Source organism: Vibrio sp. L3-7, assembly GCF_963898195.1.
Taxonomy (GTDB): Bacteria; Pseudomonadota; Gammaproteobacteria; order Enterobacterales; family Vibrionaceae; genus Vibrio; species Vibrio echinoideorum.
The window spans coordinates 114,074-171,744 of sequence record NZ_CAWQUW010000073.1 but is presented as its reverse complement, the minus strand read 5'-3'; the positions used below and the strand labels follow the sequence as shown (position 1 = coordinate 171,744).

The following is a 57,671-nucleotide window of genomic DNA, read 5'->3' as shown; positions in this document are numbered from 1 at the left end:
GTTGTCCTGGCTGAACAGTATAACCAAGTAATTCGAATGGTTGATTAGGTTTTAGTCTTGCCATTTAGGTTGTTCTCAACATAGTGATAATTCATTAAGACGGAATGTAGCAATCGTTGATTTTTAGTACGAATCAATCGCTTTACTGTGACGACAAAACTTTTTTATGGAGGGGCTTTGGAATTGGTTTCTATTTTTTATTTACGATAACTGAGGGGGCTTTTGTTTGTGATTTTCCTGACAATTTATTGATTTTAATCTGATAATTCTGGATGCGAGGGCTGTTATCATCCATCGCCATTTTTTGGCGGCCAAATTCATATATTGAGATAAAAATGAAAAAAACAATTACTAAGATCGTTGCACTGGCGGTGGTTTCTGTCGCTCTATCTGGTTGTGTTGGTAGCAACGCAGTTACAGGTTACTTAATGAAGTTTAACGTAAAGGCTGTTGATAACCGTTACGCTCGTGGTGGTCTTAACATTCTATTAGCTCCAGCTTACGGTTTAACTGTTGCTGCGGATTACTTGGTATTCAACTCATTAGAGTTCTGGACTGGTAGCAACCCTCTGACTGGTTCTCCGCATATTTTTGACACTAAGACTGATACTTACCTAGACATCAACCACCAACTTGATCCGTCTCTAACGGAAGCTCCAGTGGGTCCTATCACTAGTGCCGATATGATCGAGAAAGGTCAAATGCAGCAGATTGATGAGAACACTATCCAAATGGACATCACTTACCAATCTGGTGAGCGTGCGACGTTAATCGGTGTTCGCGATGGCGAGATGGTGACGTACTTCATCGATGGTGAAGTTGTGGCACAAACTTCAATTGATGAGCTAGAGAGCTACGCGGCTACACGCGCTTAATCGCTTATTGAGTCACAAGTAGTAGCTACAAAGATTAGATACAAAAACAGGTACTCATGGAGTACCTGTTTTATTTTGTGTCGAATAAACGGTGTTTACTGAAAAGTGCTATTTATTGAAGAGCCCATTTATTGGAAAACACCATTTACTGAAAAACACTAGCTAATCGAATTATGCTTTTTCTGGAATGGCTGCTAGTAATGCAACCATTTGGTTCCAGAACAATTCAACAGTATCGATCTTCACTTTCTCATCAGGAGAGTGTGGGAACTTGATCGTTGGGCCGAAAGAAACCATATCCATATTCGGGTAAGGTTCTTTGAATAGACCACATTCAAGACCAGCATGGATAACCATGATGTTTGGCTTGTGACCGTAGATACCTTCGTACATGTCTCGGAAGATATGCATGATTTCTGAATCAGCGTCTGGTTTCCAACCTGGGTAAGCACCAGAGAACGCGATGTTAGCCCCTGCTAGTTCAGCAACAGAATGAAGCATGCTTTCTACTTGGCTACGGCCAGAGTCGATAAGAGAGCGGATCAAGCAAAGTACCGTGATTGAATCTTCTTCCGTTGTGATAACACCTACGTTTAGAGACGTTTCAACAACACCTTCAATCTCGTCACTCATACGAATCACGCCGTTTGGACATGCGTTAAGTGCCGCGATAAAGCGAGCTTGGTCTGCTGATGCTAGTGTGCCCATTTCAACTGAAGCTTCTTCGTTGAAAGTTACGATGCTGTCTTCTACTTTACCTAGCTCTGTTGAAAGCAGCTCTGTGTAGTAGTTGTATAGCGAAGCCAGTTTTTCTTGGTTTACAGCAGGAACCGCAACCGTTACGAAACCTTCACGAGGGATCGCATTACGAAGGCTACCACCTTTGAATTCTACGATGCGAAGGTCTAGTTCTTTTGCGTGACCGGCTAGGAAGCGAGCAATCAGTTTGTTTGCGTTTGCACGACCAGTGTGAATGTCACAACCAGAGTGACCGCCTTTTAGGCCTTTTAGCGTTAGCTTGCGTGTTACGAAGTCAGCTGGAATTGCGTTACGTGCAATTTCAAATGTCATTGCGCCGTCGATACCGCCAGCACAACCCATGTACACTTCACCTTCTTGCTCTGAGTCAGTATTAAGAAGGATATCGCCTTCTAGCCAACCTGCTTCAAGACCAAACGCACCAGTCATGCCTGCTTCTTCATCTACGGTTAGTAGAACTTCGATAGGGCCGTGTTGGATTTCGTTTGAAGCAAGAACAGCTAGGCAAGATGCCATGCCCATGCCGTTGTCAGCACCAAGCGTTGTGCCTTTTGCTGTAACCCATTCACCATCGATGTATGGCTGGATTGGATCTTTTGTAAAGTCGTGATCAGTGTCTTCGTTCTTTTGTGGAACCATATCGATGTGAGCTTGTAGCACGACACCTTTTTTGTTTTCCATACCCGGCGTTGCAGGTTTTTTGATGAATACGTTGCCCGTTGGATCACGGCGTACATCTAAGCCTTGCTCTGTTGCCCAAGCAATAATGTATTGAGCAAGCTCTTCTTCATGCTTTGAAGGGTGTGGGATTGAACAAATCTTATCGAAAAACTGCCAAATAGGGGCAGGGGACAATTTACTGATCTCAGAATGGAATTCAGACACGGATGACTCCTTTTTTATTTGATAACCATATATTTAGGATTTCTATAGGTGAAAACTTAGAACAAAAATCTAAAATATGGGTCTGTTTTGATGGCAACAGCATACCACTTGAGCGTTTTGACGAGTAGCGGTTCTAAACCTCAAAATCCTCAAATTTTGAAAGCGATCTTGTCTATCTGATCATTAATAAGTGCGCTGATGCTTATTGATGGCGTAGGCAAACGTTTGTTTAGCTCTATTCTGTAATTTAATTACATAAATAAGTTTGTAAAATAACCATAAGTGGTAAAAAGTGTGACGAATAGCAAAAAATACTTGTAATCTTTTTTCTTTGAGGTATATTAATAACCAACTTCTGAGATGAAGAGTAAATGCTCAAAGGATGAGTCCGTTTTATCGCCTCCAAGGAACCGAGAAATCAAATTCGTTTTTTATTGATTTATTAAGGTGATAGTTATGAAAGGTTTACCATCTGCAATGTTCTGGATTAACAGCTCTGTTTACACTAGCAACTTTGCATACCCTACAAGCTTTGGTTACTAATACCGGAAGCATGTAACTCGAACAGTTTTGTTCACCCCTATATATTGGAATTCTTTTACAGCCCTTTTGGTTGACAGATTCTACCGCCACTCAGTTTTGAGTGGCGTTTTTTTTGCCTGCTACTTTACCGCCTGCTTTTTTATTAACTACTTTCATTGACCATTTCTCCGCTATTCGTTGCGGTCATTTTTTGAACGCCAAGCTATCAATTTGCACCTTATTACTGATTCTGTTGGAAAATACATAACTCTTGTGAGTTTGGATTGAGAATTTGTGAGCTACATTCTTAATGAAAATAACCAATGGTCGAAAAAATAACCAAATTATTCCGTCGTCTTTTTTGTTTTTAAGATATTGTTTTTAATGGTAATTTGCATTTCCCTCATTCTCTTTTAATCGTTCTGTTTCATACGGCATTCTGATAAATATTAATTAGAGCCTTAATTCTATCTGGAATTTGTTATTTGATAACTTTATAATCCACAGCCAATCGATTACGCAACCGTTTACTCTTACCCTTATAGGATTCGATAATGTTCGAAAAGCTATTTAAACTCAGTGAAAATGGCACCAATGTGCGCACTGAAATCATCGCAGGTCTAACAACCTTCCTAACAATGGCTTACATCATTTTTGTAAACCCAATGATTCTAGCTGACGCTGGGATGGACCATGGCGCTGTATTTGTAGCAACCTGTTTAGCGGCTGCTATTGGCTGTTTCATCATGGGCTTTGTTGCTAACTATCCAATTGCTCAAGCTCCAGGTATGGGTTTGAACGCTTTCTTTACCTATGCTGTTGTAATGGGTATGGGTTATACGTGGCAAGTTGCTCTGGCAGCAGTTTTCGTATCAGGCGTAATCTTCATCTTCTTAAGTATCTTTAAGATCCGTGAATGGATTATCAACTCGATTCCGATGTCTCTGCGTGTTGGTATTTCTGCGGGTATCGGCCTTTTCCTAGCATTTATTGCACTTAGCAATGCTGGCATCGTAGTTTCTAACCCAGCAACTAAGGTTTCACTGGGCGATATTACAGCGATTGCTCCAATCTTAGGCGCGCTTGGTTTCTTCATTACGATTGCTCTTGTTCACCGTGGTGTGAAAGGTGCAGTAATGATCGCGATTCTCGCTATCACAGCGATTGGTATTGCTATAGGTGACGTTCAATACGGCGGCATCATGTCTACACCGCCAAGCCTAGCACCAACATTTATGCAGCTTGATTTCTCTGCTGTATTTGAAATTGGTATGATTTCAGTGGTATTCGCATTCTTGTTCGTCGATTTATTCGATACAGCAGGTACTTTGGTTGGTGTTGCTACAAAAGCAAACTTAATCAAAGAAGACGGCAAACTGCCACGCTTGAATAAAGCCCTGCTTGCTGACTCAACAGCAACGTCTATTGGTGCTCTTCTGGGTACATCAAACACCACGTCTTACGTTGAAAGTGTTGCTGGCGTTGCTGAAGGTGGTCGTACAGGTCTAACAGCGGTTGTTGTTGGTATCTTGTTCCTACTGGCTCTTTTCTTCTCGCCACTTGCAGGTATGATTCCAGCTTACGCAACATCAGGTGCGTTGTTCTATGTAGCAATTCTGATGATGTCAGGCCTAGTTGGCATTGATTGGCGTGATCTTACGGAAGCAGCACCAGTCGTGGTAACATGTCTGCTAATGCCGTTGACGTACTCTATCGCTGAGGGTATCTCACTAGGTTTCATCGCTTACGCTGCAATTAAGCTGCTAAGTGGTAAAGGTCGCGACGTTTCACCTGCTGTGTGGGTAATGTCGGCTATCTTTATTCTCAAATATATTTTCGCTTAATCGTCTAGATTTCTGCTTAATCGCTGAAGAGGCTATGTTTGGCATAGCCTTTAATAACATGACAAAATTATTAGGTTTTATACTATGAGCAACAAATTCATTATCACTTGGGACAACATGCAGACTTACTGCCGTCAACTAGCAGAAAAGCAAATGCCAGCAGAACAGTGGAAAGGTATCTGGGCTGTAAGCCGTGGTGGTTTGGTTCCTGGTGCAATCTTGGCTCGTGAGCTAGGTATTCGTCACGTAGATACGATTTGTATTTCTAGCTACGACCACGATCACCAACGTGATATGACTGTAGTTAAAGCACCTGAAGGTGACGGTGAAGGCTTCCTAATCGTTGAAGATCTTGTTGATAGTGGTGACACTGCACGCAAGCTTCGCGAAATGTACCCTAAAGCGAAACTGATCGCTGTTTGTGCAAAACCATCTGGCGCACATTTATTAGACGAGTACATCGTTGATATCGCTCAAGACACATGGATTGAGCAACCTTGGGATACTAGCTTAAGCTTCATCGAGCCAGTAAATCGCAAGTCAAAATAAGCGTAAACTTAGTTTTTTGAGAAATGACCCTTTATAGGGTCATTTTTTTTTATACTATTAGTGGTAACCATTTCTTATTAAGTGTCCCAATGTCTGAATCAGAAGAAACGAGCTCGAACCTTTCGGAAACTTTGTTTGTAAAACATAAGCAGGCTAAAGAGACCTCAATGCTGACACGCTATATGCCAAGCTCTGAAGAGTTGTTGGATGAGAAGCGTGAACAACAAAACTCATCGTGGTATCGAAATTTAAGGCGTCTTCAGTGGGTATGGCAAGGTGTTAACCCAATAGAGCAAGAAGCGGTGCTTGCGCGAATCGCGTCGTCAGATAACTCTCGCACGACGGACGAGTGGCTAGATACTGTTATGGGTTACCGCAGCGGTAACTGGGCATACGAGTGGACTAAGCTTGGCATGCAACACCAAAATCGCTCGAACGACAAGAGTGGCGAAGAGGTGGCGGAAGAACTGTTTTCTGCGTCTTTGTGCTTCAGTATTGCAGGTTACCCACATCTAAAGAACGACAATCTTGCGGCTCAGGCTCAAGTGTTAGCGAATGCTGCTTATTCTGAAGCAATCAAGCATACCAAGTTGATTGTTAAGCAAATTGAAGTGCCGTATCAGAACAAGAGAATCAAAGCGAATTTACATCTCACTAAAACAGACAAACCACAACCTGTCGTGATCGTGAGTGCAGGTTTAGATAGCCTGCAAACTGACATGTGGCGCTTGTTTAGGGACTACTTAGCACCTAAAAACATTGCAATGTTAACGGTTGATATGCCGTCTATTGGCCACAGTGCGCATTGGCCTTTGACTGAGGATTCATCTTGTCTGCATCAAGCCGTACTGAATGAATTGCCTAACATTCCGTGGGTGGATCATCATAAGGTTGGGTTATTTGGTTTCCGCTTTGGTGGTAATGCGATGGTGAGGCTATCTTTCCTTGAGCAAAATAAGCTTAAGGCATGTATCTCTCTAGGCGCTCCAATTCACGATATCTTCGTGCATGCTGACAAGCTAAAACAGATGCCTAAAATGCATTTAGATGTATTGGCTTCTCGTCTTGGGAAAGGTGCCGTGGATATCAATAGCCTTTCCGGGCAACTGATGGCCTGGTCATTGAAAGTGCAGGGGCTGCTATCAAACAGCAAAACTCGTGTTCCTATCTTAGCTTTGGCTTTGGAGGGAGACCCAGTATCACCGCCAATGGATAATCAACTGGTTGCTATTTACAGTGATTACGGTAAAGCGAAGAAAATCAAAGCTAAGTCAATTACACAAGGTTATGAGCAATCCCTCGAATTGGCGATAAAGTGGCTTGAGGATGAATTATTTAGATGACATTTCTCCGAAATTAGTTGAGCATGAAAAGTGTACAAAGTAAGTACCTGATACTCAGTAATAATTTATAAAATCAACGGCTGTTTTGGTCGTTTGCTTTAAATCTGAGTAACGTCATTCTTAACATTGGAAACGGAGATTCAATATGTCAGAAGTGACTCAACAACCTACTCATTATCGCTTGTTAAATGTTTTAAAGGCTATTGGCCCTTATCTAAGAGAGCCGCAATCAGAACAAGGCCATTATATTTTTGATTGCTTATCTGTGTGTGTGAACGATAAAAAATCACCAGAAGAACGTGAGTTTTGGGGCTGGTGGCTAGAGTTGGATAAGTCGGAAGAGGGATATTCGGCGAAGTACAACATCGGTAAATACAACGTCGATGGCAACTGGGTTTGCTTACCATTACCTAAGAAGGCAGTAGCCGAGGTGTCTCGCACTCAAGAAGCCTTTCACCAAAAACTGGTTGATGAGCTTCAAAGTAAGTTTGAAATCAGTGTTCAATTCGACGAAGAGTCTGTCGAATTCGTCTGATTTTAAAGGCTACTCTTCTCTATAAAGCAAAAAGGTGCGGTTTCGCACCTTTTCTGCTTGTGAATTCCCCTGTTGATTGCTAAAACATCACCTCTTATTTGTTTTATCCATAAAAGACTTCATGACAACAAATCATCAAAGCGGGACAACAACACAGCGCAAAACTGTCGTTGTTAAACTGGGTACCAGTGTCTTAACTGGTGGAACATTGGCATTAGATCGTGCTCACATGGTTGAGCTGGTTCGTCAATGTGCTGAATTAAAAAAACAAGGCCACTCTGTGGTTATGGTTTCGTCTGGCGCAATTGCAGCAGGACGCGAGCACCTTGGTTACCCCGCACTCCCCAACTCGATGGCGAGCAAACAGTTGCTTGCGGCAGTTGGGCAGAGTCAGTTGATTCAAGCTTGGGAGTCTTTGTTTGCGATTTATGGTCTTAAGATTGGCCAGATGCTACTGACTCGTGCAGATCTTGATGATCGCGAACGTTTTCTTAACGCTCGTGACACGATCAACGCACTCGTTGAACACGATATTATTCCCGTAGTTAATGAAAACGACGCAGTAGCAACCAATGAAATTAAAGTGGGTGACAACGATAACTTGTCGGCACTGGTTGGTATTTTATGTGGCGCCGATAAGCTTCTGCTATTAACCGACCAAAAAGGCCTGTTTACGGCAGACCCTCGCAAAGATCCGAATGCTGAGCTCATCAAAGAAGTGAAAACTATTGATGATACATTGCGTAAGATCGCAGGCGGCAGTGGTACTACGTTAGGTACTGGTGGCATGGCGACAAAACTGCAGGCAGCTGATATTGCTCGTCGTGCGGGTATTGAAGTGATCATTGCAGCAGGCAGTGCTGAAAACGTGGTGTTTGACTCATTAAGTGATAACCCACAAGGCACGCGTTTCTTGCCGTTAGAAGAAGCGCTTGAAAACCGTAAGCGCTGGATTTTAGCAGGCCCAGCTTCTGCTGGAGACATTGTTGTTGATGATGGAGCGGTCAATGCCGTGAACACTAAAGGCAGCAGCTTGTTGGCAAAAGGGGTCATTCGAGTTCAAGGCGAATTTTCTCGTGGTGAAGTCACCCAAGTTACCAACAACAAAGGTAAGGTGATAGCGCGTGGTATCGCCAGTTACTCAAGCCAAGACCTAGCGAAAATCGCAGGCAAGCACAGTAAAGATATTGGCGATATTCTTGGTTACGATTACGGGTCAGAGGTCATTCACCGTGACGACATGGTAGTGATTCAAGAGTAGTTCGTGATGATAAGGCGATTAACTGCGCATCTACTTCTAGCATCTAGCGTTAGTTTCTAGCATTTAGTATCTAGCTTTAGTGCTTAGCATTTAGTTTTAATAGGTAGTGCGAGTCGCCTTTTTACATCCAAAGACAGACAGAATTTAGGGAGAGTTAAACGTGGATTTAACTAATATGGGTATCGCAGCAAAAGACGCTGCTTTTCACCTAGCGACCGCATCAACGGCGCAGAAGAACAAAGCATTGGCGATCATCGCTGATGAGCTAGAAGCAAACGCAACGACCATTTTAGAAGCAAACGCGAAAGATATTGAGCTTGGTCGTGAAGCGGGTTTAACCGATGCTCTACTCGACCGTCTATTGCTCAACGAAGAACGTTTAACGGGTATTGCTAACGATGTACGTAACGTTATTAGCTTGAATGATCCTGTTGGCAGCGAAATGGACAGTAAGGTACTGGAAAACGGTATGTCACTGTCTCGTCGTCGTGTACCGCTTGGTGTAGTTGGCGTTATTTATGAAGCTCGTCCGAACGTAACCATCGATATTGCGGCACTGTGTCTTAAAACAGGTAATGCAAGCATCTTACGTGGTGGCAAAGAGACGTTCTTCTCGAACATGGAGCTGGTTAAAGTCATCCAGTCTGCATTAGAGAAAGCGGAACTTCCTGCTGCTTCAGTTCAGTACATTGAAAAACCTGATCGTGAATTAGTATCTCAACTGCTTAAGTTGGATGACTACGTGGATATGATCATTCCTCGTGGTGGCGCTGGCTTGCACAAGATGTGTAAAGAGAACAGCACCATTCCAGTGATCATTGGCGGTTTTGGTATCAGTCATATCTTTGTTGATGAAAGTGCGGATCTTGAAAAGTCGGTAGATGTGGTTGAAAACTCTAAACTTCAACGCCCGTCTGCGTGTAATTCACTAGATACATTATTAGTGCACGAAGCGGTTGCTGAGGCTTTCTTATCGCAGCTAACACAGCGTTTAGCGGGCAAGGTTACCTTGGTTGCTGATGCTAGCGCAAAATCGTTGCTGGTTGGTTTTGAAGATCAACGTGATGCCGTTGAAGGTGACTTTGACACTGAATGGCTAAGCTACACGCTAGGCGTGAAAGTAGTCGCGGATGTCGCACAAGCGATTGACCACATGCGTGTACACAACGCGAGCCACTCCGACGCGATCATGACCAATAGTCTAGAGAGCTCAGAGCGTTTTATTAACTCTGTCGGTTCTGCGGCGGTCTATGTGAATGCATCAACACGATTCACCGATGGTGCACAGTTTGGTTTAGGCGCTGAAGTGGCTGTATCGACTCAGAAACTACACGCTCGTGGCCCAATGGGCTTAGAAGAACTCACAAGCTACAAATGGGTGGGTAAAGCGAACTATCTAGTTCGTGATTAACGTTCACGTTAATTTTTCTCCTCAGCTCATTTTTGAAATTGCTATCGCGTAGCAATAATCAATGAATCACCACACAAAAGGGCCTTAATTGGCCCTTTTTCTTTCCTAACGTTTGGCAATTCCGTTACACTGATATTCAATTATTTGGAGGTGATATGCATTGTCCTTTTTGTTCAGAGAACGACACTAAAGTAATCGATTCAAGACTGGTAGCCGATGGCCATCAGGTTCGTCGTCGCCGTCAATGCCTTGCATGTAGTGAACGTTTTACTACTTTTGAATCGGCAGAGCTTGTGATGCCTAAAGTCATAAAGTCGAACGGAAACCGCGAACCATTCAATGAAGATAAGATGGTGGGTGGCGTTCAGCGCGCTCTCGAAAAACGCCCAGTGAGTGCTGATGCTATTGAACTGGCAATCAGTACGATTAAGTCACAACTCCGTGCAACGGGCGAGCGTGAAGTTCCTAGTGAAATGATTGGTAACCTTGTTATGGGCCAATTAAAAGATTTGGATAAAGTAGCGTACATTCGTTTTGCTTCTGTTTACCGCAGCTTTGAAGATATCCGAGAATTTGGCGAAGAAATCGCTAAATTAGAGGATTAATGCCTCAATCATGTCAAATTTCACTCCCCTAGATTTTCAAATGATGTCGCGTGCTATTCAGTTAGCGAAGCGCGGCATTTATACCACTGCGCCGAACCCTAATGTTGGTTGTGTCATCGTACAAAGCGATGGTCAGATCGTTGGTGAAGGTTTTCATGCCAAAGCCGGTGAACCTCATGCTGAAGTTCACGCTATGCGCATGGCAGGTGACCAGGCAAAAGGTGCGACTGCTTATGTCACGTTAGAGCCTTGTTCGCACTATGGTCGAACACCGCCTTGTGCAGAAGGTTTGATTAAGGCTCAGGTTTCAAAAGTAATTTGTGCCATGCAGGACCCAAACCCAAAAGTCGCAGGACGTGGTATCAAGATGCTACGCGACGCGGGCATTGAGGTTGAAATAGGCTTACTAGAGCAAGATGCTCTCGACTTGAACCCTGCATTTATCAAGCGTATGCAAACTGGCATGCCATTCGTTCAGTTAAAGATGGCGGCTAGCCTTGATGGCCAAACTGCATTGGGAAATGGTCAAAGCCAGTGGATCACATCACCAGAAGCGCGTCGTGATGTTCAGAACTACCGAGCAAAATCAGGCGCTGTGCTATCCACTAGCCAGACGGTGATTGAAGACAACGCGTCGTTGAATGTTCGTTGGGCAGAATTGCCAAGCAGCATCAAAACGGATTACGTTGAAGATGAGTTACGTCAGCCGATTCGTGTGATTCTTGACCGCCAAAATCAACTGTACCCTGAGCTCAAGTTATTCCAGACTCCAACTTCGGTATTGAGAGTCGCTGAAACCTCTGCTGATATTACAGTCGGAACAACGGATACAGGTCAGCTGGACTTACACGATTTAATGCGTCAATTGCCAGCGAATCATATTGACCATATTTGGGTCGAAGCGGGCGCTACCTTAGCAAAAAGCTTAATTGAAGCGCAGTTGGTGGATGAGCTAATCCTCTACTTAGCGCCTAAACTAATGGGCAGTGACGGAAGAGGCTTGATGGGAGCATTAGGGCTCACTTCAATGTCTGACGTTATTGACCTAGAAATTAAAGATGTTAGACAGGTTGGCGTAGATATTCGCATTGTGGCGAAGCCAATATTGGCGAAACTACAATAGAAGCCGTAATACCAATCGTAAAAAATAACTGACACGACCATAAACCCTCGCATCAGAAATACATGTTCAACGGTAAGTGTTGAGCTCTAAAAGTAGCGAGCAACATGAGTATCGTTGACAACAAGAAGAGTTTTAAAATGTTCACAGGAATTGTAGAAACCGTTGGTACATTGAGTGCTATTACTCCCCGCGGAGAAGACATTACAGTAACGGTTAACGTTGGTAAGCTTGATATGGCCGACGTTAAACTTGGTGACAGTATTGCCACCAACGGAGTTTGTTTGACGGTTGTTGAGTTCAATGACCATAGCTACAGTGCAGACCTATCGCTTGAGACCCTGAAAAAAACGGGGTTTGTGGATTACCAAGCAGGCGATAAGGTTAACCTAGAAAAAGCGATGCTGCCGACGACACGTTTCGGTGGTCATATCGTGTCTGGTCACGTTGATGGTGTGGGCGAGATTGTTGAGCGTAACCAAGTTGGACGTGCGATTGAGTTCTGGGTAGAAATGCCCGCTGAAATCTCAAAGTACGTGGCTCAGAAAGGTTCAATCACAGTTGATGGTATAAGCCTTACGGTGAACGATTTACGTAAAAATGCATTTAAGTTAACCATCGTTCCTCACACCTCGTCAGAAACAACCATCGACCAATTCAATGTCGGTCGTAAAGTGAATCTAGAAGTCGATGTATTGGCGCGTTATATGGAGCGTCTATTACAAGGTCAACAGCAAGAGTCTGAGCCTGAATCTCGATTGACGATGGAATTCTTACAGCAGAATGGTTTTGCCTAATAACTTTTACTCAGTCTCCAAATAGCGCTTTGTAAAAGCTAAGCAATATCATCAGGTTTAAATATGTCGGTTCTAGGAAGCAGAACCATTTCAAAGGATATAAAACAATGCCAATTAGTACTCCTCAAGAAATTATTGAAGACATTCGCCTAGGAAAAATGGTTATCCTGATGGATGATGAAGATCGCGAAAATGAAGGCGATCTTATCATGGCAGCAGAACATGTAACGCCAGAAGCCATTAACTTCATGGCGATGTATGGCCGCGGCTTAATCTGTCTAACTCTTACCAAAGAGCGTTCAAACCGTATGGGTCTAGCGCCTATGGTTCAAGACAACAACGCGCAGTACACCACAAACTTTACGGTTTCAATTGAAGCAGCTGAAGGCGTAACTACAGGTATCTCTGCATCAGACCGCGCTGTTACCGTTCAAGCAGCAGTGGCAAAAGATGCGAAAGCGGCTGACTTAGTTCAACCTGGTCATATCTTCCCGCTGACAGCTCAAGAAGGCGGCGTTCTAACGCGTGCTGGCCACACAGAAGCGGGTTGTGATTTAGCTCGTCTTGCCGGTTGTGAGCCTGCTTCAGTTATCGTTGAGATCCTAAACGACGATGGCACCATGGCTCGTCGCCCTGATCTTGAAGTGTTCGCTGAAAAACACGATATCAAACTAGGCACGATTGCTGACTTGATTGAATACCGCAATAACACTGAAACGACAATTGAGCGTGTAGCACAGTGCCACCTGCCAACAGAGTTTGGTGATTTCGAGCTAGTGACTTACCGCGACACAATTGATAACCAGATCCACTATGCGATGCAAAAAGGCGACCTGTCTGAATGTGCTCCATTAGTGCGTGTTCACCTGCATGACACGTTTACCGATCTGCTTCATTCAGATCGTGGTACCGAGCGTAGTTGGTCGCTAGATAAAGCGATGAAGCGTATTGGTGACGAAGGCGGCGTGTTGGTTATTCTGGGTAACGAAGAGTCGTCTGATTCTTTGACCCACAAAGTGAAGACATTCGAAGCTCAAGATAAGAATGAGCAACCAACCATGGCTAAGAAGCAGGGTACCTCTCGTCGTGTTGGCGTAGGTTCTCAGATTCTACAAGACCTAGGCGTTCACGATATGCGTTTGTTGTCTTCAAGCTCTAAGCGTTACCACGCATTGGGTGGCTTTGGTCTTAACGTTGTTGAGTACGTTTGTGAATAAGACTTGGGTGCATAAGCTTTGTATGAGTAAGCACGCCTGTTCTCGTTTCAATATAGATCGCTGCGACATCGCTCGTAGCAACATAATTCACGGATGATTTTAGTTGCTCTTTTGGTTGTAAATAATGCCAAAAGAGCAAAGTAGGGAAGCTTGATTTGCTCTGTGACAAATGAACGAGCTTTTCTGCTTGCTGCTCCTATATGTTTAGGAGCAACGCTGCACTATCATCTTTACATCTCCGGCGTCTGCTCTGCTAAATTAGCATTAGATATTGCTCACAGTTTTGTGCTAGAATCCGGCGATTCTCACTTGATGAAAATAGTTAAAGGAAGGCTTATGAAAGTGATCGAGGGTGGCTTCCCAGCGCCAAATGCAAAAATTGCTATCGTTATTGCTCGTTTCAACAGTTTTATTAACGAAAGTTTACTTTCTGGTGCAATCGATACTTTAAAGCGTCACGGACAAGTAAGCGAAGACAACATCACTGTTGTTCGATGCCCTGGTGCAGTAGAACTTCCACTTGTAGCGCAGCGCGTTGCAAAAACGGGTAAGTTCGATGCGATTGTATCTCTTGGTACAGTAATTCGTGGCGGTACACCTCACTTTGACTATGTTTGTAGTGAATGTAATAAAGGTTTGGCTCAAGTGTCTCTGGAATTTTCTCTTCCAGTAGCGTTTGGTGTTCTTACTGTTGATACGATCGATCAAGCTATTGAACGCGCAGGAACCAAGGCTGGTAATAAGGGTGCAGAAGCAGCACTTAGCGCACTTGAGATGATCAACGTTCTTTCTGAAATCGATTCCTAATGGGGGCCAGTGTGAAACCAGCCGCACGTCGTAACGCACGTCAATTTGCTCTACAAGCAATTTACTCTTGGCAAATTACTAAAGAAAATATTGCTACCGTTGAAGAACAGTTCTTATCTGGTGGTAAGTATGATGAAGAAGAGCATCATGCCGCAGAACCTGCGCTAGCTATGCCAGAAACAGACGTTGCATACTTCCGCGACCTGCTAACTGGTGTTGCTCTTAACCACATGGAACTTGATAGCAAGCTTCGTCCATTCGTATCTCGCCCAATGCAAGATCTCGATTTGATGGAATTAGCGCTTCTACGTTTAGCTATGTACGAGATGACTCGTCGCGAAGATGTACCATATAAAGTGGTTATCAACGAAGCTATCGAGCTTGCAAAAGTATTTGCAGCAGAAGACAGCCATAAGTTTGTTAACGGTGTGCTTGATAAAGCAGCGCCGCACGTTCGTAAGAAATAAGACGTTCGTATATTGAATCTAAAGGTCAGCTCTCATGCTGGCCTTTTTTGTAACTAAATTATCGTAATACCAATAATTACTGTGATTTGTGTGAAGACCAAAAATAGGGCATGTGATGTCTGGCGAATTTAACCTGATTGAAAAATATTTTGTAAATCGACAACCACAACGTAAAGATGTGCTTTTGGCTGCGGGCGATGATTGTGCTTTGGTCAAAGCGCCAGGCAATGTTGAAATTGCGATCAGCACCGACACTTTAGTCGCAGGCACACATTTCTTAGCAGAGGCTAACCCTGCTTGGGTGGCACATAAAGCTTTGGCTTCAAACATTAGCGATCTTGCCGCCATGGGCGCGACGCCTGCATGGGTGTCTTTTGCGTTAACTATGCCTGAAGTGGATGAAGCGTGGCTTGCCCCATTTTGTGATTCCTTTTTTAAACTTGCAGACTACTTTGGTATTCAGTTAATTGGCGGTGATACGACCAAAGGGCCGTTAAGTCTGACATTGACTGTGCAAGGCTTTGTGCCTGAAGGGCGAGCACTACGCAGAGATGGCGCTAAAGTTGGCGACTGGATTTACGTCACGGGTAATCTAGGGGACAGCAAAGCAGGCCTAGAAGTGTTACTGAACCCTGAGCAGAATAAAGCTAAACCTTATGCTCTCGAGCTTGAAGAGCGACACTACCTGAGCGCCCCACGAGTTTTAGCAGGTCAAGCATTAGTAAACCTTGCTTCGTCTGCTATTGATATCTCTGACGGTGTTATCGCCGATTTAAAACATATCCTTAAGCGTTCTCAGGTTGGTGCGAGCATTGATGTCAGTACACTGCCAATTTCTCCAGAACTACGTCAGTTCGCATCTGATATTGCTTCGGCTCAACAGTATGCGTTGACCAGTGGTGAAGAGTACGAATTGTGCTTTACTGTACCTGAAGAAAATAAAGGTTCATTGGAAAGTGCTTTGTCACACACTGGAACAAAAGTCACCTGCATTGGCCAGATAAGACCTGTAGAATATTTTGAATTACACAATAATGGTGAACCACTGAGTTGGAACTTAACTGGTTACGATCACTTTAAGGTTAATTGATGACAAACCCACTTTCTGCAATCTCTCTTAAAAATCCTTGGCACTTATTGGCAACGGGTTTTGGTAGTGGCTTATCGCCGATTATTCCCGGCACCATGGGCACGCTTACATCGATCCCATTTTATTTATTGCTGGTTCAGTTACCTTTCCCTATTTATGTCATTCTTGTGGTTGTGAGCTGCATTATTGGTATCAAAATATGCCAAGTGACGTCTGATGACATGGGCGTGCACGATCACGGTTCTATTGTATGGGATGAGTTTGCTGGCTTTTGGATCACAATGGGCCTAGTGCCGTTGTTGGGTATTCCTGTTAATGATTGGAAATGGCTATTCGCTGGCTTTGTTCTGTTTCGTTTTTTCGATATGGTAAAGCCTTGGCCAATTGGTTGGTTAGACAAGCGAGTTCACGGCGGCTTAGGTATCATGATTGATGATATCGTGGCGGGTATTATGGCGGCGATTTCGCTGTATGCAGTGGCTCATTTTTCAGGTTGGCTCGTTTAAGAATCAATATCCAAAGCACTGATGATAATAGATAAAAACAAGGAATTACAATGTCTAAGAAGATTTACTGCGTTGCTCAATTTCAGCCTAAAGAAGGCAAATTGAACGAGTTGTTTGAAGTGCTAAAGTCACTAGAGCCAAACACAATGCGTGAAGACGGTTGTATCCAATATACAGTGACTCGTCACATCAAGAGCCCATTTGCTGAAGGTGAGAGTTTCCCTATCGCATTCAATGAAATCTGGGCAGACAACGAGGCATTTGAAGCTCACTGTCAGCGTAATGAAATCCAACAGTTCTTCCAAGAACAGTGCGTTGAAGAGACGGGGTTAGTCGAGAAGTTCAATGTTGCTATCTACTCTGACGAACCAGAGAACTATGACGCGCCAGTACTTAAGCCTTGTTGTTAAGGTTAGTAAGCTAAGGTTTTAACGAATAAGTTTTTTAGTCGATAAGACTTTAGTTAATCGACACATACTAAAAAGGTTGACCCTAGGGCCAACCTTTTTTGATTTTGCTGTTTAGCTAAAGACTCACTTAGCTGGGTATTTACTTAGTTAGATGTTGACCTAGTAAACACCTACTTACCTTGTAAAGAATCTATTTAGCTAGATAAGCCGCGATTGATTGCTCAATCCCTTTAACATCTAAGCCAAGCTCTTCGTGCAGTTCACCTTGAGTACCTTGAGCAATAAATTTGTCTGGTAAGCCAAGGTTCAATACGGGCATCAGTAGTTTCTCTTTCATCAAGAATTCAACCACCCCAGAGCCTGCACCACCTGCAATTGCGTTCTCTTCGATAGTCACGAGGACATCGTGATCAGCAGCAAGTTGTTTGATCAGAGCTTCATCTAGCGGTTTCACAAAACGCATGTCTGCAACTGTCGCATCGATAGTGTCTGCGGTTTGAAGTGCACTCTCAAGGAAAGTACCAAAGCTCAGGATAGCGACCTTCGAGCCATCTTTTGCTTTTTCGCTTTCGCGAACGATACGACCTTTACCAATCTCAAGCGCAGTAAACTCACTTTGAATCTCAGTACCCATACCATTACCACGAGGGTAACGAACGGCACTTGGACCTGTGTGCTGGTGGCCGGTGTAAAGCATTTGGCGACATTCGTTTTCGTCGCTTGGTGCCATGATCACCATGTTTGGAATGCAGCGCATAAAGCTTAAGTCGAACGCACCTTGGTGTGTTTGACCATCCGCTCCGACAAGACCTGCACGGTCAATCGCGAACATAACCGGTAGATCCATGATGGCAACATCGTGGATCAGTTGATCGTAGCCACGTTGCAAGAAAGTCGAGTAAATAGCGACAATCGGCTTATCACCCGCAATCGCCATACCGGTGGCTAGCGTCACAGCGTGCTGCTCAGCAATCGCTACATCAAAGTACTGTTCTGGGTATTCTTTAGAGAAACGAACCATACCAGAACCTTCACGCATTGCAGGCGTGATCGCCATTAGCTTAGGATCTTGAGCGGCCATATCACATAGGAAGTCGCCAAAAATCTTAGAGAAAGTTGGTTTAGAGCTGGTGCTCTTAGGCAGACTTGAATGTGCCGGATCGAATTTAGGTACGCCATGGTAGCCAATTGGATCTTTCTCAGCTGGCTCGTAGCCTTTGCCTTTCTTCGTCATGATATGCAGGAACTGAGGACCTTTGAGATCTCTCATGTTCTTGAGCGTTTTAATCAGCTCATTCACATCGTGACCATCAATTGGACCAATGTAGTTGAAGCCTAACTCTTCGAACATGGTGCCAGGGACAACCATGCCTTTTAGATGTTCTTCTGTACGACGAACGAGCTCTTTAATCGGCGGAACGCCTGATAGCACTTTCTTGCCACCCTCACGAATAGACGTGTAAAGACTGCCAGAAAGAACTTGAGCTAGGTGGTTGTTTAGAGCACCGACGTTTTCAGAGATCGACATCTCGTTATCATTAAGGATAACCAGCATGTCATTGTGAATATCGCCCGCGTGGTTCATTGCTTCGAAAGCCATACCTGCGGTAATCGCGCCATCACCAATAACGCTTACGACTTTACGATTCTTACCTTCTTTCTTCGCACTGATCGCCATCCCAAGTCCGGCACTGATCGATGTTGAAGAGTGACCAACAGATAGGGTGTCGTATTCGCTCTCTTGTCGCCATGGGAATGGGTGCAATCCATCTTTCTGACGGATAGTCGACAAGCGGTCACGACGACCAGTAAGAATTTTGTGCGGGTATGCTTGGTGGCCAACATCCCAAACCAATTGGTCAAAAGGAGTGTTGTACACATAGTGCAGAGCAACTGTTAGCTCTACCGTACCTAAGCCTGACGCTAAGTGGCCACTTGACTGGCTCACTGAGTTAAGAAGATAGGTGCGTAATTCATCACAAAGCTGTGTTAGCGTCTCTTTCGGAAGTAGACGCAAATCCTCTGGCTTATCAGCCAAAGCAAGAGTTGGGTACTTTGATATATCAAGAGTCATAGGTAATGCGCGCTTATTGTCTTAGTTCTTGCGCTCGATGACGTATCGGGCGAACTCTTCGAGTAACTGGGTATTGTATGGGATTGCAGCCAAAGCTTGAAGCGCTTCCTGTAGCAGAGTTTGCGCTTTTTCTTGAGCGCCCTCTAAACCTAACAAAGAAGGGTAGGTGCTTTTGTTCAAATCTTGGTCAGAACCCTGTGGTTTTCCCAAAGTTTCGGTGTCGCTGATGATATCTAAAATATCATCTTGAACCTGGAAGGCTAACCCGATTGCATCGGCGTACTTGTCTAATTGAGGCATGACTTCTAACGCTTTTTCACCAGCAGTCAGTGCACCTAAACGAATCGCACTCTTCATAAGAGCGCCCGTTTTATTACGGTGAACTTCTTCCAGTTCTTCTAACGTGACAGCGCGGTTTTCTGCTTCAATATCAAGCGCCTGACCGATACACATACCTTGAGCACCAGAGGCTTCAGCTAGGCGTTGAATCATTCGAACGCGATTGCTTTCCCCAGCAGCACTTAATGTGCCTTCTGCAAGTATAGTAAACGCGAGAGTTTGTAGTGCATCGCCAGTTAAAATGGCTGTCGCTTCATCGTATTTGATGTGACAAGTCTGATGACCACGACGCAGTTCGTCGTCATCCATTGCTGGAAGGTCGTCGTGAATCAGAGAATAAGCATGAATACATTCGATTGCAGAAGCTGGAGTGTCGAGTTCTTCAGCGGTGCAGCCAAGCATTTCCCCTGTAATGTAGACAAGAAATGGACGTACACGTTTGCCGCCTAAAAGTAATCCGTAACGCATCGCGTTGATAAGATTCTGATTTTGGTGTGGCAGGCGATCAAGCCAAAGGTTCAGTTGCTCGTTATTACGTGCTTGATAAGACAATAAAGTCTCGATCATAGGGGATCTCATACAATTCGTTATTCAGGTTGTGGGTTAAAGTCGCTAAGTTCTGCATTTTGATCATTTTGCAGTAAGATGCTAACGCGTTGTTCAGCATCGTTTAGTTTACTTTGACCAGCACGAGCGAGGGAGATGCCTCGTTCGAATTTTTTCAGCGCATCATCTAAAGCTAGATCACCATTTTCTAGTTGATCAACCAAGCCATCAAGCTCTTCGATTGCTGCTTCAAAGCTCATATTTTCAGGTTTCTTAGTAGCCATAATAAATCTGCGTTTGGAAAGATGAACGAACGTTACCCTAGGCCGTTGATATGGTCAAATGTAACCAATAAATTTTGCTAGAAAGTTCGTTTTTAAGGGACTTGAACTCACTTTGATTGAATAACCTTAGCTTTATCGAGTTTATGCGCTACGGATAGGGCCAAAGTCGGCTAATAGTTGTGACTCAAAAACGAAAAGTGTGATACTTAGGCCAAGAATTTACTAAAAGATCTTATAGTCTGGCCGATAAAAAGATTATCGTCGACGTAGAGCTACAAAAAAGCATGAGGAGTGCTCAGTGGATTTAGCAACCCTAATAGGTTTGATTGGTGGATTTGCCTTTGTAATCATGGCAATGATCCTAGGTGGAAGCCTCGGGATGTTCTATGACACGACATCCATTTTGATCGTGGTGGGTGGTTCAACGTTTGTTGTTCTGATGAAGTTCACTATGGGGCAGTTCTTTGGCGCGACTAAAATTGCCGGCAAAGCATTTATGTTTAAAGCCGATGAGCCTGAAGATCTTATCGCTAAAGTCGTAGAGATGGCTGATGCAGCGCGTAAAGGCGGCTTCTTAGCACTCGAAGAGATGGAAATCAGTAACAGTTTCATGCAAAAAGGTATCGACCTATTGGTGGATGGCCATGATGGTGATGTGGTGCGTGCTGCACTGCAAAAAGACATCGCATTAACAACAGAGCGTCACGAGCAGGGCGCGAAAGTATTCTCTGCATTTGGTGATGTTGCACCTGCGATGGGTATGATTGGCACCCTGGTTGGTTTGGTTGCTATGCTTTCGAACATGGATGATCCTAAAGCGATCGGCCCGGCAATGGCAGTTGCACTTTTAACCACGCTTTACGGTGCAATCCTTTCGAACATGGTGTTCTTCCCGATTGCAGACAAACTTGCCCTACGTCGTGACCAAGAGACGCTGAACCGTCGCTTGGTTATGGATGGTGTTTTAGCGATTCAAGATGGTCAGAACCCACGAGTTATTGATGGTTACCTGAAGAGCTACCTAAATGAAGGTAAGCGAACTATTGATGGTGAACCCGCGTAAGAGGATTTGAAGATGGATGAAGAAAATCCATGCAAATGTCCTCCTCCGGGGTTACCTCAATGGATGGGGACATTTGCTGACTTGATGTCACTGCTGATGTGTTTCTTCGTACTGCTGCTCTCATTCTCTGAGATGGATGTACTGAAGTTCAAACAGATCGCAGGGTCGATGAAATTTGCGTTTGGTGTACAAAACCGCTTGGAAGTGAAAGATATTCCTAAAGGGACTAGCATCATTGCACAGGAGTTCCGTCCTGGTCGCCCTGAGCCGACACCGATTGATGTGATCATGCAACAGACCATTGATATTACGCAGCAAACGCTTGAGTTTCATGAAGGTGAATCTGAGCGTGCTGGCGGTACAATGCGAGACCAAGGCAAGATGACCGGAGGCAAGTCGCCAGAGGTCTCTACTCATGACAATCAAAACTCTGAGTCAGACCAACAGCAACAGCAAGCTGAGGCTCAATCGCAAGAGATGGAAACCTTGATGGAAAGCATCAAGAAGGCGTTGGAGCGAGAGATTGACCAAGGCGCGATTGAGGTTGAGAATCTTGGCCAGCAGATCGTCATTCGAATTCGTGAGAAAGGTGCATTCCCATCGGGTTCCGCTTTCTTACAACCTAAGTTTCGACCTTTAGTTAGGCAGGTTGCTGAACTGGTAAAAGATGTGCCGGGTATTGTTCGTATTTCAGGCCACACTGATAACCAGAGACTTGATTCAGAGCTTTATCGTTCTAATTGGGACTTATCATCACAGCGAGCGGTGTCTGTTGCTCAAGAGATGGAAAAGGTTCGCGGTTTCTCTCATCAACGTTTGAGAGTGCGTGGTATGGCGGATACAGAACCTGTCGAGCCAAATGATACGGAGTGGCAACGCAGCCTAAATCGCCGCGTAGAAATCAGCATCATGCAAGGTGAACCACTTTACAGCGAAGAAGTTCCAGCGATTACCGAATAGTCTTTACCAAGAGTATGTATTCCAAAGCCCAATCTTTAATCGATTGGGCTTTTTGTTTGAGACATAAAGGTGTCTGTACGAAACGTGGGAAGAGGAGGAAAGAGAGATAGAAAGAAATTGATGCGGTAGTTTGTCATCAGGTTCTGTTTATTGGTGGTGCTAAAGCACGCACTCTTTTCCTTGTTTCACTTTCTCATGTATAATTCGCGCCCTTAGATTTAATATTGATCTATTATTGCTTCAATAACTATGTGAAATGACCTTTTACGTGGTGATGAACCTACTAAAATTTGTGAACCTTATTGGCGTGAAAGTACTATGAAATTTATTGTTAAGCCTCATCCGGAAATTTTTATTAAAAGTGAATCGGTGCGTAAGCGCTTCACAAAGATTCTAGAACGTAATATTCGTACTATTCTTCAGCGTCGTACTGAGTCTGTGGCTGTCTTCAACCGTCGTGACCACATCGAAGTGACGTCTGAGAGCGACAAGTACTTTAAAGAAACACTCGAAGTATTGACGCAAACTCCGGGTATTCATCACTCCCTTGAAGTTCAGCAATCAGAATTTAAAGACCTACACAATATTTACGAGCAAGTTCTTGAACGAAGCGGTGCTCTTATTGAAGGTAAGACTTTCTCTGTGCGAGCCAAGCGTCGTGGTAAACATGACTTTACCTCTATCGAGCTAGAACGCTACGTAGGTGGTGGTTTAAACCAAGCAGTTGAATCAGCAAAAGTAAAACTGAAGAATCCAGATATTACCGTTAAAGTTGAAGTCGAGAACGAGAAGCTTAACCAAGTTATTGAGCGTCATAAAGGCCTAGGCGGTTTCCCTCTAGGTACTCAAGAAGATCTGCTTAGCTTGATCTCAGGTGGTTTCGATTCTGGCGTTTCAAGCTACTTACACATCAAACGTGGTTCTAAAGTGCATTACTGCTTCTTTAACCTAGGTGGTCCAGCGCACGAAATTGGTGTTAAGCAAGTTTCACATTACTTGTGGAACAAGTTTGGTGCTTCTGCAAAAGTGAAGTTTATCTCTATTGATTTCGAACCGGTAGTGGCTGAAATCCTAGAAAACGTAGAAGACGGCCAAATGGGCGTTGTACTTAAGCGTATGTTCATGCGTGCTGGTGGTATGGTTGCCGAACGTTTCGGTATCGAAGCCCTAGTTACAGGTGAAGCATTAGGTCAGGTTTCTAGCCAAACGCTAACTAACCTTCGTCACATCGATAACGTGACTGATACGTTGATCCTGCGTCCGCTCATCAACTGGGACAAAGAAGACATCATCGATCTATCTCGTAAGATTGGCACCGAAGATTTCGCGAAAGTAATGCCTGAATACTGTGGTGTTATCTCTAAGAAGCCAACAATAAAAGCGAAGAAAGGTAAACTAGAAGCAGAAGAAGCTAAGTTTAACTTTGAAGTGCTGGATCAAGTGATCGAGAACGCTCGTGTTATGGATATCCGTGACATCGAGAAAGAGAGCCAAGAGCAAGCGCCGGAAGTTGAACAAGTTCAGGCTGTTGCTGAGCACGCTATCGTTCTTGATATCCGTAGCCCAGACGAAGAAGACGAAAGCCCACTAGAGATCGATGGTGTTGAAGTGAAACACATTCCGTTCTTTAAGCTTTCGACTCAGTTTGGCGACTTGGACCAAGCGAAAGAGTACTTGCTGTACTGTGACCGTGGTGTAATGAGTCGTCTACAGGCACTTTACCTACAAGAGCAAGGCTTCCATAACGTTAAGGTTTACCGCCCATAGTGGTGTGTTAACCGAATAGCTGAATATTTTGCAAAGCCGCTTACTAGAAAGTAAGCGGCTTTTTTATTTTTTATTGTTAATGATTTACAGTAAGTCGGGAGGGGCGTGAGTTTGGTGCGGTATCGGTAGGCTTTGATATTTTAATTTTTTGGGTTCTAAGTTGGTTTCTTTGTGACTGAGAAATGTGAGTATCTTGAAGGATTCTGTTACTTTTTAGTGCTATTCAATGATTCTATTTGTATGTGTTCAGTTGACTATTTGAGTGCGCGTCTAATTCTGTGATTAACGATGAAAAATAATCAAGATTAATTAGTTCAGCTATTGATAAACTTGTTGTTACTTTTCTTTGCACATAAAAAAACACCGCCCATAAGGCGGTGCAAACAAATTTGACAGACAGGTCAAAATAAATACAGGAAGTACATGCCTCGTTTCAGTATAGAACTGCAACAAAACATTTGGTAGAACTCTACCCAACTCGAAAAGAACGAGTTTGCAAACACAACATCGCAGGAGCTAAACCAATTGATTCTAGAGAGAATCAAGCCGTTCAGGCTAGCTACTGCGGGATGAAATATAGAATTTCTCTGGCCGCTAGGCAATGGACAAATTATAATGTTTCAGATAAAAAAAACTAATGCTTATTTAGAGAGTGACTATGTCTCGTCGATTACCCCCATTAAACTCGTTAAGAGTGTTTGAAGCCGCTGCTCGACATTTGAGTTTTACGCGTGCTGCAGAAGAGTTGTTTGTTACTCAAGCTGCGGTCAGCCATCAGATAAAAGCACTTGAAGAATTCTTGTCTTTGAAGCTTTTTCGTCGAAGAAACCGTTCTTTGCTGCTGACCGAAGAAGGGCAAAGTTACTTCTTGGATATCAAAGATATTTTCACATCACTCGCAGAAGCCACTGACAAAGTGCTTGAGCGAAGTGAGAAGGGCGCATTGACTATTAGTTTACCGCCAAGTTTCGCCATTCAATGGTTAGTACCAAGGCTTGCAGACTTTAATCAGCAAGAACCTGATATTGATGTACGAATCAAAGCCGTTGATATGGATGAAGGCTCGTTAACCGATGACGTAGACGTCGCTATTTACTACGGGCGAGGTAATTGGTCTGGTTTAAGAGCCGATAAGCTTTATCAAGAATACTTAATTCCTTTGTGCTCACCTTCGGTGTTACTTGGAACCAAGCCATTAGAATCGCTTAGTGATTTAGCATGCCATACGTTATTGCACGATACCTCTCGTAAAGATTGGAAACAATTTGCCAAGCAAAATAGTATCGACGGCGTGAACGTTAATCATGGTCCGATCTTCAGTCACTCAACCATGGTGCTGCAAGCTGCGGCTCACGGCCAAGGCATTGCATTGGGCAATAATGTATTAGCACAGCCTGAAATAGAGGCAGGCCGTTTGATAGCACCATTTGACGAGGTGTTGGTCAGCAAGAATGCCTTCTATGTTGTCTGTCATGAGAAACAAGCTGACATGGGACGTATTGCCACTTTTCGTGACTGGATGCTTGCCAAAGCGCAGAGCGAGCAAGAGGACCTACTTGATGAATAATGTCATCATTGATGGTGAAGATTATCCTATCACCTTTATTTTCGCACATGGTGCGGGTGCCGGTATGGATCATGAATTCATGCAGTCGGTGGCGAAAGGGTTAGCGTTGAAAGAAATACGCGTTATCCGCTTTAATTTCCCTTATATGATTAAGCGTGCTGAAGATGGCAAGCGTCGTCCACCTGACAGAGCCCCTAAGCTGCTTGAAGCTTACCAAGAGATTATCGAGCAGGTTGATGCCGATAAACTTGTGATTGGCGGTAAGTCGATGGGAGGGCGCATGGCGAGTCATTTGTCTGAACTTGATAAGGTTGCAGCGATGGCGTGTTTAGGTTTTCCTTTCCACCCTCCAGGCAAACCAGAGAAATACAAAGGTGAACACCTTGCTGAACTAGAGAAGCCTTGTTTCATTTTACAGGGTGAACGTGACACTTTTGGTAAGCGTGAAGAATTTGAAGGTTTCGATTTGTCGGATTCAATTCGTGTTGAGTTTATTCCCGATGGCGATCATAGCTTTAAACCTCGTAAGAGTTCTGGTTATACCGAGCAGCAGAACATTGCGTTGACGGTCGAAAAACTTTCCGCGTTTATCAAAGAGGTGCTCAATGAGAAGTAAGTATTTACTCACTATCGCAGGCATTTCTGGTGCCATTGCTGTGATGCTTGGTGCATTCGCCGCTCATGGCTTAAAAGCGATCTTGCCTGAGTATCTTTTGGGTGTGTTTGAGACGGGTGTTCAGTATCAGTTTATTCATACTCTAGCGATATTGGCATGTGGTGCTCTGTTACAGATGAAACTTGGCGCTAAATCACAAAAATATTTTTTCATTGCGGCAATTTGCTTTATCATCGGCATCCTTTGTTTTAGTGGCAGCCTTTATGGGCTAGCACTGACAGGAATAAAATGGTTTGGCCCTATAACACCGTTTGGTGGTCTACTATTTATCATTGGTTGGGGAGTCTTCTCCTTCGCTGCTTTGAATATAAAAGAGGTAACTCAGTGAAACACGTACTACTTTATTGTCGCTCTGGTTTTGAAAAAGAATGTGCTGGCGAAATTCAAGACAAGGCAACACAACTGGAAGTGTTTGGTTTTCCTCGCTTAAAGAACAATACAGGCTTTGTATTGTTTGAATGTTATCAAGCAGGCGAAGCCGATAAACTGGTTAAAGAGATCGACTTCCAATCGCTGATCTTTGCTCGTCAAATGATCGCGGTAGCGGTTGAAATCAAAGATCTGCCGACTGATGATCGTATCTCCCCAATTCTTGAGGCGCTTTCTGAGAAAGAAGGTTTCCCACGTTGTGGCGATATCCGTATTGAAACGCCTGACACCAATGAAGCGAAAGAGCTTTTGAAGTTCTGCCGTAAGTTTACCGTACCAATGCGTCAAGCTATGCGTGGTAAAGGCCTGATGACAGCGAAAGACAATGTTAAGAAGCCTGTGCTTCACTTATGTTTTATCGCTCCGGGTCACTGCTTGGTCGGTTACTCTTACCCAACCAACAACTCACAGTTCTTTATGGGCATTCCTCGTTTGAAGTTCCCATCAGATGCACCAAGCCGTTCTACATTGAAGCTAGAAGAAGCATTTCATGTATTCATCCCTCGTGATGAATGGGATGAGCGCTTGGCTCCAGGTATGTGGGGTGTTGATTTGGGTGCGTGTCCAGGTGGTTGGACTTACCAACTGGTTAAGCGTTCTATGTTCGTTCACTGTGTTGACAACGGCATGATGGCAGACAGCCTAATGGAAACGGGTCAAATCAAGCACCACATGGTGGATGGCTTTAAATTTGAACCTGACCGTAAGAACGTGACTTGGATTATCTGTGACATGGTTGAGAAGCCAGCTCGTGTTGCTCACTTAATGGGTGAGTGGATCATCAAAGGCTGGGCGAAAGAAGCACTGTTCAACCTTAAACTGCCAATGAAAGGCCGTTACGATGAAGTACTGCAGGATATCGAGAACCTGAAACAGTTCCTGATTGATAACAAAGTTAAATTCAAGATGCAGGCGAAGCACCTTTACCACGATCGCGAAGAGATCACGGTTCATATTCAGTCGCTTTCGAATATCTCACCGTACTAACAATTCACTTAAGTGAATTATTAGTACTGTCAGTGACCAATGAAATGCTCCTTTAAGGGGCATTTTTTGTATCTGTATTTTGGAAAACAAGCTTGGCTAGGAGGACCATAACCTCTAGGTGTCTTGAAAATTAACAATATCAGTAGAGAGTTTACGAAGAGGTTTTAGGTCTCTGAGCGTGTTTTTCATTGAGCTGAATATGAGTTCAATTTCGTTATTTGATCTTATGCCTTCGTGTACTGACTTTATATCTTCGTTAATTAATCTTATATCTTTGCTAATTAGCCCTAGATTTTCGGCGATATTATCTTAAAAAAGCCGTAGGTGAATGATACTTACGGCTACCTATATCTATTCTGAAAAGTAGGTTTTATTCAAAGATTCAGCGGTAAAACGGAGTAAGTTTTACAGCTCGAATATCTTAATCAAAAGTGATTTTATTAAAAGTAAGCGAATGTAAGTAAAGAATGTAAATGATAAGAATTATCATTCAAAGTGTGTATTATTCATCACTTCTCATTCTAATCTATAAAATATAAAAATCTATTATGAAACTTAAAGCACTATCAGTGGCCGTAACGGTTGCTTTATCTTCGTTTACAGCTTTTGCTGCCGATGAACCCGAAACCGTTGTCGTTATCGGTTCCGCCCTCGATCAACTTGTTCAGACTGAAATAAATTCAGACACGCTCGATAAGAAACAAGCATCAGACATTAAAGATGTTTTGAACACCATGCCGAGTGTAACGGTTGACGGAAACGCACGTTACTCTCGCAAAGTGTATGTACGAGGTATGGAAGATAAGTTTGCCGTTGTGACAATTGATGGTGCTCGTCAAGAAGGTCAGCTATTTCACCACTCGGGCGATCAGGCGATTGACCCTGCGATGCTCAAGCGTGCTGAAATTGAACTCGGCGGTAACTCAGCACTTTCGGGTTCTGGTGCGATTAACGGTTCATTTAGCTACGAAACCAAAGATCCTAACGATCTTCTTAAGCCGGGCGAAAGTGTTGGTGCACGAGTAAAAACAAGCTATCAAACCGCTTATGAGCGCTTCTCAACAAACGTTGCTGTTTATGCCAAAGTGAATGATAAGTTGCAGTTCATGGGGATTGCGAACTATTCAGAAGATGGCGATCTGCACATTCCAGATCAAGAGGCGGTAACGTCAAAGCAAGGTGAGCTGAAGTCTGGCCTAGCTAAGGTTGTGTTCATCCCTAATGATGCTAACGAATTTAAGTTAACTTTTAACCGATATAATGATGGTGGTAAACGTCAGCTTTCTGGTGAGAAGGCTGGTGCGCTGTATGCGGATAACGAGCACAACTATAATTCTCTTAATCGCGATACGGTGACATTACAGCACGAATATGATGCGGGTAGCGATTTGGTGCATTTGAAAACCAATGTTTACTACAACCGTCAATACATGGATCGCGATGCGCTTGTTGATGATGCGTGGGACAAAGACGCTAATGGCGATTGGTTCAAAGATGGCACTATTGCTATCCCAGACCGTGAATACAATGTCACGACCATCGGTGGCGATATTCGTAATATCTCTTGGGTAGGTGAGCACGAGCTTACTTACGGCCTTGATGGTTATAAAGCGGAACAATGGATTGATGCTGGTGATGGAGTATACCAAAGCGGTTCTCACCAAGGTGAAACCAAGAAGTACGGGATGGATGGCGGAACAGTTACCGCTTACGGGTTGTATCTACAAGACATGTACGAGTTCAGCGATTTTCGTCTAACGACAGGCTTACGTTACGACGTTCATAAGCTTGGTGGTGTTTACTCCGGTGACTTCGACCAGTTATCTCCTAAGTTCAAAGGTGAGTACCAAACGACAGAAAATCTAAAGCTTCGTGTTGGTTACGGTCGTTTATTTAAAGGCGCATCACTGCCTGAAACACTTACTATGAAAGCAGCAAGTGACGTGAATCAGTCTGATACCAAAGCGATGACAGGTAACAACTATGAAGCGGGTTTTGATTACGAACTGACAAGCTTACTTGCGGCGGATTACGCTATTCTAGGTTTCACGGCTTACACCTACAACCTTGATAATCAAATGCACCCAACTAAGAACAACTCAACATTAGCTAACCAGTATGATGTTGAAGTGTGGGGTGTTGAAACGGTATTAAGCTACCAGCTAGATGCGTTAAGTGTTTATGCTAACCACTCTTACTCAGATGGCGACCAAAAGAATCTGAAAAATGATAAAACGAGTCACATGAACAAAACGGGTATTCACAACTTTAAGGCTGGTTTTAACTACAGTTTGAGCAGTGAGTTCGTATTTGGTTGGGACTCTCGCTTTGTTCCAGGTAACGATTACACCGATGAAGATGGTGATGAAATAAAACGCACAGGTTTTGCGACTCATAACATTTGGGCAGCTTACACTCCTACGTTCGCTAAAGATCTAGAGATGAACTTAGGTGTTGATAACTTGTTTGATAAGAAATACGCAGAGCATACTGGCTTTGGTATATCTTGGGGTTCTGATAAGTACACCAGCTATGAAGCGGGTCGTAACTTCAAAGCCTCAATCGCTTATAGCTTCTAATCCACTCTTTACTGCAAGTCATTTTAGAAATAGAAGTTAACCAGTATAAGCGACATGTTTCGTCTTAACTGAAACCAAAAAAGCCTTAGTTCAGACTAAGGCTTTTCTACTTTCTAAAGACTGTGTTTCTAATGATTTGATCTATAAGCGATTTATTTCTAACGGTTAGCTTTTTAGCGATTAAGCTAGTAACGTCGAATTAAGACACCGCTTCGTAACGAATATCTTGCAGATTAAAACCCAAATCGATGTCTGTTTTGAGTGCAGAAACGAGCTTACATACGCGAGCCGATTCAATATGCTCATCGAACTTCTTACGATACTTTTTTGGTAAGTCTTCAGCTAGGAATGCCGCTTCAATATCTGGATACGTGGTTAGGATCTCTTTTGCCGCTTTAGGTCCAACTCCGGGAATGCCCGGAACTTGGCTTGAGCTTACGCCAGTTAATCCCCAGTAATCTGCAAGTTGTTCAGGCTTTACGCCAAATTCCGCTTCGATAAAGGGTTTATCTAACCAGCGGTGTTGGAAGTAATCACGGATCTGTAGCGTTGGTGATAACAGCTGGCAATAGCCCTTATCGGTAGAGATTATTGTGACCTTTTCTCCGTGATCGGCCACTTTCTTAGCGAGCGTTGCTACTAAGTCATCCGCTTCATCACCATCAGATAGCAGCGAATCAATACCTAATTCCCACCAAGCCTGCTGAATAGCATCAAGACCTTTCATTAATGGTTCAGGCATTGGCTTTCTGTTCTGTTTGTAGGCAGGAAGTACCTCAGCGCGCCACCCTCTATCTTGTAAATGGTGATCAAATACCGCGATGATGTGGGTTGGTTGTGATTCGTTTAGAATTCGGTTCAGTGTGCGAGTTGTGGTGGTAATGGTTCTTGCTATATCGGCTGGATCCGGCTGAACAGAGTGTACGCGTCGGATGAGATTTAAGGCATCGATAATAACAAGATGGATAGACATAGGTTTCCACTAAATAGGCAATAAATAAGGGGTTGCTAGCCCCTTATAGTAACGTATCAGTAGGTTAGTTGAAACGTTGGTGACGTAAACGTCATGACTTGTTTAGCTTTATGCTTGTGGCCTGTTATCAGTCACTTGTCGTTATTCGCTGCTAGGCATAATTTTATAGCAAGGAACGTAGTCAGTGCCGCCCGGCAGTTTCATTCTATGTTGTTCAACAAAGTCACTTAACAGTTGGTCCATTTTTGTCATCAACTCTTTATCACCATCAATGAGGAATGGACCATGTTTTTCTATCTCTAGAATACCTTCGGCTTTGACATTACCCGCCACAATTCCTGAGAACGCTTTACGTAAATTAGCCGCAAGGCTTTCTGTTTTCTGGTCCATATGAAGATCAAGTGCCGCCATAGACTCATGTGTCGGATCGAAGGGCAGTTGGAACTCAGGCTCGATATGCAGTGACCAGTTATAGCTATAAGCATCGCCGGTCTCTTTACGGTGAGAGCGTACATCTGGCATCGCTTGTTTCATGATTTTCGCAGCGCGTGCAGGGTCATCAATCACTATTTCATAGTGCTTTTGTGCTTCTTCACCCAGAGTTTCGCCAATGAATTTATCAATTGAACGGAAGTAAGCTTCGCTCTCTTTCGAGCCCGTCAAAACAATAGGCATCGGCTGGTCTGCGTTATTCGGGTGCATCATGATCCCTAAGATATACAGCAGCTCTTCAGCTGTACCGGGGCCACCAGGGAAAATAATGATGCCATGCGCCATACGAACGAATGCTTCAAGACGCTTCTCTATATCGGGCATGATCACCAGTTCATTTACGATCGGGTTTGGTGGCTCAGCAGCGATGATCGAAGGCTCAGTAAGACCTAAATAACGATGTTCGGTATAGCGTTGTTTAGCATGGCCAATGGCTGCACCTTTCATTGGTCCTTCCATAGCGCCTGGTCCACAGCCGGTACAAATGTTCAGTTCACGCAACCCAAGTTCATTACCGACTTCGCGAGTGTATTGATATTCGTTGGCGTTGATCGAGTGACCACCCCAACAAACAATCAGGTTCGGTTCAATGCCCGGCGTGAGCGCTCCTGCGTTTCTCAAGATCCCAAACACTAGATTGGTAATGTGAGTAGCATTGGTTAAGTTCAGTCTTTGGTTGTCTGCTAAATGCATGTTGACGTAGACAATGTCACGCAGCACTGAGAATAGGTGCTCTTGTATACCCTTGATGATTTCACCATCGACAAAGGCATGCTCTGGTGGGTTACTCAGTTCGAGCTTGATACCACGCTCACGACGAACGACTTCAACATCAAATGATTGATATTTATCGAGTAATTCTTTTGAGTTGTCGGTGTGGCTACCTGAGTTGAGTACCGCCAATGTACAGTTACGATACAGTTGGTACAGATCACTAGATGCGGTTTTCTTAAGACGCTCAACTTCAAGTTGAGAGAGTAAATCCATGCTACCGGCAGGGCTGATATGAGTAATCATAGTGCCTCCTTGTTGAGAAGAGCAGAGGCGACTTTTGAAGTGACCCTCTGGCTCGAGAGTGAGAAGCAAACGTTGAAAGTGTTTGGTTAAAGGTGAGAAGAGTTAACCAGACGAAACGGTTACGACAGCGTTGCTTAATGGATTGTATGGGATTGCTTAAGAGCTAATATCCAGTTGCTTAAGAGTCAATATACAGTTGTTCAAGCTCTTATAAACAGCATTGCATGTCAATAATGCTTGTTAAGCGAATGTTAATCATTAGCTTAGCAAACATTGAGGGAATTGGTATGTGATAAGTATTTGAAAAAAAGAAATAAATTAAATCTAGGGTCGGCTTAGTTCCAAACCAGTTGGTTAGTACCGCGCTGTTTTGCTTTGTTTAGCGTTTTATTTAGTCGCTCTAATATTTCTTCAGGTGTATCTGATTCTTTAAACTGAGTGGTTGTCGCACACAAGGTAATGGTGATCTGTTGGTCACGGAACTTAAATGGCAATCGGCTCACTTGCGTCTGGATGTTTTGAATTACCTGATGGCAATATTCATCGGTTTGTTCTGGCAACAACAAGATAAATTCCTCACCAGAAAAACGCGCGACGGTGTCGGTAGTGCCTGTTTCTTTGGTGATGGTTCTCGCTATGATTTTTAGCGCTTTATCACCCGCTGTGTAACCAAAGCTATCGTTAATGGCTTTGAAGTTGTCGATGTCGAGCAGAACGACTCGCAGTGAGTGTTGCGCGCGAATCCAACGACGGTATTCAAGTTCTAGACGATCGGTAAAGGCAGTACGATTGTAGACCTTGGTTAGAGGGTCAAGCAGCATACGCTGAGCCTGATCTTCCAAACGTTTTCGGTAGTCTTGAGTCACTTCATAGAGCGAGTCTAACTGAGTTTTCCCGTAATTCATTCTCTCTATCAGAGCTTGTTCTTTTTGCTCGGCATGATTCAGTCTTTCAGAAAGAGAGGCGATTTCACTAAGCAGAGGATTAATTGTCTGCTTTAAGTTATCGATGTCTGTTGCTTTATCAACGGAGTTTTGGCTTTTAGATACAAGCTCATTTAACTCAGAGTTCAGACCTTGGCGGTGCTCAAAGTAACTTTGGCTTTGGTCAGCATTTTGGTCTGCTGTTTTGATACTGGAAGCGAGTGATGCGTTGAGTTGATCGATAAATTGTTCAGACTTCTTACGCTCTAGGTTGGTGCCTTCAATAACCAGTTTGAGGATCTGAAGTGTTAGCTCAAGTAAGCTTTGTGTTGAAACGCCAATCAAAAGTTTTGCTCGAATATCGGCGAGTAAATCACCTGATTCACCCTCAAAGTCGAGTTCAGTGATCAGATGTTGTAATTCGTTTGATAGGTCGGAAAGGAGTTCTTGTTCTGGCGATTGGGCAGCGTCGGCGAAATGAGTACGCGAGTTATTCGCCATAATCTTTATGGCACGCTCGTAAATACCGAGAAGTTTCATGGCGTGGTCAACTTTCTGACTGCCATTACATTCGGAGAAGCTAAGTAAGTTTCGCAGGTCACGTTTCAACGGTGCTGGAAGGCCAGTTATACGTTGTAGCGTTTCTCCACTGTGCTTAATGCTGTCGTCCAGATATCCGTTCTGTTTATCCATAGCCAACGTTTTCTGCTTGAGCATCCTTTCTAAGACTGCCAACTTTGGGATCATTGAGCTGATGTCTTTTTGCTTTTCTAGCTCTTCCCTAAGGGCAATGAGGTTTTCATCTAAATAGCTGTTACTACCAACACACGCATCACTTAAAGATGTGACGATACGCTTAAGAACTTTCTGCTCTCTAATAAATTTGAACGAGGTGTCTCTTTGCGTCAAACGAACTTGCTCCAATTGAAATTTCAATTGGTGTAGTTGCGCCTGAATGTCTTTTTCAAGAATGCCCATAGATGTATTAATTAGCGCCGCGTAGACCGATCACGATCATTTAAATGAAATTCCGTTGCATCGATAATAACAAAACTAAAAATAAGGTCACGACTTGCAAGTCTTAACCGCTCGCAAATCAGTCATCTTTTAGCATTTTTTTGATGTTGTCCTCATTCTGGTACGACGATTGTATTTTTATTAACCCTTGATTAATGGCATGTTTACAAGCTTCTCTTATGTTACCAGTTGCAAGGCTTGCCGCTGGAGCATTATCGATAGCTTTGAGGTATACCCATTGGCTAGTGCGTTCTTTTAAGCTGATCTCGCGTGCTAAGTTGGTCGACATCAATAATACATCTAGTAACTCTTGGTCGTTAATCGCAGTGTAAGCGCGTGGTAAGAACGGATAGTCAGCGATGCCCATTCGAAGCGTACGGTTGATGTTGCGTTCTGGTTCGAAGTTATTAATCCACGATTGAATCTTTAGGAACATGGCTTCTGGTGATGAATCTCGGTCTGAATTTGGCTCTATATAAAGCAAGTTCGCATCTGAGAAATGGTAGACGCGTGCCGGGCCTTCAAGTTTTGATTTTAGGAAGTCACCAAAAGCGTCTTCTAACTCTAGACCTGCTTTGTAGCCATTCTGCGTGTACATATTGCGTAGGAAAGGTAAATCAATCATCACAAAGCGTAAACGGTCGTTCAGTGGCTCATAAATTAACTCGCCAAGCTGCCATTGCTCGAAGGTTTGGCTCGTTTGTTCTAACGAATTTGAGAGCTTAGCATTCAGCATTCTTAGATTGGGAAGCTTTGAACGTGAGTGGGTAAAGAGGTCTGTGCGCAGTGAGTCCACTTCTTTGGCTAAGGTTTGAATCAGGTAGCCTCTGCGCAGAACAAAGAAGAACAAAATGATGCTGAACAAAAATAGGGCAAACGATATTTTTTGGAATTTACGATGCTCTAGTTTATATCTTTCCAGTTCTTGCGCTTGGCCGGCATAGTGCAGTGTTTGTTCGGCAAACTCTTTCTGTTGACGGAATGCATCCTCGCCAACACGGTTGAGTTTTTGTTGCTCTAAAGACACCAGACTATTGTATTGCTTGAGGTTGGCTAATGCCTGTTGAGGTTGGCCTGCTTGCTCATAACCCAAAGAAAGTAAATAGTATGAGCGTTGCGACAGGCGCATATTTTCTACCTGACGTGAAATTTCGAGTGCACGCGTTGCATGCTTGATTACATCATCGCTTTCTTGCAAGTGGTAAGCCAATCCTGCCGATAACAGCGCAGCGCGTCCTTCCAGCTTTGGAATGTCAGTGTATTCCAACAGTTCCAGTGCGCGTGTTAGGTACTGCTCTGCCAGAGGGTAGTTATAAAGACGCAAGTAAGTTGCTGATAAACTTAACCTAATATCAATAACTTGGTGGATGTCTCGGTCGGTACTTTCATGATCTAGGACGTTGAAAAAATGCACTAAAGCGAGGTTATATTTTCCTTGGAAGAAGTACACATCACCCATTTTCTTTAGCACTTGTGCCAAGATCGGAGAGTTTTCAAAGTTGTCGTAGAAATCAGCGGCTTGAGAAAGGTGCTCTAGTGCTTTATCCAATACTTGGCGCTCAAAGAAAAGCTGTGCAAGCAAGCGGTTTACTTTGGCTAAGCGTGCGCTTAGGTTGCCTTCTACCGACTTCCAGTAACCATAAAGTAATTCAGATAGCGCGTGATTGTATTCTTTGTGGTTCAGATAAAATTCACCGACTGCGATGTGGTAGTCGATGGTGACCTTTTCTGAGTAGCGTTGATCTAGGTAAGTTTTCGCTTCTTGATAGAACTTCTCGGCTTCGTCTACTTTATTATCATAAGAGGCGATATCGGCTTTTAACATGATCAAACGATAGGTGATGCCTTCTGTTAAGCGTAAGGTTTTATTCACCGATTCTAGGTCTGTTTCGATACTCGCTAGCTCTGTTTTTGCTTTGATTGATTTTCTATCACTAAGCCAAAGTAATCTAACTTTTAGGATCTGAAGATCCAATTTTAGGTACTCAAGTTTATAAGTTTTCGCTAACTCAGACGCTTTGTCGATATGTTGAATTGCAGTATGAATGTTGCCAAGGTTGTATTCTGCTTTCGCTAATATCTTGTAGGCATCGATACTGCTGTTTGGAGTTCTAATCGAAGAGTCTGTCTCTTCGCGAGAAATGGCCGATGGGCTTTTCTCGCTTTGATCAGAAAGGATACGTAGCGTTAGGTAGCTATTCGCCATTTGTTTTGCTTGGCTCGGCTCGATCTCAACCAAGTTATTGGCTTCATTGAGCAGCGCCGATGAATAAACCGACGCATGAACCGATGTGCTTAAGCTTAAAATAAATAGACTAACAACGTATAACCAACGCATTTCAATATCCCTTTAAAGATTGGGTAGGTTCAAATAAGAGTGGGTGTTTCAACCTGATTATTGGCGAGCCATACGCTTATTGTGACTTGGTCTATCTTGCTCTGTTGAACGGTATGGGTTGATATCTAAACCTCCACGACGCGTGTAACGTGCGAACACGGTTAGCTTCGATGGTGCACAGTATTTCATGATGTCAGTGAAGATACGCTCAACACATTGTTCGTGGAATTCGTTGTGCTCACGGAAAGAAACTAAATAACGTAGCAGTGATTCACGGTCAATTTTCTTGCCTGAATATGCGATCTCAACACTGCCCCAATCGGGTTGGTTGGTGATCAAACAGTTCGATTTTAATAGGTGGCTGTGTAGTGTTTCTTCTACGTCTTGCTCGCCAGCAGCACCTTCAAGTAATGACGCTTCAAAATCATAACTGGTGATTTGGATGTCTTGGTTGTCGATACAGTCACCCTCCATCGTCACGATAGGTTGGTTGGTGTAGTCGGTTACCGAGTTAACGTTCACAATCACGGCTTCGCCAGCGCATGCCGACAAGTCTTGAGTAAGACGCTCAGTGACTTGGTCCCAGTTTTGGAATTGAGTTTGATTGTAGCTGTTCAGATACAGCTTGAAAGATTTTGATTCAATTAAATTTGGGCTCGTTGCTGGGATGAAAACTTCACCCACCGCCACTTGTGGTAGGCCGTTGGTGTTTAGCCACGAAAGCTCGTACATCGTCCAAATATCATGGCCGACAAAAGGCAGGTCACCGTTTAGCGCAAGGTCATCACGATTCAGGCTACGAGGTACTGGCTGCAATAAACTTGCATCGTATTGGTTAGAGTACTCAGTTTTTTGGCCAAGGGTTAAACCCGCTAGCTCTTTTGCGTCAGAATATTTGCTCATACTTTCGTTTCAAATTCGATTAGAATGGGGTCGATTTTACTGAATCCCTATTACCCTGTCATTAAGTCATCGCTTAATCGGCGCTGAAAGGGCTCGGATTCTATTTATTATTTTGTGTTTAGGAGATTTTCATGACTCAACGTGCTCAAGACGCACTACTTTCTTTTAGTCAGCGATACGTTGACGCGTGGCAGCAGCAACACCAAAGCTTACCTCGCAATGAGGAGTTGGTTGATATTGTGTCGCCTTGCGTAGAAGAAAAGAGCGGCGACGCCGTGTTATGGAAAAACTATCCACGTGAGCAATTCGCGGATTTCACTAACGTTGAAACGGGTATCGAGTTGACGCTGCATGAAGACATCAAAACCTTCTACGGTGCGCAATACAGCGCAGATATGAACGCGACTTTTGACGGTAACGATCTGACGTTATTACAGATTTGGAGTGATGAAGACTTCGAATGCCTGCAAGAAAACATCTTAGGCCACCTAGTGACTCAGCGTCGTTTGAAGCTAAAGCCAACGGTTTTCATCGCAGCTACTGACGCTGAACTGGATGTTATCTCTATCTGTAACTTAACGGGTAACGTAGTTTTAGAGCGTTTGGGAACCAAAAATCGTGATGTGTTAGCCGAGACATTGGCAGAATTTTTAAACAAGTTACAACCAGCGGTATAAGGTGAAGCAAGTGATTTCGTCTAGTGACGTTTTTCTATGATGCTGGAACTTTAGAGACGTCAACCTAAGCCTAGGTTGACGATGATATTTACACTACTGGTTAGTTATTGATCCAAAGCTTATAAAAATCACTGTATCCCGATTTGTTTATGTAAAGCCCATTAACCTGTTTCGCTTGAACTACTTCTTCTTGCCCCCAAAAAAGTGGGAGTAAAGAGCTTTCTGAACATAGTTGATTAAACCGTGTGACTAATTGCGGTAGTTGGTCTTCATTTGTTAATTGCTTATGAAGGTCTGATGTATGTTCTAAGAGTCGTTCATAAGGGTAAATAAATCGAATGGCAGTGCTGGCTAGCAGCCATTCATAAAGGCCGAACTCTAAGGGTTGTTCTATAACCTCTTCTACAAATAAGAGATCGGCTTGATCTCTAAGCATTTCTGGTGTGCTCGCATTGGGTAAGATAACGACATCCACGATTATACCTGTCTCGGAAATTTTTTTAATTAACCAGTTAGAAAGGTTCTCAAGATACTTAATTGTCCATTTCGGGTGCGTTAAGACCAACTTTCCACTTAATATCGGTGTCGAAATCGGGTTTATAGAGCATGAGGAAGACTCGTTTAGTGTCATCGGGTGTAAGTTTTCACTGACGCTAAATTGATTTCGAATTGATTTTAAGTACTTAAAAAGGTTATTGATCGTGTGGGGAGAAATATCACTACTTTCACGCATATTATAAGCTAAGTATGAAAAGGCTTGGATTAGATGCTTTTCTGTTTCGAGGGCAGGGTGATTGAAACTTACAAAGTGCTCAAGTTCGCTGCCTTGGTGTGAAAGTGTTATTTCTTGAAGCAATGCGTTTTTAGCAAAGTAATGCGGGTTCTTTCTTAGTACGACCTTATCTTTATCCCAACAAGATAGTGAGAATGGACCGGTACCGATTGGTATACTTCTCTTCTTCGAGAAGGAAAGGTTGCGACTAGTAAAAACTGAAGCATTCGCTGTAGCGAGACAGTATAGGAAAAGTGGGTTTTCACTTTCCAGTTGAATACAAACGGCTCTTTCAGACTCCGAGAAATAGATATCTTCAACTTGCTTGAATAATAGATTAACTGGACCTTGTGTATTTTTTAGTTCTCTAAGGCTAAAAAATACATCATCTATAGTCAAAGGCAACCCATCATGGCAAATTACTTCTGGTCTGATCCAGAGGTAGATACTTTTTCCATCTACCCTGTAATCATAGGCCAGCTGCGTCTCCAGTTTCCCGTGTACATTAACTATGAGTAAGGTGTCGTAAAGACTTCGAGCTATTTGTAGCTCTGAAAACCGGTAAGTTAAAGTTGGGTTTAACTCATTGACCCAGGGATATTGAGTGATCACGAGAGAATTTGAAGCCTCTTTATTCCTATTGGATTCAAGCATTGCTTGATTTAAAGCGTTAGCCGCAACCTCTTGATAGGCGTATAGAATCTTAGCAATAACGTCAAAGTTATTTGATTCTATTTCACTGCTAAGGGTTTGATAGATTGCTTGATACATTGAAACTGTTATTTGGATGGTGCTACTTTTCCCTCTCCCTACACCTGGTTGCCAGAAAATCCAATTGTAGTCTCCTAAAATTTTTAGAATGTTGGATGTGTTACGTCGGGAGGTGGCAAACACGTTTTCCAGCTCGTCTAAGTTAACTTCATAAAGTACTGAATGATCGTAGTGGCCCAACAATTGGTTTAGCCTGCGAAGGCATGTTTCAGTCATATTTATATCGCTATATAATGTGTTTGGGCTTTTAAGTAAATCGAGTTCTGTGGATATATTTGAATTAATCTAAATATAGAGTTTGGAATATGGTGTACATACGCTATTAACGATGTTGTTATAAGCATTATTTGATGGTTTTGGTAATGTATGAAACTTTATTAGTATTATATTGGCGGGAAGTGATTGCTAATGATTGCTAATTTTAACACCCCATTTATTTTCTGGATAATAATATAACTATTTATAAATAATAGATGGTTGTTTTTTGGTTGTTATTATAAAGTCTCAATATTGAGACGGAGATGGGATGCTCTGCATCCCATCATATCGTGTTAATGTGCTTTTGGAAGAGTTGTAAATATATTCCACTCTTCTTTTACTTCACCTTTATGCCCTACAACCGTAGCTGTAACCTTTCGATTTAGAGCATGGCTTATTTCATCAATACCTATTGAACTCAGTTGAGTATCACCAAAGCCTACAATCCTTATTCGACTTTCTTTTATACCCAAATTTATTATTTTGTTACGAACTTGTTTAGCTCGACGTGTCGACAGAGCCATGTTGTATTGGTGATTTCCGACGTTACTGGCGTAACCTTGAATTTCAATTGCGGTATTCGAATACTGCTTTAAGAAGTTAACCATACCTTTGATTTGCTGATCATAAATTGAATCTATTGTATCGGAGTCATTATTGAATAAGATTCGAATAACATATGAATCCTCTGTCTCAACAAGGCTTCCACATCCATCATTGTCTATCTCAGCAAATTGAGGGGTGTCTGGGCAAAGGTCTCTTTCATTGATGACCCCATCACTATCTTGGTCAAACTGGTCCGCAACTTGACTTACATTCGGGGTTGGGATGTAACTAATCTCATCACTTGCTTGAATGTTGAAAGTAAAAAATAGAAAAGACCAAAAAATGGTTTGTTTGTACATTAGTAATCCACCTTATTTGTCCACTCTCTCGGTAAGTTAACTCTCAATGCATTCAATAGGTTACCTGTAGAAGTAAGGACTCTATATTTTGCGTATTGTTCGGAATATTTTGCTTCTACGTAACCTTTTCGTGATTCGAAAAGTTCATTTTCAGTATTCAAAAGATCGAGCAAAGTACGTTTGCCTATTAAGTATTGTTTTTCGTACGCAATTACGGTTTCGGAGGCCGAATCCACATGATCAGCAAGGAAGACCTTTTGCTGAGATGTCATTTCTAAAGCGCTCCAAGACAGTTGTAGTTCTTCTTTAACTGAGCGATATGCTCTCTCTCGTAAATCTTTGGCTTTGTTTAACTGGTAAGCCATTTCTGAACTCTTTGCTGAATCTCGACCTCCATTATAAAGGTTGTAATTAAGCCGTATCATCGCTGTTGTTTCATCACTACTACCTTCTATTCCTCCAGCATCCTCTTTCCAACTCTGCTTGGCTTCAAATGAAAGGGTAGGGAAGTAGTTTGACTGGCTTTGCTTATATTGGAATTTTGCAGACTCAACATCCACTTGTGATATTTTAATAACAGGATGAGATTCATAGGCTTGCTCTTGAGCGAGTTCCAACGTTAATGGGATAAAGTTTTTATCGGCTCGAGGAAAAATAAGGGATTGAGGAGCTTCCCCAACAAGGCGAATGAAAGTGGTCTGTGAGTCAATCAAGTTGTTTTCAGCTGCGATTAAATTACTATGTGCTTTTGCTAGACGTGCTTCAATTTGCGTAAGATCTGCAGTTGAACTGATACCTGAGTCTGTACGCTTTTTTATGTCGACGTATATCTTTTCGTGTGTCGCGAGATTACTCTCTGATAGAGCGAGAATCTCAAAACCTTCAATAGTCTCAATGTAAATCCTTACAACGTCGAGTGCTGTATTTTGTGCATTCGATAATAATTGTAGTCGAACTGACTCAGCATCTGCAGAGACACGATCGATATCATTCAGAGTTTTTGAACCATCCCATATCAATTGATTTAGCGTAAGTGATGCTTCTCTGCGTGTCATCTCAGTTGATCCGCGAGCGATTTCGGAAGCTGGATTAATTGCTTCATACCCTATTCCTGCATCTAAATCTAAACTCGGTCTATAGGCTCCTGTAGATGCATCAATTAAATAGCGTTTGCTTATATATTCATTAAACGCACTTTTTATTTCTGGATTTGTAGCAAAGGTTTGTGATACCGCTTGCTCTAATGACTGTGCCCAAGAAGGTAGTGGTAATAAAAGCCCACTGCACAGTAAGCTACAGTAAATTAGCTTCAAAGAAATTCTCCAATTTGTTAATAATATTTAAATCATTATTTGTTTTTATTGATTTAGAATGAATGACTCTTGCTTAAGGAATGCCATTCAATTTTTTAGGCTATTACAACTTTCAAACTTATTTTTAATCGAAAAATATACATCACTTGTTCGATTTTTAATTCTTTAATAAAATATTATTGTTTGGATAAAAATAAAACAAATTTAAAACATGAAAATTTAAGCCTATAAAAGTGCGTGTTTTATAGGGGCTGTTTGATGATAAATTACCCAGTTATTTTTCTTGTCAATAAATGAGCTTGTTGTGTTGGGTTTGATTGATGAATCTAATCGATGATTTCTAGGGGATATGAGCAGTGGTCGACAGAATGAAGTTAGCAGTAGAAACGCATGTTGTAATTGGTTTAGATGGTAAAATTAAAGTAGTCGAGCCAGGGCAGCAGTTGTTTCCAGGTGAAATTATTGTCGAAACGTTTGAAGGCAATAAAGAACCTGAAATTACGTTTGTTGATCAACACGAAAACATTGACATATCACCTGATGTTATTGCTTTATTCAATGCTCTCGAAGACGGTTTAGACCCTACTTTATTGGGGAGTGAATTTGCTACCGCGGCTGGAGATGTTAGTGGCTCTAGTTTGATAACCTCTGGAAGTATTGAAAGAGATGGCGTAGAGGTTTTAGCGCAAACATTCTTTGAGACCAAGGGGTTAACTGCAAATCAACAAGTCACTTTGAACACTGTTTTGAATTCTACTATTGATGTTATTTCTGAATCATTAGCCGCTATTATCACTGGAAACGATAAAGGTGATTTACAAGAAGACGTGGCGCTGACCACGGGCGGCAATCTCAATGTTGACGATCCAGATTTAGACGAAGCGGTGTTTACCGCGCAGACCAATGTTCAAGATGGCAACTACGGCACCTTCAGTATTGATGACAGCGGTGAGTGGACGTATGTTCTCAATAATGACCACGCGGATGTTCAAGCGCTAGACGCAGACTCTGATCCAATTGTTCGCACTTTCACGGTAGAAACCGCGGATGGCAGCACGCATGAGATTGCAGTGACCATCACGGGCTCCGACGACGCAGCGGTTATCACGCCAAGCATTCCGGGTGATGATAAAGGCGCAGTGCAAGAAGACGTGACGCTGACGACCGGCGGTAACCTCAATGTTGACGATCCGGATTTAGGCGAAGCGGTGTTTACCGCGCAAACTGATGTTCAAGATGGCAACTACGGTTCGTTCAGTATCGACGCGGACGGTGAGTGGACGTACACGCTCAACAATGACCACGCGGATGTTCAAGCGCTAGATTCAGACTCTACTCCAATTGTTCGCACCTTCACGGTATCAACTGCGGATGGCAGCACCCATGAGATTGCAGTGACCATCACGGGCTCCGACGATGCGGCGATTATCACGCCAAGCATTCCGGGTGATGATAAAGGCGCAGTGCAAGAAGACGTGACGCTAACGACCGGCGGCAACCTCAATGTCGACGACCCGGATTTAGGCGAAGCGGTGTTTACCGCGCAGACCGATGTTCAAGATGGCCACTACGGCACCTTCAGTATCGATGCGGACGGGGAGTGGACGTACACGCTCAACAATGACCACGCGGATGTTCAAGCGCTAGATTCAGACTCTACTCCAATTATTCGCACCTTCACGGTAGAAACTGCGGATGGCAGCACGCATGAGATTGCAGTGACCATCACGGGCTCCGACGACGCGGCGATTATCACGCCAAACATTCCGGGTGATGATAAAGGCGCAGTGCAAGAAGACGTGACGCTGACGACCGGCGGCAACCTTAATGTTGACGATCCAGATTTAGGCGAAGCGGTGTTTACCGCGCAGACTGATATTCAAGATGGCAATTACGGCACCTTCAGTATCGATGCGGACGGTGAATGGACCTATGTGCTCAACAATGACCACGCGGATGTTCAAGCGTTAGATTCAGACTCAGATCCAATCACTCGTACCTTCACGGTAAAAACTGCAGATGGCAGCACGCATGAGATTGCAGTGACCATCACGGGCTCAGATGACGCGGCGGTAATCACGCCAAGCATTCCGGGTGATGATACTGGCGCGGTGCAAGAAGACATGACGCTGACCACGGGCGGCAATCTCAATGTTGACGATCCAGATTTAGACGAAGCGGTGTTTACCGCGCAGACCAATGTTCAAGATGGCCACTACGGTACGTTCAGTATCGATGCGGACGGTGAGTGGAGCTATGTGCTCAATAATGACCACGCCGATATTCAAGCGTTAGATTCAGACTCTACTCCAATCGTTCGCACCTTCACGGTAGAAACTGGGGATGGCAGCACGCATGAGATTGCAGTGACCATCACTGGCTCAGACGACGCGGCAGTTATCACCCCAAGCATTCCGGGTGATGATACTGGCGCGGTGCAAGAAGACGTGACGCTGACGACCGGTGGCAACCTCAATGTTGACGATCCGGATTTAGGCGAAGCGGTGTTTACCGCGCAGACCAATGTTCAAGATGGCCACTACGGTACGTTCAGTATCGATGCGGACGGTGAGTGGACCTATGTGCTCAACAATGACCACGCGGATGTTCAAGCGCTGGACGCCGACTCTACTCCAATTGTTCGTACTTTCACGGTAGAAACCGCGGATGGCAGCACGCATGAGATTGCAGTGACCATTACCGGCTCAGACGACGCCGCGGTAATCACCCCAAGCATTCCGGGTGATGATAAAGGCGCCGTGCAAGAAGACGTGACGCTGACGACGGGCGGTAATTTAAATGTTGACGACCCGGATTTAGACGAAGCGGTGTTTACCGCGCAGACCAATGTTCAAGATGGCAACTACGGCACCTTCAGTATCGATGCGGACGGTGAATGGACGTATGTTCTCAATAATGACCACGCGGATGTTCAAGCTCTAGACGCCGGCTCTGATCCAATCGTTCGCACCTTTACGGTAGAAACTGCGGATGGCAGCACGCATGAGATTGCAGTGACCATCACGGGTTCAGACGACGCGGCGGTCATCACGCCAAGCATTCCGGGTGATGATACTGGCGCCGTGCAAGAAGACGTGATACTGACGACCGGTGGCAACCTCAATGTTGACGACCCGGATTTAGGCGAAGCGGTGTTTACCGCTCAGACCGATATTCAAGATGGCCACTACGGTACGTTCAGTATCGATGCGGACGGTGAATGGACGTACACGCTCAATAATGACCACGCGGATGTTCAAGCGTTAGATTCAAACTCTACTCCAATTGTTCGTACTTTCACGGTCGCGACTGCGGATGGCAGCACGCATGAGATTGCAGTGACCATCACCGGCTCAGACGACGCGGCGGTAATCACCCCAAGCATTCCGGGTGATGATAAAGGCGCGGTGCAAGAAGACATGACGCTGACCACGGGCGGCAATCTCAATGTTGACGATCCAGATTTAGACGAAGCGGTGTTTACCGCGCAGACCAATGTTCAAGATGGCAACTACGGCACCTTCAGTATCGATGCGGACGGTGAGTGGACCTATGTGCTCAACAATGACCACGCGGATGTTCAAGCGCTGGACGCCGACTCTACTCCAATTGTTCGTACTTTCACGGTAGAAACCGCGGATGGCAGCACGCATGAGATTGCAGTGACCATCACTGGCTCAGACGACGCGGCAGTTATCACGCCAAGCATTCCGGGTGATGATAAAGGCGCGGTGCAAGAAGACGTGACGCTGACCACGGGCGGCAACCTCAATGTTGACGATCCGGATTTAGACGAAGCGGTGTTTACCGCGCAGGCCGATGTTCAAGATGGCAACTACGGCACGTTCAGTATCGACGCGGACGGTGAATGGATCTATGTGCTCAACAATGACCACGCGGATGTTCAAGCGTTAGATTCAGACTCTACTCCCATCGTTCGCACCTTCACGGTCGCGACTGCGGATGGCAGCACGCATGAGATTGCAGTGACCATCATCGGCTCAGACGACGTAGCGGTTATCACGCCAAGCATTCCGGGTGATGATAAAGGCGCGGTGCAAGAAGACATGACGCTGACCACGGGCGGCAATTTAAATGTCGACGATCCAGATTTAGACGAAGCGGTGTTTACCGCGCAGACCGATATTCAAGATGGCAACTACGGTACCTTCAGTATCGATGCAGACGGTGAGTGGACCTATGTGCTCAACAATGACCACGCGGATGTTCAAGCGCTAGACGCCGATTCTGATCCCATCGTTCGCACTTTCACGGTAGAAACCGCGGATGGCAGCACGCATGAGATTGCAGTGACCATCACCGGCTCAGACGACGCGGCGGTAATCACGCCAAGCAAACCGGGCGATGATAAAGGCGCCGTGCAAGAAGACGTGACGCTGACCACGGGCGGTAATTTAAATGTCGACGATCCGGATTTAGGCGAAGCGGTGTTTACTGCGCAGACCGATATTCAAGATGGTAACTATGGCACCTTCAGTATTGATGCAGACGGTGAGTGGACTTATGTTCTCAATAATGATCACGCGGATGTTCAAGCGCTAGACGCCGACTCTACTCCAATTGTTCGCACCTTCACGGTCGCGGCTGCGGATGGCAGTACGCATGAGATTGCAGTGACCATCACTGGCTCAGACGACGCGGCGGTAATCATGCCAAGCAAGTCGGGCGATGATAAAGGCGCCGTGCAAGAAGACGTGACGCTGACCACGGGCGGTAATTTAAATGTCGACGACCCAGATTTAGACGAAGCGGTGTTTACCGCGCAGACCAATGTTCAAGATGGCAACTACGGCACGTTTAATATTGATGACAGCGGTGAGTGGACGTACACGCTTAACAATAGCCACGCGGATGTTCAAGCGCTAGACGCCGACTCTACTCCAATTGTTCGTACTTTCACGGTAGAAACTGCGGATGGCAGCACGCATGAGATTGCAGTGACCATCACGGGTTCAGACGACGCGGCGGTTATCACGCCAAGCATTCCGGGTGATGATACTGGCGCCGTGCAAGAAGACGTGACACTGACGACCGGTGGCAACCTCAATGTTGACGACCCGGATTTAGACGAAGCGGTGTTTACCGCGCAGACCGATATTCAAGATGGCAATTACGGCACGTTCAGTATTGATGACAGAGGTGAGTGGACGTACACGCTCAACAATGACCACGCCGATGTCCAAGCGCTGGATGCCGACTCTACTCCAATTGTTCGTACTTTCACGGTAGAAACTGCGGATGGCAGCACGCATGAGATTGCAGTGACCATCACGGGCTCAGACGACGCGGCGGTTATCACCCCAAGCATTCCGGGTGATGATAAAGGCGCGGTGCAAGAAGACATGACGCTGACCACGGGCGGCAATTTAAATGTCGACGATCCAGATTTAGACGAAGCGGTGTTTACCGCGCAGACCAATGTTCAAGATGGCAATTACGGCACGTTCAGTATCGATGCAGACGGTGAGTGGACCTATGTTCTCAACAATGACCACGCGGATGTTCAAGCGTTAGCCGCCGACTCTGATCCCATCGTTCGCACTTTCACGGTAGAAACTGCGGATGGCAGCACGCATGAGATTGCAGTGACCATCACTGGCTCAGACGACGCGGCGGTCATCACGCCAAGCAAGTCGGGCGATGATAAAGGCGCCGTGCAAGAAGACGTGACGCTGACCACGGGCGGTAATTTAAATGTCGACGATCCGGATTTAGGCGAAGCGGTGTTTACTGCGCAGACCGATGTTCAAGATGGCAATTACGGCACGTTCAGTATCGATGCGGACGGTGAGTGGACCTATGTGCTCAATAATGACCACGCCGATATTCAAGCACTAGATTCAGACTCTACTCCAATTGTTCGTACTTTCACGGTAGAAACTGCGGATGGCAGCACGCATGAGATTGCAGTGACCATCACGGGCTCAGACGACGCGGCGGTTATCACCCCAAGCATTCCGGGTGATGATACTGGCGCCGTGCAAGAAGACGTGACACTGACGACCGGTGGCAATCTCAATGTTGACGATCCAGATTTAGACGAAGCGGTGTTTACCGCGCAGACCAATGTTCAAGATGGCAACTACGGCACGTTCAGTATTGATGACAGCGGTGAGTGGACGTATGTTCTCAATAATGACCACGCGGATGTTCAAGCGCTAGACGCAGACTCTGATCCAATTGTTCGCACCTTTACGGTAGAAACTGCGGATGGCAGCACGCATGAGATTGCAGTGACCATCACGGGCTCAGACGACGCCGCGGTCATCACGCCAAGCATTCCGGGTGATGATACTGGCGCGGTGCAAGAAGACGTGACGCTGACCACGGGCGGCAATCTCAATGTTGACGATCCGGATTTAGACGAAGCGGTGTTTACCGCGCAGACCGATATTCAAGATGGCCACTACGGCACGTTCAGTATCGATGCGGACGGTGAGTGGACCTATGTGCTCAACAATGGCCACGCGGATGTTCAAGCTCTAGACGCCGACTCTGATCCCATCGTTCGCACCTTCACGGTAGAAACTGCAGATGGCAGCACGCATGAGATTGCAGTGACCATCACCGGCTCAGACGACGCGGCGGTAATCACGCCAAGCAAACCGGGTGATGATACTGGCGCGGTGCAAGAAGACATGACGCTGACCACGGGCGGCAATCTCAATGTTGACGATCCAGATTTAGACGAAGCGGCGTTTACCGCGCAGACCGATGTTCAAGATGGTCACTACGGCACCTTCAGTATCGATGCGGACGGTGACTGGACCTATGTGCTCAACAATGACCACGCGGATGTTCAAGCGCTGGACGCCGACTCTGATCCCATCGTTCGCACCTTTACGGTAGAAACTGCAGATGGCAGCACGCATGAGATTGCAGTGACCATCACTGGCTCAGACGACGCGGCGGTCATCACACCAAGCAAACCGGGTGATGATAAAGGCGCGGTGCAAGAAGACGTGACGCTGACCACGGGTGGCAACCTCAATGTTGACGACCCGGATTTAGGCGAAGCGGTGTTTACCGCGCAGACCGATATTCAAGATGGCAACTACGGCACGTTCAGTATCGATGCGGACGGTGAGTGGACCTATGTGCTCAATAATGATCACGCGGATGTTCAAGCGCTGGACGCTGACTCTACTCCGATCGTTCGCACTTTCACGGTAGAAACTGCGGATGGCAGCACGCATGAGATTGCAGTGACCATCACTGGCTCAGACGACGCGGCGGTAATCACGCCAAGCAAACCGGGTGATGATAAAGGCGCGGTGCAAGAAGACATGACGCTGACCACGGGCGGCAATCTCAATGTTGACGATCCAGATTTAGACGAAGCGGTGTTTACCGCGCAGACCAATGTTCAAGATGGCAACTACGGCACGTTCAGTATTGATGACAGCGGTGAGTGGACGTATGTTCTCAATAATGACCACGCGGATGTTCAAGCGCTAGACGCAGACTCTGATCCAATTGTTCGCACCTTTACGGTAGAAACTGCAGATGGCAGCACGCATGAGATTGCAGTGACCATCACTGGCTCAGATGATAAACCTGAATTTGTCAGTGGCAATAACGACTCGCATGGCCTAAACAGTTTGGGACTCGTTGATGATGATGTTTATTCATTCTCTGTGCTTGAAAATAGCCCAGGTCAAACTGTTGGTCAGGTCGGTGCATTTGACGTCGATAGCGCAAGTCAATTGACCTATTCTCTTAGCAATCATACCGACCTCTTTCAGATTGATGCTGTATCAGGTGAAATTTCGTTGAAACCAGGCGTATCTCTCAATCACGAAGACATCGAAAGCTACAGTGTAGGCGTGCTCGTTACTGATGAATCCGGAGAGACGGATACCGCTCAGGTTCAAATAGCAGTCGGTGACGTTAATGAAGGTCCGACTGCTTTAGATGACAAGGGTATTACGACTGAAACCAAAACATTAGATTCATCGAATTGGATAGCCAGCGACGATATCAAAGTCGATGTCTATGTAATTGACAGTGTGACTGGAGAAAAAGTTGCAGATGCAACTCTGGCAGATTACACCGGGGATGGTGACAATAAATACGGTGTGCATTCTGATCTTGATAACCCTTCTGATCGTGTTCAATCTGGTCAAATTGGTTACGATGATGCAACTCAGAAGAGTGAAGCGATGAGTTTCACTTTTGCTAATAATCAACTTGCTAATCATGCACAAGTTGAAGTTAAAAACTTATGGACAGATACAAACAATGGAAGTTGGGAACCAGGCATTGAGCAAGGCGTATGGAAAGCCTATTTTGATGGTGAATTAATTGCGACAGGTATATTTGAAGGGAATCGTGGTGGCAGCCAATGGGTTTCAATTGATGCCGAGGGACGCTACTTTGATACGATTGAATTGTCTGCAATTGGTTACAAAGATGGGGTGGTTGACCCTAAAGGTTCTGAATATTTCGTTACTGAAGTATCTGCTGATTTAACGTCTTTCGATAGTAACTATCATACGCACGGAACCGGTCTATTAGCTTTAGATGTGCTCGCCAATGATAGTGACCCAGAGAACGATGAGCTAACTATTGTTGATTACCCACAGGCGAACTACATAACACTTCAAAACGGTCAATTTGTTTTTGATGCTGAAAAGTATCTAGATAGCCTACCTTTAGCTGAGCAAACATTAAGTGTAGGTGAAGTTAAAACCGTAGAGTTTGAGTACACAATTAAAGATGAAGAAGGTCTAACTGATACCGCTAAGGTAACCGTCACGATAATTGGCGAGTCGATTTCACTTGATAATGAATCAATTACTCTTGAAGAATCTGACTTAGGTGCGAATCAGACCGTATTTGTTGAAGGTGAACTTGATGCAGATCTTGGTTCAGCGGAAGACGCGGAGTATCGATTCGATAGTACACAAGATCTTTCTGGTTTAACGAGTAACGGTCTGGTAGTCCAGTTTGAACTTTCTCAAGACCAAACAGAATTTAGTGCGTTTACTGAGGTTAATGGTCATCGAGTTGATGTGCTTTCGGCAAAGATAGATCAAGCTACTGGTGAGTATCAAGTATCGCAACATGCGGCACTTGATCATCTAGAACAGGGTAATGATTCATTGATGCTTGATTTAAATATCACGCTAGATGTCGGTCATCAAGTGGAACAAGCACAGCTAAATATTGAAGTGGTCGATGTTATTCCCGAAGCTGGAACTCATCAACATACGATAAAAGATGTTCAACCTCAGTCTAACTCAGTCGTGATTGCACTAGATGCATCTAGCTCTATGAATGATACTGTTCTCGATTCAAATGGTCTGCAAACGACAAGATGGGATTTAGCTCAAACTTCAATAAAAAGTATGTTTGAGAAATATGATGAACTGGGAGATGTGAAGTTCCAAATTGCTACTCACTCTGGTTCACCAAGCGGTAAAACCTCTAACTGGATCGAGTCAGAGCAAGATATTACAGACTTCTTTGCTACTGTATCTCCAGCTGGTTGGACACCCTACTATGAAGCGATTGAGCAGATTGAAGACATTGTTTCAGCTGATGGTTTCTCTAGCCAAGTCGCGGGTTCCAAGACCCAGTTGTACTTTATCTCTGATGGACAGCCTTCAGATTTCAGTGGCTGGACTCGTCAAGATTTCTATTCCGCTCAAGCTCGAACAAGCTTAATGGATGACTTAGACCCGGCGCATTTTAGCAACCAATCACATTATGATGACTTGTTATCAGGCCGAGTGGCTCCGACAGATGCCGAAGAAAAGTTGATTCTCGAATTAGCGATGGAAAATGGAGTGTCTGCCAATGGCCATACCTTTAATAATATTTGGGCGCTTGGTATTGGCGATAGTGCTTCTTTGAATTATCTCAAACCAGTGGCGACTAGTTCTGGTTCGGCATTGGTTGTTGATGAGTCAAATGTAGAGAATGTTTTAGTGACTACCGTCCCTGGTGAAGTTCAAAGTGATGTTTTTTCTCAAGTTGGCGGTGAAATTCAATGGGTTAATTCTATTGAAATCAAAGGTGAAAACTACCAGTTTGATAAACAAACAGGCACAGTATCGAAAACGGATGTTAATGGGATATCTTCTCAAGTTTCAGAACATTCTCTGCTTGAAGTAGAAACGAACTTTGGCCAGTTAACGATTAATTTTGAAAATGGTTGGTATGACTATAAAGCGAATAATGTCGATGGTGATCAAAGTGAAAGCTTTGCATTCAAAGTCATTGATGCTGATGGTGATATTGCAACTAACGATATTACAATAAATATCAAAGACGGTGCCCCAGAATTTATTTCTCCAAACGATGAAGATCAGATTCGAGGCTCTGATGGACACGGTTTAGCAACCACCGACACCATTAGCTTTGACGTTGCTGAGCATGAGAGCGGAATTTTGGTTGGTAAAGTTGCAGCATTTGACCCTGACAACGATACGATCACGTATACCCTTAAAGGGGATGATAGTGACAAATTCCGCATAGACAGTAATACGGGAGAGATTTGGTTAAAAGATTCAGACGCTTTAGATTTTGATCTTTCTTCAGCTCATGAATTGATCGTAGAAGCAAGTGATGGCAGCGACTTAGATCAAACTACAGTTACTCTGAATGTTGTTGAAAATAGGGCGCCGGAGAACACCGCAGTAGTTGGTTTTGCTGAAGTCGAAGAGCAACCTATAAATAAGATCACAGTTGTGTTCGATGTTTCTAGCAGTATGACTCGGACTTTTGATGGGACGAATACGTATAGAGATAATGGCTTACCGGATGAAGTTCTTGCTTCACGTACAGAGTCAAGAGCGTATAAGGCAGCAGAAGCTCTACATGAAATGGTTGAAGATCTAATACAACAAGGTGGAGCTTCAAATAGCTACATTCGCTTGGTTAAATTTGCAGGTGAAACTGAAGAGCAAAGTTGGTTTGAACTTGGTGACGTTCTTGAGATGACACGTCCGCCAGAGCTGAATGGACGTGAGCTCACGGACATGACTTACCTGACGGATGTCAATAAGTATGTGAATGAGTGGTGCTGGATCGACAATAGAGGAATGAACACCGATTACAATGATGCCTTGGAAGCTGTCATGGCACCAAGTGATAGTTCTAATCGTTTCCCGTGGCAGGATGGCCTAAACGCTCAAGGTGAACTGGATTGGGATCTTTTACTTAAAGAACAGCCAATCGAGAGCCATGATTCTATCTTCTTCATGTCAGATGGAGCTCCGAACCCTAGAGACGGAGCTGTGGTTGCTGATGACCTAACTGACCGCTGGGAGCAATATGTTCAAGATAACCAAGCTTCTGTTTATGGTATTGGTATTGCGACGCGTGGTGACGAAAGTGTTGCGGATGCAATGAATGGCATTACTGATACTGTCGTATATGTAGACTCTGGAGAAAGTTTAGGACAACTGCTTAAACATTACACGCCAGAGCCTATTGCTGGTGAGTTATTGTCGGGTAGTTTCGATCCCGATGGTGATACGCTACAGGTGTCTACTCAAACTAATGACTTTAGATTGATGAATACCGAGTTTATGGGCTTTGATACACCGCCCAATGTGACCTCTTCTGTTGCTAGTGAAAATGGTCTTCTGAGTGTGACAACAGAGTTTGGTGTCTTGGAAGTATACTCAAATGGAAGTTATAACTTTACCCAAGACGAGAACTTCAACTTGTCGAATGGTCAGCAAATAAATATGAATTTTGCTTTTGAGGTTACGGACGGTAAAGGGCAAAACAGTGACAATGTATTTAGTTTAATTCTAACCGAAAAAGGAGCAGTCCCTGTCATCCAAGATAGTGTGACACTGTCTGGCGATGAGTTGGGTAATACGATTCTTGGTTCTGAAAGTATTGATATACTACTCGGCCAGCAAGGCAGTGATACCTTACATGGTAACCAAGGGGATGACTTTTTACTTGGCGGTGAAGGTGATGATGTACTCATTGGTGGCTTAGGTAATGACATTTTGACGGGGGGAGAGGGCAAAGACGCTTTTGTTTTTGAGCAAGACTCAGTGGATGGTTTGTCACGCGATACTATTACTGATTTCACTTTTGGTGATGACAATATTGACCTCACAGACCTTCTTGACCTGACTGGAGATGATGTTACTAATATGGAAATGCTACTAGAGCATGTTACAGCTTCATTAACTGCGGATAGTAGTATTGAGTTAGCGATCGAAGCGGAATCTGGCCAATCTGTTGCAGTTGAGATGACCAACTTGGATTTATCAGGCTTCGATATGAGCGCTATGACAACATCCAATGAAATTGTAGAGCAGTTGTTCCAACAACAAACTTTTACGTAAAAACGTGGTTTAACTTGTGTTGAACAGAGTAGAAAGCCAATCAATTGGTTTTCTACTTGCCTGAAGATGATATGCGTTTTTAACTGGCTGCTTTAGAGCTCCAGGCAGTAGGATTAAGCTATAAGCGAATATTTATTTAATTCGGGGTCATCCGTATTATTAAGCTAAGTACAATAGTATAAATAGTCGTTATAATGATGCTATTAATAGAACCACATATAGTAAATAGATGTACGTACTAGAGCTTCAATTTGAGTGTTTTGATAACACAACGGTCAGCGCTGTCGATAAGGCAGTTAATGGCTTAATGGATGCACTTCGTTACAACGGACAAGTGTTAGGTCGTGAGTTTCCAATCGTGATGGGCGACGGTGAATTTTATGTTCGCGTTGTGTGCCCAGAGCAAGACAGTTTGCATCCGCGCAATCACTCGGACTTTGTTAAAGTGTGTTTTGAACGTTTGTCTGCTGCGAGCCTTCTTGCTCCTAAAATGCGCTTGCTTGGCCGAGATCTTAACTCGGAAGAAGTGGCAGAAGATGAAGCACCGAGCTGGCAGGTGTTATACACCACGTTTGTTCATACTTGTTCACCGCTACGCAGTGGCGAGAGCCTGTTGCCGATCCCTTTATATCGTAACCCGCCAACCTTTAATGGCGACCACAAGGCTGTGTTGAAATGGCAGACAGAGTGGCAAGCCTGTGATGAAGTACAAATGGGCGGTGGTTGTCGAGCTGAACACGCAACTCTAACCGAGATCAGTGATACCAAAAGCGTATTATTTAAACGCGGTTGGGGCTTGAGAGGGCGCATTGAGTACCTCACTAAGATCCCAACGTATTACTACTTATACCGTGTCGGTGGCATTAGCCTAAAAGCTGAAAAAGAGCGTAAATGCCCTCAGTGCGGTGGAGAATGGCTGCTTGATGCGCCGATCCACGACATTTTCTATTTCAAGTGTGACGACTGCCGCTTGGTGTCGAACATCTCTTGGGATCATATTAAGTAACCCACTTAGCTCTATTCTAGATTCAGAGTATCGAAGTATGAGCCAATACTTCGATACTTGTTCCTCTGCTTTTCTCCCTGTTAGCTTTCCGTTTCTTTCTCTTTTTATTCCTTAATATTGATCGTTTATCAGTATTGGGAGAACCCATCTTGCCGAACGAATTTTGCACTTTAATACGTTCATTCTGTGTTTTATCTCTCGCTCTGTAGCCCTTAGGTATTCACCAGAATAATTCCACACCCATCAACTTTTGCTCATTTCAATAGTTAACTGGATCACAGTAATCAATCAGTTCTCTTTCAATTTATATTCTACTCAATATAAATGGGATCGATCCCATGGGAATGTTCCCATTTGTGAAAGTGACCTAATTCTAGATTGAAAAGGAATGGACGATGAAACTGTTACCTATTGCTGCTGCACTCTCTACTGCTTTACTTACTCCTAATTTATACGCTGACGAAACCACACCATTGGAGTTCAATGGCTACATGCGCGGCGGCGTTGGCCTCAGTAATGAAGGTGGTTCAAATAGCAAATGGGAGGTGAGTAAAGTTGGCCGACTCGGCAACGAAAATGACCTGTATGGTGAGTTTGGTTTTAGAAAAGAGGTGTATGCCGAGGACGACGTTTCATTTTTAGTTGATTCCATGTTGTCGTACTGGCAAGGCCAAGATGAGAACGCCGCGGATAAAAGCGTTGACGTGGTGCAATTGAATGTTCAAGCGGTCGGGCTTTTTGAAGATAAGGACATTGGAATTTGGGCGGGTGAGCGCTACTACCAACGTCATGATGTACACATCGTTGATAACTACTACTGGGATGTTAGTGGTATTGGTGCTGGCGTTGAGCACATCAATATGGGCCCAGGTAAATTATCGGTCGCCCTGATTCAAGACACGGTTACGGGGGATGTTTTTGATGGGAAAGAAACCACAGCCATGATTGCTGACGTGCGCTATGCAGGGATACCACTATGGAACAATGCGGACCTTGAAGTCGGTATTGATATGAACTTTGCCAATGAAAAACAAGGTCAAACGGTCGATGCGGATGATAGCGTGATGCTAACGGCAAGCTTAAATCAAAATCTGTCAGGTGGCTTCAACAAAACTATTCTCCAAGTGGCTAACTCTGGCTATGCCGAGCAGATGACAACCTTTGGTACCGGTAAAGGCATCGTACGTGATGCAAACAATAATGACGCTGAAGGCTTTCGATTGATTAACTGGGGTGTGCTTGCTATTGGTGAGAACATCGAGTTTGGCCACACTGTTCGTTATGCAATGTCGACGGGTGTTGGTGCTAATAATAGCGATGATGATTCTTTCAGTGCGGTCATTCGCCCGCTTTACAAGTGGGATAAGCGTATGCGTACTATCCTTGAAATTGGTGGCTTTGTTGAAACCATTAATAACCAAGATGGTGCGGGTGGTAAATTCACAATCGCTCAGGCTTGGGTTCCACAAGTGGGTTTCTGGTCTCGTCCTGAATTCCGTATCTTTGCGACTTACCTAAACGACGCTGAAAATGACAATGCCTTCGGTGAAGGTAAAAACAGTGAAATGAGCGTTGGTATGCAAGTGGAAGCTTGGTGGTAAGTCGAACTTTCTTGTAAATCCTAACCAATAAAAAGGGGCTGACGTTATGTCAGCCCCTTCGGGTATCTATAGATTGCTGTAGTTTAGTTGATT

Annotated in this window: 42 protein-coding genes (2 of these 42 running past the window's edge); 28 read left to right on the top strand and 14 right to left on the bottom strand. The window is 44.2% G+C overall.

The window, feature by feature from the left end:
• Positions 1–64 carry the 5' end (the start) of a succinylglutamate desuccinylase/aspartoacylase family protein gene (locus AACW75_RS25070; protein ID WP_145571299.1) on the bottom strand. Its footprint begins 983 nt before the window's first position, so only the first 64 of its 1,047 coding nucleotides appear in the window; its start codon is at positions 62–64; its stop codon lies off the left edge, out of view.
• A gap of 271 nt (positions 65–335) precedes the next feature.
• Between AACW75_RS25070 and AACW75_RS25065 the strand changes: the two genes are divergently transcribed.
• Entirely contained in the window at positions 336–875 is a 540-nt protein-coding gene (locus AACW75_RS25065; RefSeq protein ID WP_029225216.1) for a DUF3332 domain-containing protein, read from the top strand.
• 171 nt (positions 876–1,046) lie between these two features.
• Here AACW75_RS25065 and AACW75_RS25060 read toward each other — a convergent pair whose 3' ends face one another.
• On the bottom strand, positions 1,047–2,519 hold the full coding sequence (locus tag AACW75_RS25060; protein WP_017076236.1) for an aminoacyl-histidine dipeptidase: 1,473 nt from the start codon (positions 2,517–2,519) through the stop codon (positions 1,047–1,049).
• A gap of 1,076 nt (positions 2,520–3,595) precedes the next feature.
• Here AACW75_RS25060 and AACW75_RS25055 point away from each other — a divergent pair.
• The 15 genes from AACW75_RS25055 to AACW75_RS24985 all read left to right on the top strand — a co-directional run bounded on the left by AACW75_RS25055 (position 3,596) and on the right by AACW75_RS24985 (position 17,003).
• Positions 3,596–4,885, top strand: a complete 1,290-nt coding sequence (locus tag AACW75_RS25055; protein ID WP_017076235.1) for an NCS2 family permease — start codon at positions 3,596–3,598, stop codon at positions 4,883–4,885.
• Positions 4,886–4,969: 84 nt separating this feature from the next.
• Positions 4,970–5,434, top strand: coding sequence for an oxytetracycline resistance phosphoribosyltransferase domain-containing protein Tet(34) (gene tet(34) / locus AACW75_RS25050; protein WP_017076234.1), 465 nt, complete (start codon positions 4,970–4,972; stop codon positions 5,432–5,434).
• Between the two features lie 89 nt (positions 5,435–5,523).
• Positions 5,524–6,777, top strand: a complete 1,254-nt coding sequence (gene frsA, locus AACW75_RS25045) for an esterase FrsA (RefSeq protein ID WP_029225215.1) — start codon at positions 5,524–5,526, stop codon at positions 6,775–6,777.
• A 145-nt stretch (positions 6,778–6,922) separates the two neighbouring features.
• Complete coding sequence (gene crl / locus AACW75_RS25040; protein WP_017076232.1) at positions 6,923–7,312, top strand: sigma factor-binding protein Crl; 390 nt, start codon at positions 6,923–6,925, stop codon at positions 7,310–7,312.
• 121 nt (positions 7,313–7,433) lie between these two features.
• Positions 7,434–8,573, top strand: a complete 1,140-nt coding sequence (proB, locus tag AACW75_RS25035; RefSeq protein ID WP_145564116.1) for a glutamate 5-kinase — start codon at positions 7,434–7,436, stop codon at positions 8,571–8,573.
• A gap of 160 nt (positions 8,574–8,733) precedes the next feature.
• Complete coding sequence (locus tag AACW75_RS25030; RefSeq protein ID WP_145571301.1) at positions 8,734–9,984, top strand: glutamate-5-semialdehyde dehydrogenase; 1,251 nt, start codon at positions 8,734–8,736, stop codon at positions 9,982–9,984.
• Between the two features lie 155 nt (positions 9,985–10,139).
• Complete coding sequence (gene nrdR / locus AACW75_RS25025) at positions 10,140–10,589, top strand: transcriptional regulator NrdR (protein ID WP_017076229.1); 450 nt, start codon at positions 10,140–10,142, stop codon at positions 10,587–10,589.
• Between the two features lie 10 nt (positions 10,590–10,599).
• On the top strand, positions 10,600–11,712 hold the full coding sequence (gene ribD / locus AACW75_RS25020; RefSeq protein WP_145571303.1) for a bifunctional diaminohydroxyphosphoribosylaminopyrimidine deaminase/5-amino-6-(5-phosphoribosylamino)uracil reductase RibD: 1,113 nt from the start codon (positions 10,600–10,602) through the stop codon (positions 11,710–11,712).
• Between the two features lie 137 nt (positions 11,713–11,849).
• Complete coding sequence (locus AACW75_RS25015) at positions 11,850–12,506, top strand: riboflavin synthase (RefSeq protein WP_029225212.1); 657 nt, start codon at positions 11,850–11,852, stop codon at positions 12,504–12,506.
• A gap of 107 nt (positions 12,507–12,613) precedes the next feature.
• A complete protein-coding gene (gene ribBA / locus AACW75_RS25010) occupies positions 12,614–13,723 on the top strand; it encodes a bifunctional 3,4-dihydroxy-2-butanone-4-phosphate synthase/GTP cyclohydrolase II (RefSeq protein WP_145571305.1) in 1,110 nt (369 codons plus the stop codon).
• Between the two features lie 336 nt (positions 13,724–14,059).
• Complete coding sequence (gene ribH / locus AACW75_RS25005; protein ID WP_004734398.1) at positions 14,060–14,530, top strand: 6,7-dimethyl-8-ribityllumazine synthase; 471 nt, start codon at positions 14,060–14,062, stop codon at positions 14,528–14,530.
• Positions 14,530–14,997, top strand: a complete 468-nt coding sequence (nusB, locus tag AACW75_RS25000) for a transcription antitermination factor NusB (RefSeq protein ID WP_102553670.1) — start codon at positions 14,530–14,532, stop codon at positions 14,995–14,997. Before ribH ends, nusB begins: the two co-directional genes overlap by 1 nt.
• A 115-nt stretch (positions 14,998–15,112) precedes the next feature.
• Positions 15,113–16,087: a thiamine-phosphate kinase gene (gene thiL, locus AACW75_RS24995; protein WP_145571307.1), complete on the top strand. Its 975-nt coding sequence runs from the start codon at positions 15,113–15,115 to the stop codon at positions 16,085–16,087.
• Positions 16,087–16,593 carry a phosphatidylglycerophosphatase A gene (pgpA, locus tag AACW75_RS24990; RefSeq protein ID WP_145571309.1) on the top strand — a complete coding sequence of 169 codons (507 nt, stop codon included), beginning with the start codon at positions 16,087–16,089 and terminating at the stop codon, positions 16,591–16,593. The genes thiL and pgpA overlap by 1 nt, the downstream gene beginning before the upstream one ends.
• 50 nt (positions 16,594–16,643) lie before the next feature.
• On the top strand, positions 16,644–17,003 hold the full coding sequence (locus AACW75_RS24985) for a putative quinol monooxygenase (protein WP_135456001.1): 360 nt from the start codon (positions 16,644–16,646) through the stop codon (positions 17,001–17,003).
• 190 nt (positions 17,004–17,193) lie between these two features.
• On the opposite strand, the gene dxs is transcribed toward AACW75_RS24985, so the two are convergent.
• Genes dxs through xseB form a run of 3 tightly spaced genes read right to left on the bottom strand, consistent with a single transcriptional unit; the run spans position 17,194 to position 20,246 of the window.
• The gene (gene dxs, locus AACW75_RS24980; protein WP_135456003.1) at positions 17,194–19,077 is read right to left on the bottom strand and encodes a 1-deoxy-D-xylulose-5-phosphate synthase; all 1,884 of its coding nucleotides are present in this window, start codon (positions 19,075–19,077) and stop codon (positions 17,194–17,196) included.
• Positions 19,078–19,098: 21 nt separating this feature from the next.
• Positions 19,099–19,983, bottom strand: coding sequence for a (2E,6E)-farnesyl diphosphate synthase (ispA, locus tag AACW75_RS24975; protein WP_145571311.1), 885 nt, complete (start codon positions 19,981–19,983; stop codon positions 19,099–19,101).
• A gap of 20 nt (positions 19,984–20,003) precedes the next feature.
• Positions 20,004–20,246, bottom strand: a complete 243-nt coding sequence (xseB, locus tag AACW75_RS24970) for an exodeoxyribonuclease VII small subunit (protein ID WP_010436379.1) — start codon at positions 20,244–20,246, stop codon at positions 20,004–20,006.
• A gap of 298 nt (positions 20,247–20,544) precedes the next feature.
• Here xseB and pomA point away from each other — a divergent pair, with 298 nt between their 5' ends.
• The 8 genes from pomA (at position 20,545) to AACW75_RS24930 (ending at position 30,274) form a co-directional block, all read left to right on the top strand.
• Positions 20,545–21,309: a flagellar motor protein PomA gene (gene pomA, locus AACW75_RS24965; RefSeq protein ID WP_004734406.1), complete on the top strand. Its 765-nt coding sequence runs from the start codon at positions 20,545–20,547 to the stop codon at positions 21,307–21,309.
• A gap of 12 nt (positions 21,310–21,321) precedes the next feature.
• Complete coding sequence (locus AACW75_RS24960; RefSeq protein WP_135456005.1) at positions 21,322–22,269, top strand: flagellar motor protein MotB; 948 nt, start codon at positions 21,322–21,324, stop codon at positions 22,267–22,269.
• Positions 22,270–22,587: 318 nt separating this feature from the next.
• Positions 22,588–24,036 (top strand): tRNA uracil 4-sulfurtransferase ThiI, encoded by a 1,449-nt coding sequence (gene thiI / locus AACW75_RS24955; RefSeq protein WP_145564130.1) that lies wholly within the window; start codon positions 22,588–22,590, stop codon positions 24,034–24,036.
• Positions 24,037–24,694: 658 nt separating this feature from the next.
• On the top strand, positions 24,695–25,603 hold the full coding sequence (locus tag AACW75_RS24950; RefSeq protein WP_017076217.1) for a transcriptional regulator GcvA: 909 nt from the start codon (positions 24,695–24,697) through the stop codon (positions 25,601–25,603).
• Complete coding sequence (locus AACW75_RS24945) at positions 25,596–26,219, top strand: alpha/beta fold hydrolase (protein ID WP_145571313.1); 624 nt, start codon at positions 25,596–25,598, stop codon at positions 26,217–26,219. The genes AACW75_RS24950 and AACW75_RS24945 overlap by 8 nt, the downstream gene beginning before the upstream one ends.
• Positions 26,209–26,607 (top strand): DUF423 domain-containing protein, encoded by a 399-nt coding sequence (locus AACW75_RS24940; protein WP_065103071.1) that lies wholly within the window; start codon positions 26,209–26,211, stop codon positions 26,605–26,607. The genes AACW75_RS24945 and AACW75_RS24940 overlap by 11 nt, the downstream gene beginning before the upstream one ends.
• Positions 26,604–27,695, top strand: coding sequence for a 23S rRNA (cytidine(2498)-2'-O)-methyltransferase RlmM (gene rlmM / locus AACW75_RS24935; protein ID WP_029225208.1), 1,092 nt, complete (start codon positions 26,604–26,606; stop codon positions 27,693–27,695). Before AACW75_RS24940 ends, rlmM begins: the two co-directional genes overlap by 4 nt.
• Positions 27,696–28,243: 548 nt before the next feature.
• Positions 28,244–30,274, top strand: coding sequence for a TonB-dependent receptor plug domain-containing protein (locus AACW75_RS24930; RefSeq protein WP_145571314.1), 2,031 nt, complete (start codon positions 28,244–28,246; stop codon positions 30,272–30,274).
• Between the two features lie 199 nt (positions 30,275–30,473).
• Here AACW75_RS24930 and xni read toward each other — a convergent pair whose 3' ends face one another.
• From xni to queF, 5 genes are all read right to left on the bottom strand, one after another.
• On the bottom strand, positions 30,474–31,247 hold the full coding sequence (gene xni, locus AACW75_RS24925) for a flap endonuclease Xni (RefSeq protein ID WP_145571316.1): 774 nt from the start codon (positions 31,245–31,247) through the stop codon (positions 30,474–30,476).
• Positions 31,248–31,388: 141 nt separating this feature from the next.
• Positions 31,389–32,756: a nucleotide 5'-monophosphate nucleosidase PpnN gene (ppnN, locus tag AACW75_RS24920; protein WP_017076212.1), complete on the bottom strand. Its 1,368-nt coding sequence runs from the start codon at positions 32,754–32,756 to the stop codon at positions 31,389–31,391.
• A 335-nt stretch (positions 32,757–33,091) separates the two neighbouring features.
• On the bottom strand, positions 33,092–34,657 hold the full coding sequence (locus AACW75_RS24915; RefSeq protein WP_135456015.1) for a sensor domain-containing diguanylate cyclase: 1,566 nt from the start codon (positions 34,655–34,657) through the stop codon (positions 33,092–33,094).
• Positions 34,658–34,775: 118 nt separating this feature from the next.
• Positions 34,776–37,034: a tetratricopeptide repeat protein gene (locus AACW75_RS24910; RefSeq protein ID WP_017076210.1), complete on the bottom strand. Its 2,259-nt coding sequence runs from the start codon at positions 37,032–37,034 to the stop codon at positions 34,776–34,778.
• A 57-nt stretch (positions 37,035–37,091) separates the two neighbouring features.
• Entirely contained in the window at positions 37,092–37,937 is an 846-nt protein-coding gene (queF, locus tag AACW75_RS24905) for an NADPH-dependent 7-cyano-7-deazaguanine reductase QueF (RefSeq protein ID WP_135456017.1), read from the bottom strand.
• 131 nt (positions 37,938–38,068) lie between these two features.
• Here queF and syd point away from each other — a divergent pair, with 131 nt between their 5' ends.
• Complete coding sequence (syd, locus tag AACW75_RS24900; RefSeq protein WP_017076208.1) at positions 38,069–38,614, top strand: SecY-interacting protein; 546 nt, start codon at positions 38,069–38,071, stop codon at positions 38,612–38,614.
• Between the two features lie 100 nt (positions 38,615–38,714).
• On the opposite strand, the gene AACW75_RS24895 is transcribed toward syd, so the two are convergent.
• From AACW75_RS24895 to AACW75_RS24885, 3 genes are all read right to left on the bottom strand, one after another.
• A complete protein-coding gene (locus tag AACW75_RS24895; protein WP_145571317.1) occupies positions 38,715–40,373 on the bottom strand; it encodes an ABC transporter substrate-binding protein in 1,659 nt (552 codons plus the stop codon).
• A gap of 335 nt (positions 40,374–40,708) precedes the next feature.
• A complete protein-coding gene (locus tag AACW75_RS24890) occupies positions 40,709–41,320 on the bottom strand; it encodes an OmpA family protein (protein ID WP_145571319.1) in 612 nt (203 codons plus the stop codon).
• Positions 41,320–42,633, bottom strand: coding sequence for a TolC family outer membrane protein (locus AACW75_RS24885; protein WP_145571321.1), 1,314 nt, complete (start codon positions 42,631–42,633; stop codon positions 41,320–41,322). The genes AACW75_RS24890 and AACW75_RS24885 overlap by 1 nt, the downstream gene beginning before the upstream one ends.
• A 368-nt stretch (positions 42,634–43,001) precedes the next feature.
• Here AACW75_RS24885 and AACW75_RS24880 point away from each other — a divergent pair, with 368 nt between their 5' ends.
• The 3 genes from AACW75_RS24880 to AACW75_RS24870 all read left to right on the top strand — a co-directional run bounded on the left by AACW75_RS24880 (position 43,002) and on the right by AACW75_RS24870 (position 57,578).
• Entirely contained in the window at positions 43,002–54,971 is an 11,970-nt protein-coding gene (locus tag AACW75_RS24880; RefSeq protein ID WP_237297569.1) for a VCBS domain-containing protein, read from the top strand.
• Positions 54,972–55,200: 229 nt separating this feature from the next.
• Complete coding sequence (locus AACW75_RS24875; RefSeq protein ID WP_145571513.1) at positions 55,201–55,977, top strand: Zn-ribbon-containing protein; 777 nt, start codon at positions 55,201–55,203, stop codon at positions 55,975–55,977.
• 395 nt (positions 55,978–56,372) lie between these two features.
• Positions 56,373–57,578, top strand: a complete 1,206-nt coding sequence (locus AACW75_RS24870; RefSeq protein WP_145571515.1) for a carbohydrate porin — start codon at positions 56,373–56,375, stop codon at positions 57,576–57,578.
• A gap of 91 nt (positions 57,579–57,669) precedes the next feature.
• Here the strand turns inward: AACW75_RS24870 and AACW75_RS24865 are convergent, their stop codons facing one another.
• On the bottom strand, positions 57,670–57,671 hold a 2-nt sliver of the coding sequence (locus tag AACW75_RS24865) for a MetQ/NlpA family lipoprotein (protein WP_145571517.1). The gene runs 808 nt beyond the window's last position; only 2 of the gene's 810 nt are visible here; the start codon falls outside the window, past its right edge; its stop codon straddles the right edge of the window (only 2 of its three bases are visible, at positions 57,670–57,671).

Excerpts from the sequence above, each read along its gene's own strand:
- AACW75_RS24940 (WP_065103071.1), top strand. The coding sequence starts at position 26,209 with ATGAGAAGTAAGTATTTACTCACTATCGCAGGCATTTCTGGTGCCATT.
- ribH (WP_004734398.1), top strand. The coding sequence starts at position 14,060 with ATGAAAGTGATCGAGGGTGGCTTCCCAGCGCCAAATGCAAAAATTGCT.
- pgpA (WP_145571309.1), top strand. The coding sequence starts at position 16,087 with ATGACAAACCCACTTTCTGCAATCTCTCTTAAAAATCCTTGGCACTTA.
- xseB (WP_010436379.1), bottom strand. The coding sequence starts at position 20,246 with ATGGCTACTAAGAAACCTGAAAATATGAGCTTTGAAGCAGCAATCGAA.
- nusB (WP_102553670.1), top strand. The coding sequence starts at position 14,530 with ATGGGGGCCAGTGTGAAACCAGCCGCACGTCGTAACGCACGTCAATTT.
- AACW75_RS24890 (WP_145571319.1), bottom strand. The coding sequence starts at position 41,320 with ATGTACAAACAAACCATTTTTTGGTCTTTTCTATTTTTTACTTTCAAC.
- ribBA (WP_145571305.1), top strand. The coding sequence starts at position 12,614 with ATGCCAATTAGTACTCCTCAAGAAATTATTGAAGACATTCGCCTAGGA.
- syd (WP_017076208.1), top strand. The coding sequence starts at position 38,069 with ATGACTCAACGTGCTCAAGACGCACTACTTTCTTTTAGTCAGCGATAC.
- AACW75_RS24985 (WP_135456001.1), top strand. The coding sequence starts at position 16,644 with ATGTCTAAGAAGATTTACTGCGTTGCTCAATTTCAGCCTAAAGAAGGC.
- crl (WP_017076232.1), top strand. The coding sequence starts at position 6,923 with ATGTCAGAAGTGACTCAACAACCTACTCATTATCGCTTGTTAAATGTT.
- AACW75_RS24950 (WP_017076217.1), top strand. The coding sequence starts at position 24,695 with ATGTCTCGTCGATTACCCCCATTAAACTCGTTAAGAGTGTTTGAAGCC.
- frsA (WP_029225215.1), top strand. The coding sequence starts at position 5,524 with ATGTCTGAATCAGAAGAAACGAGCTCGAACCTTTCGGAAACTTTGTTT.
- thiL (WP_145571307.1), top strand. The coding sequence starts at position 15,113 with ATGTCTGGCGAATTTAACCTGATTGAAAAATATTTTGTAAATCGACAA.
- AACW75_RS24870 (WP_145571515.1), top strand. The coding sequence starts at position 56,373 with ATGAAACTGTTACCTATTGCTGCTGCACTCTCTACTGCTTTACTTACT.
- AACW75_RS25055 (WP_017076235.1), top strand. The coding sequence starts at position 3,596 with ATGTTCGAAAAGCTATTTAAACTCAGTGAAAATGGCACCAATGTGCGC.
- AACW75_RS24915 (WP_135456015.1), bottom strand. The coding sequence starts at position 34,657 with ATGGGCATTCTTGAAAAAGACATTCAGGCGCAACTACACCAATTGAAA.
- AACW75_RS24875 (WP_145571513.1), top strand. The coding sequence starts at position 55,201 with ATGTACGTACTAGAGCTTCAATTTGAGTGTTTTGATAACACAACGGTC.
- ppnN (WP_017076212.1), bottom strand. The coding sequence starts at position 32,756 with ATGATTACTCATATCAGCCCTGCCGGTAGCATGGATTTACTCTCTCAA.
- nrdR (WP_017076229.1), top strand. The coding sequence starts at position 10,140 with ATGCATTGTCCTTTTTGTTCAGAGAACGACACTAAAGTAATCGATTCA.
- xni (WP_145571316.1), bottom strand. The coding sequence starts at position 31,247 with ATGTCTATCCATCTTGTTATTATCGATGCCTTAAATCTCATCCGACGC.
- AACW75_RS24945 (WP_145571313.1), top strand. The coding sequence starts at position 25,596 with ATGAATAATGTCATCATTGATGGTGAAGATTATCCTATCACCTTTATT.
- dxs (WP_135456003.1), bottom strand. The coding sequence starts at position 19,077 with ATGACTCTTGATATATCAAAGTACCCAACTCTTGCTTTGGCTGATAAG.
- ribD (WP_145571303.1), top strand. The coding sequence starts at position 10,600 with ATGTCAAATTTCACTCCCCTAGATTTTCAAATGATGTCGCGTGCTATT.
- AACW75_RS24960 (WP_135456005.1), top strand. The coding sequence starts at position 21,322 with ATGGATGAAGAAAATCCATGCAAATGTCCTCCTCCGGGGTTACCTCAA.
- AACW75_RS25065 (WP_029225216.1), top strand. The coding sequence starts at position 336 with ATGAAAAAAACAATTACTAAGATCGTTGCACTGGCGGTGGTTTCTGTC.
- queF (WP_135456017.1), bottom strand. The coding sequence starts at position 37,937 with ATGAGCAAATATTCTGACGCAAAAGAGCTAGCGGGTTTAACCCTTGGC.
- AACW75_RS25015 (WP_029225212.1), top strand. The coding sequence starts at position 11,850 with ATGTTCACAGGAATTGTAGAAACCGTTGGTACATTGAGTGCTATTACT.
- thiI (WP_145564130.1), top strand. The coding sequence starts at position 22,588 with ATGAAATTTATTGTTAAGCCTCATCCGGAAATTTTTATTAAAAGTGAA.
- AACW75_RS24910 (WP_017076210.1), bottom strand. The coding sequence starts at position 37,034 with ATGCGTTGGTTATACGTTGTTAGTCTATTTATTTTAAGCTTAAGCACA.
- AACW75_RS24880 (WP_237297569.1), top strand. The coding sequence starts at position 43,002 with ATGAAGTTAGCAGTAGAAACGCATGTTGTAATTGGTTTAGATGGTAAA.
- ispA (WP_145571311.1), bottom strand. The coding sequence starts at position 19,983 with ATGATCGAGACTTTATTGTCTTATCAAGCACGTAATAACGAGCAACTG.
- proB (WP_145564116.1), top strand. The coding sequence starts at position 7,434 with ATGACAACAAATCATCAAAGCGGGACAACAACACAGCGCAAAACTGTC.
- AACW75_RS24930 (WP_145571314.1), top strand. The coding sequence starts at position 28,244 with ATGAAACTTAAAGCACTATCAGTGGCCGTAACGGTTGCTTTATCTTCG.
- AACW75_RS24895 (WP_145571317.1), bottom strand. The coding sequence starts at position 40,373 with ATGACTGAAACATGCCTTCGCAGGCTAAACCAATTGTTGGGCCACTAC.